The organism is Mycobacterium sp. C31M, from assembly GCF_053345865.1.
Genome location: NZ_JBKFAX010000029.1, coordinates 1 through 55,222, shown reverse-complemented (window position 1 = coordinate 55,222; position 55,222 = coordinate 1). Strand labels below are relative to the sequence as shown.

Annotated in this window: 55 protein-coding genes, 4 tRNA genes and 1 pseudogene (1 of these 60 cut by a window edge); 32 read left to right on the top strand and 28 right to left on the bottom strand. The window is 65.6% G+C overall.

From position 1 onward, the window contains the following. Nucleotides 1–362: the 5' portion of a bacterial proteasome activator family protein gene (locus tag ACLBYA_RS30260; RefSeq protein ID WP_447713168.1), read on the bottom strand. The gene continues 142 nt to the left of window position 1, outside the view; the window shows 362 of its 504 coding nt (coding positions 1–362); the start codon lies at nt 360–362; the stop codon falls past the left edge of the window. A gap of 286 nt (nt 363–648) precedes the next feature. On the opposite strand from ACLBYA_RS30260, the gene ACLBYA_RS30255 reads away from it, so the two are divergent. After that, nucleotides 649–1,845, top strand: coding sequence for a cysteine desulfurase-like protein (locus ACLBYA_RS30255; protein ID WP_447713167.1), 1,197 nt, complete (start codon nt 649–651; stop codon nt 1,843–1,845). Nucleotides 1,846–1,852: 7 nt separating this feature from the next. Here the strand turns inward: ACLBYA_RS30255 and ACLBYA_RS30250 are convergent, their stop codons facing one another. Further along, complete coding sequence (locus ACLBYA_RS30250; RefSeq protein WP_447713166.1) at nt 1,853–2,821, bottom strand: NAD(P)H-quinone oxidoreductase; 969 nt, start codon at nt 2,819–2,821, stop codon at nt 1,853–1,855. Nucleotides 2,822–2,862: 41 nt separating this feature from the next. Here ACLBYA_RS30250 and ACLBYA_RS30245 point away from each other — a divergent pair, with 41 nt between their 5' ends. The 3 genes from ACLBYA_RS30245 to ACLBYA_RS30235 all read left to right on the top strand — a co-directional run bounded on the left by ACLBYA_RS30245 (nt 2,863) and on the right by ACLBYA_RS30235 (nt 4,505). Next, entirely contained in the window at nt 2,863–3,375 is a 513-nt protein-coding gene (locus ACLBYA_RS30245; protein ID WP_447713165.1) for a MarR family winged helix-turn-helix transcriptional regulator, read from the top strand. A 19-nt stretch (nt 3,376–3,394) separates the two neighbouring features. After that, nucleotides 3,395–3,481: transfer RNA gene (locus ACLBYA_RS30240), tRNA-Ser, on the top strand. Between the two features lies 1 nt (nt 3,482). Beyond that, nucleotides 3,483–4,505 (top strand): linear amide C-N hydrolase, encoded by a 1,023-nt coding sequence (locus ACLBYA_RS30235; protein WP_447713164.1) that lies wholly within the window; start codon nt 3,483–3,485, stop codon nt 4,503–4,505. A gap of 36 nt (nt 4,506–4,541) precedes the next feature. Here the strand turns inward: ACLBYA_RS30235 and ACLBYA_RS30230 are convergent, their stop codons facing one another. The 4 genes from ACLBYA_RS30230 to hisC all read right to left on the bottom strand — a co-directional run bounded on the left by ACLBYA_RS30230 (nt 4,542) and on the right by hisC (nt 7,975). Next, the gene (locus tag ACLBYA_RS30230; RefSeq protein WP_447713163.1) at nt 4,542–5,561 is read right to left on the bottom strand and encodes an LLM class flavin-dependent oxidoreductase; all 1,020 of its coding nucleotides are present in this window, start codon (nt 5,559–5,561) and stop codon (nt 4,542–4,544) included. A 68-nt stretch (nt 5,562–5,629) separates the two neighbouring features. Continuing rightward, on the bottom strand, nt 5,630–6,439 hold the full coding sequence (locus ACLBYA_RS30225) for a crotonase/enoyl-CoA hydratase family protein (protein WP_447713162.1): 810 nt from the start codon (nt 6,437–6,439) through the stop codon (nt 5,630–5,632). A 28-nt stretch (nt 6,440–6,467) separates the two neighbouring features. Then, a complete protein-coding gene (locus ACLBYA_RS30220) occupies nt 6,468–6,911 on the bottom strand; it encodes a hypothetical protein (RefSeq protein ID WP_447713161.1) in 444 nt (147 codons plus the stop codon). Continuing rightward, complete coding sequence (gene hisC, locus ACLBYA_RS30215) at nt 6,908–7,975, bottom strand: histidinol-phosphate transaminase (protein ID WP_447713160.1); 1,068 nt, start codon at nt 7,973–7,975, stop codon at nt 6,908–6,910. The genes ACLBYA_RS30220 and hisC overlap by 4 nt, the downstream gene beginning before the upstream one ends. Nucleotides 7,976–8,081: 106 nt before the next feature. Here hisC and ACLBYA_RS30210 point away from each other — a divergent pair. From ACLBYA_RS30210 to ACLBYA_RS30200, 3 genes are all read left to right on the top strand, one after another. Then, a tRNA-Ser gene (locus tag ACLBYA_RS30210) sits at nt 8,082–8,170 on the top strand. Nucleotides 8,171–8,211: 41 nt separating this feature from the next. After that, nucleotides 8,212–8,284: transfer RNA gene (locus tag ACLBYA_RS30205), tRNA-Arg, on the top strand. A gap of 18 nt (nt 8,285–8,302) precedes the next feature. Next, the gene (locus ACLBYA_RS30200; RefSeq protein WP_447713159.1) at nt 8,303–8,689 is read left to right on the top strand and encodes a nuclear transport factor 2 family protein; all 387 of its coding nucleotides are present in this window, start codon (nt 8,303–8,305) and stop codon (nt 8,687–8,689) included. Here the strand turns inward: ACLBYA_RS30200 and ACLBYA_RS30195 are convergent. Then, nucleotides 8,652–10,979 (bottom strand): putative bifunctional diguanylate cyclase/phosphodiesterase, encoded by a 2,328-nt coding sequence (locus tag ACLBYA_RS30195; protein WP_447713158.1) that lies wholly within the window; start codon nt 10,977–10,979, stop codon nt 8,652–8,654. The genes ACLBYA_RS30200 and ACLBYA_RS30195 overlap by 38 nt on opposite strands. Nucleotides 10,980–11,077: 98 nt before the next feature. On the opposite strand from ACLBYA_RS30195, the gene ACLBYA_RS30190 reads away from it, so the two are divergent. Together ACLBYA_RS30190 and ACLBYA_RS30185 are read left to right on the top strand one after the other, a co-directional pair. After that, nucleotides 11,078–11,581 (top strand): metallophosphoesterase family protein, encoded by a 504-nt coding sequence (locus ACLBYA_RS30190; protein ID WP_447713157.1) that lies wholly within the window; start codon nt 11,078–11,080, stop codon nt 11,579–11,581. Between the two features lie 50 nt (nt 11,582–11,631). After that, entirely contained in the window at nt 11,632–13,509 is a 1,878-nt protein-coding gene (locus ACLBYA_RS30185) for an alkyl/aryl-sulfatase (RefSeq protein ID WP_447713156.1), read from the top strand. Here ACLBYA_RS30185 and ACLBYA_RS30180 read toward each other — a convergent pair. Together ACLBYA_RS30180 and ACLBYA_RS30175 are read right to left on the bottom strand one after the other, a co-directional pair. Beyond that, on the bottom strand, nt 13,506–14,264 hold the full coding sequence (locus ACLBYA_RS30180) for an SDR family NAD(P)-dependent oxidoreductase (RefSeq protein ID WP_447713155.1): 759 nt from the start codon (nt 14,262–14,264) through the stop codon (nt 13,506–13,508). The two genes, ACLBYA_RS30185 and ACLBYA_RS30180, sit on opposite strands and share 4 nt — an antisense overlap. A 1-nt stretch (nt 14,265) precedes the next feature. Further along, nucleotides 14,266–15,327, bottom strand: a complete 1,062-nt coding sequence (locus ACLBYA_RS30175; protein WP_447713154.1) for a zinc-binding metallopeptidase family protein — start codon at nt 15,325–15,327, stop codon at nt 14,266–14,268. Between the two features lie 18 nt (nt 15,328–15,345). On the opposite strand from ACLBYA_RS30175, the gene ACLBYA_RS30170 reads away from it, so the two are divergent. Together ACLBYA_RS30170 and ACLBYA_RS30165 are read left to right on the top strand one after the other, a co-directional pair. Continuing rightward, complete coding sequence (locus ACLBYA_RS30170) at nt 15,346–15,945, top strand: histidine phosphatase family protein (RefSeq protein ID WP_447713153.1); 600 nt, start codon at nt 15,346–15,348, stop codon at nt 15,943–15,945. A 9-nt stretch (nt 15,946–15,954) separates the two neighbouring features. Beyond that, nucleotides 15,955–16,968, top strand: a complete 1,014-nt coding sequence (locus ACLBYA_RS30165; protein ID WP_447713152.1) for a phosphotransferase family protein — start codon at nt 15,955–15,957, stop codon at nt 16,966–16,968. Between the two features lie 21 nt (nt 16,969–16,989). Here the strand turns inward: ACLBYA_RS30165 and ACLBYA_RS30160 are convergent, their stop codons facing one another. Continuing rightward, the gene (locus ACLBYA_RS30160) at nt 16,990–17,352 is read right to left on the bottom strand and encodes a LapA family protein (protein ID WP_447713151.1); all 363 of its coding nucleotides are present in this window, start codon (nt 17,350–17,352) and stop codon (nt 16,990–16,992) included. A gap of 118 nt (nt 17,353–17,470) precedes the next feature. On the opposite strand from ACLBYA_RS30160, the gene ACLBYA_RS30155 reads away from it, so the two are divergent. Genes ACLBYA_RS30155 through ACLBYA_RS30135 form a run of 5 tightly spaced genes read left to right on the top strand, consistent with a single transcriptional unit; the run spans nt 17,471 to nt 21,488 of the window. After that, nucleotides 17,471–18,400, top strand: coding sequence for an ABC transporter substrate-binding protein (locus tag ACLBYA_RS30155; RefSeq protein WP_447713150.1), 930 nt, complete (start codon nt 17,471–17,473; stop codon nt 18,398–18,400). Then, nucleotides 18,397–19,497, top strand: a complete 1,101-nt coding sequence (locus ACLBYA_RS30150; protein ID WP_447713149.1) for an ABC transporter ATP-binding protein — start codon at nt 18,397–18,399, stop codon at nt 19,495–19,497. Before ACLBYA_RS30155 ends, ACLBYA_RS30150 begins: the two co-directional genes overlap by 4 nt. Continuing rightward, on the top strand, nt 19,497–20,144 hold the full coding sequence (locus ACLBYA_RS30145) for an ABC transporter permease (protein WP_447713148.1): 648 nt from the start codon (nt 19,497–19,499) through the stop codon (nt 20,142–20,144). Before ACLBYA_RS30150 ends, ACLBYA_RS30145 begins: the two co-directional genes overlap by 1 nt. Then, nucleotides 20,141–20,899 carry an ABC transporter permease gene (locus tag ACLBYA_RS30140; protein ID WP_447713147.1) on the top strand — a complete coding sequence of 253 codons (759 nt, stop codon included), beginning with the start codon at nt 20,141–20,143 and terminating at the stop codon, nt 20,897–20,899. The genes ACLBYA_RS30145 and ACLBYA_RS30140 overlap by 4 nt, the downstream gene beginning before the upstream one ends. Before the next feature lie 4 nt (nt 20,900–20,903). Next, entirely contained in the window at nt 20,904–21,488 is a 585-nt protein-coding gene (locus ACLBYA_RS30135) for a putative glycolipid-binding domain-containing protein (protein WP_447713146.1), read from the top strand. Here the strand turns inward: ACLBYA_RS30135 and ACLBYA_RS30130 are convergent. Beyond that, nucleotides 21,451–22,395, bottom strand: coding sequence for a prephenate dehydrogenase (locus ACLBYA_RS30130; RefSeq protein ID WP_447713178.1), 945 nt, complete (start codon nt 22,393–22,395; stop codon nt 21,451–21,453). The genes ACLBYA_RS30135 and ACLBYA_RS30130 overlap by 38 nt on opposite strands. Before the next feature lie 97 nt (nt 22,396–22,492). Here ACLBYA_RS30130 and ACLBYA_RS30125 point away from each other — a divergent pair, with 97 nt between their 5' ends. From ACLBYA_RS30125 to ACLBYA_RS30115, 3 genes are all read left to right on the top strand, one after another. Continuing rightward, a complete protein-coding gene (locus ACLBYA_RS30125; RefSeq protein ID WP_447713145.1) occupies nt 22,493–23,011 on the top strand; it encodes a tRNA adenosine deaminase-associated protein in 519 nt (172 codons plus the stop codon). Beyond that, nucleotides 23,008–23,460 carry a nucleoside deaminase gene (locus ACLBYA_RS30120; protein ID WP_447713144.1) on the top strand — a complete coding sequence of 151 codons (453 nt, stop codon included), beginning with the start codon at nt 23,008–23,010 and terminating at the stop codon, nt 23,458–23,460. The genes ACLBYA_RS30125 and ACLBYA_RS30120 overlap by 4 nt, the downstream gene beginning before the upstream one ends. Before the next feature lie 43 nt (nt 23,461–23,503). Beyond that, a tRNA-Ser gene (locus tag ACLBYA_RS30115) sits at nt 23,504–23,594 on the top strand. A gap of 448 nt (nt 23,595–24,042) precedes the next feature. Here ACLBYA_RS30115 and ACLBYA_RS30110 read toward each other — a convergent pair. Then, nucleotides 24,043–24,567 (bottom strand): YbhB/YbcL family Raf kinase inhibitor-like protein, encoded by a 525-nt coding sequence (locus tag ACLBYA_RS30110; protein ID WP_447713143.1) that lies wholly within the window; start codon nt 24,565–24,567, stop codon nt 24,043–24,045. Nucleotides 24,568–24,632: 65 nt separating this feature from the next. Next, nucleotides 24,633–24,775, bottom strand: a pseudogene (locus ACLBYA_RS30105) (aldehyde dehydrogenase family protein); the annotation flags it as partial. Between the two features lie 787 nt (nt 24,776–25,562). On the opposite strand from ACLBYA_RS30105, the gene ACLBYA_RS30100 reads away from it, so the two are divergent. The 3 genes from ACLBYA_RS30100 (at nt 25,563) to ACLBYA_RS30090 (ending at nt 26,890) form a co-directional block, all read left to right on the top strand. Next, entirely contained in the window at nt 25,563–26,234 is a 672-nt protein-coding gene (locus tag ACLBYA_RS30100; protein WP_447713142.1) for a type 1 glutamine amidotransferase domain-containing protein, read from the top strand. Next, complete coding sequence (locus ACLBYA_RS30095; protein WP_447713141.1) at nt 26,234–26,542, top strand: putative quinol monooxygenase; 309 nt, start codon at nt 26,234–26,236, stop codon at nt 26,540–26,542. Before ACLBYA_RS30100 ends, ACLBYA_RS30095 begins: the two co-directional genes overlap by 1 nt. Nucleotides 26,543–26,689: 147 nt before the next feature. After that, the gene (locus tag ACLBYA_RS30090; RefSeq protein ID WP_447713140.1) at nt 26,690–26,890 is read left to right on the top strand and encodes a hypothetical protein; all 201 of its coding nucleotides are present in this window, start codon (nt 26,690–26,692) and stop codon (nt 26,888–26,890) included. Between the two features lie 6 nt (nt 26,891–26,896). Here ACLBYA_RS30090 and ACLBYA_RS30085 read toward each other — a convergent pair whose 3' ends face one another. Together ACLBYA_RS30085 and ACLBYA_RS30080 are read right to left on the bottom strand one after the other, a co-directional pair. Next, nucleotides 26,897–27,691 carry an alpha/beta hydrolase gene (locus ACLBYA_RS30085; RefSeq protein ID WP_447713139.1) on the bottom strand — a complete coding sequence of 265 codons (795 nt, stop codon included), beginning with the start codon at nt 27,689–27,691 and terminating at the stop codon, nt 26,897–26,899. A 77-nt stretch (nt 27,692–27,768) separates the two neighbouring features. After that, nucleotides 27,769–28,284: a TetR family transcriptional regulator gene (locus ACLBYA_RS30080; RefSeq protein ID WP_447713138.1), complete on the bottom strand. Its 516-nt coding sequence runs from the start codon at nt 28,282–28,284 to the stop codon at nt 27,769–27,771. Nucleotides 28,285–28,651: 367 nt separating this feature from the next. Between ACLBYA_RS30080 and ACLBYA_RS30075 the strand changes: the two genes are divergently transcribed. Beyond that, nucleotides 28,652–31,894, top strand: coding sequence for a BTAD domain-containing putative transcriptional regulator (locus tag ACLBYA_RS30075; RefSeq protein ID WP_447713177.1), 3,243 nt, complete (start codon nt 28,652–28,654; stop codon nt 31,892–31,894). A 514-nt stretch (nt 31,895–32,408) separates the two neighbouring features. Here the strand turns inward: ACLBYA_RS30075 and ACLBYA_RS30070 are convergent. Genes ACLBYA_RS30070 through ACLBYA_RS30060 form a run of 3 tightly spaced genes read right to left on the bottom strand, consistent with a single transcriptional unit; the run spans nt 32,409 to nt 35,368 of the window. Beyond that, complete coding sequence (locus ACLBYA_RS30070) at nt 32,409–33,272, bottom strand: alpha/beta fold hydrolase (RefSeq protein WP_447713137.1); 864 nt, start codon at nt 33,270–33,272, stop codon at nt 32,409–32,411. Nucleotides 33,273–33,302: 30 nt separating this feature from the next. Next, a complete protein-coding gene (locus ACLBYA_RS30065) occupies nt 33,303–34,298 on the bottom strand; it encodes a helix-turn-helix domain-containing protein (protein WP_447713136.1) in 996 nt (331 codons plus the stop codon). Between the two features lie 5 nt (nt 34,299–34,303). Then, nucleotides 34,304–35,368, bottom strand: a complete 1,065-nt coding sequence (locus ACLBYA_RS30060; protein ID WP_447713135.1) for an NAD(P)-dependent alcohol dehydrogenase — start codon at nt 35,366–35,368, stop codon at nt 34,304–34,306. Between the two features lie 168 nt (nt 35,369–35,536). On the opposite strand from ACLBYA_RS30060, the gene ACLBYA_RS30055 reads away from it, so the two are divergent. Beyond that, complete coding sequence (locus tag ACLBYA_RS30055) at nt 35,537–35,983, top strand: VOC family protein (RefSeq protein WP_447713134.1); 447 nt, start codon at nt 35,537–35,539, stop codon at nt 35,981–35,983. A 7-nt stretch (nt 35,984–35,990) separates the two neighbouring features. On the opposite strand, the gene ACLBYA_RS30050 is transcribed toward ACLBYA_RS30055, so the two are convergent. Beyond that, complete coding sequence (locus ACLBYA_RS30050) at nt 35,991–37,415, bottom strand: ATP-binding protein (RefSeq protein WP_447713133.1); 1,425 nt, start codon at nt 37,413–37,415, stop codon at nt 35,991–35,993. Between the two features lie 243 nt (nt 37,416–37,658). On the opposite strand from ACLBYA_RS30050, the gene ACLBYA_RS30045 reads away from it, so the two are divergent. Beyond that, complete coding sequence (locus ACLBYA_RS30045; RefSeq protein ID WP_447713132.1) at nt 37,659–38,534, top strand: alpha/beta hydrolase; 876 nt, start codon at nt 37,659–37,661, stop codon at nt 38,532–38,534. A 6-nt stretch (nt 38,535–38,540) separates the two neighbouring features. Here ACLBYA_RS30045 and ACLBYA_RS30040 read toward each other — a convergent pair whose 3' ends face one another. The 3 genes from ACLBYA_RS30040 to ACLBYA_RS30030 form a co-directional block, all read right to left on the bottom strand. Then, on the bottom strand, nt 38,541–39,149 hold the full coding sequence (locus tag ACLBYA_RS30040) for a non-oxidative hydroxyarylic acid decarboxylases subunit B (RefSeq protein ID WP_447713131.1): 609 nt from the start codon (nt 39,147–39,149) through the stop codon (nt 38,541–38,543). Nucleotides 39,150–39,161: 12 nt separating this feature from the next. Beyond that, nucleotides 39,162–40,637, bottom strand: a complete 1,476-nt coding sequence (locus tag ACLBYA_RS30035) for a UbiD family decarboxylase (protein WP_447713130.1) — start codon at nt 40,635–40,637, stop codon at nt 39,162–39,164. 257 nt (nt 40,638–40,894) lie between these two features. After that, nucleotides 40,895–42,511, bottom strand: coding sequence for an alpha/beta hydrolase (locus ACLBYA_RS30030; RefSeq protein WP_447713129.1), 1,617 nt, complete (start codon nt 42,509–42,511; stop codon nt 40,895–40,897). Between the two features lie 133 nt (nt 42,512–42,644). Between ACLBYA_RS30030 and ACLBYA_RS30025 the strand changes: the two genes are divergently transcribed. Further along, on the top strand, nt 42,645–43,808 hold the full coding sequence (locus ACLBYA_RS30025; RefSeq protein ID WP_447713128.1) for a zinc-binding dehydrogenase: 1,164 nt from the start codon (nt 42,645–42,647) through the stop codon (nt 43,806–43,808). A gap of 82 nt (nt 43,809–43,890) precedes the next feature. Beyond that, the gene (locus ACLBYA_RS30020; protein WP_447713127.1) at nt 43,891–44,034 is read left to right on the top strand and encodes a hypothetical protein; all 144 of its coding nucleotides are present in this window, start codon (nt 43,891–43,893) and stop codon (nt 44,032–44,034) included. On the opposite strand, the gene ACLBYA_RS30015 is transcribed toward ACLBYA_RS30020, so the two are convergent. Continuing rightward, nucleotides 43,998–45,260, bottom strand: coding sequence for a PE-PPE domain-containing protein (locus tag ACLBYA_RS30015; RefSeq protein WP_447713126.1), 1,263 nt, complete (start codon nt 45,258–45,260; stop codon nt 43,998–44,000). The two genes, ACLBYA_RS30020 and ACLBYA_RS30015, sit on opposite strands and share 37 nt — an antisense overlap. Before the next feature lie 93 nt (nt 45,261–45,353). On the opposite strand from ACLBYA_RS30015, the gene ACLBYA_RS30010 reads away from it, so the two are divergent. Further along, the gene (locus ACLBYA_RS30010) at nt 45,354–45,710 is read left to right on the top strand and encodes a DUF732 domain-containing protein (protein WP_447713125.1); all 357 of its coding nucleotides are present in this window, start codon (nt 45,354–45,356) and stop codon (nt 45,708–45,710) included. A 134-nt stretch (nt 45,711–45,844) separates the two neighbouring features. Here ACLBYA_RS30010 and ACLBYA_RS30005 read toward each other — a convergent pair whose 3' ends face one another. Together ACLBYA_RS30005 and ACLBYA_RS30000 are read right to left on the bottom strand one after the other, a co-directional pair. Then, nucleotides 45,845–46,357, bottom strand: a complete 513-nt coding sequence (locus ACLBYA_RS30005; RefSeq protein ID WP_447713124.1) for a lipoprotein LpqH — start codon at nt 46,355–46,357, stop codon at nt 45,845–45,847. Nucleotides 46,358–46,476: 119 nt separating this feature from the next. Beyond that, nucleotides 46,477–46,911 carry a lipoprotein LpqH gene (locus ACLBYA_RS30000; protein WP_447713123.1) on the bottom strand — a complete coding sequence of 145 codons (435 nt, stop codon included), beginning with the start codon at nt 46,909–46,911 and terminating at the stop codon, nt 46,477–46,479. Between the two features lie 30 nt (nt 46,912–46,941). Here ACLBYA_RS30000 and tgt point away from each other — a divergent pair, with 30 nt between their 5' ends. After that, the gene (gene tgt / locus ACLBYA_RS29995; RefSeq protein ID WP_447713122.1) at nt 46,942–48,183 is read left to right on the top strand and encodes a tRNA guanosine(34) transglycosylase Tgt; all 1,242 of its coding nucleotides are present in this window, start codon (nt 46,942–46,944) and stop codon (nt 48,181–48,183) included. A 35-nt stretch (nt 48,184–48,218) separates the two neighbouring features. After that, nucleotides 48,219–49,442 (top strand): cytochrome P450, encoded by a 1,224-nt coding sequence (locus ACLBYA_RS29990; protein WP_447713121.1) that lies wholly within the window; start codon nt 48,219–48,221, stop codon nt 49,440–49,442. Here the strand turns inward: ACLBYA_RS29990 and ACLBYA_RS29985 are convergent. Continuing rightward, a complete protein-coding gene (locus ACLBYA_RS29985; protein WP_447713120.1) occupies nt 49,439–50,797 on the bottom strand; it encodes a flavin monoamine oxidase family protein in 1,359 nt (452 codons plus the stop codon). The two genes, ACLBYA_RS29990 and ACLBYA_RS29985, sit on opposite strands and share 4 nt — an antisense overlap. 38 nt (nt 50,798–50,835) lie before the next feature. On the opposite strand from ACLBYA_RS29985, the gene ACLBYA_RS29980 reads away from it, so the two are divergent. Both ACLBYA_RS29980 and ACLBYA_RS29975 read left to right on the top strand, forming a co-directional pair. Further along, on the top strand, nt 50,836–52,164 hold the full coding sequence (locus ACLBYA_RS29980) for an acetyl-CoA hydrolase/transferase family protein (RefSeq protein ID WP_447713119.1): 1,329 nt from the start codon (nt 50,836–50,838) through the stop codon (nt 52,162–52,164). 132 nt (nt 52,165–52,296) lie between these two features. After that, nucleotides 52,297–52,509 carry a hypothetical protein gene (locus ACLBYA_RS29975; protein ID WP_447713118.1) on the top strand — a complete coding sequence of 71 codons (213 nt, stop codon included), beginning with the start codon at nt 52,297–52,299 and terminating at the stop codon, nt 52,507–52,509. On the opposite strand, the gene ACLBYA_RS29970 is transcribed toward ACLBYA_RS29975, so the two are convergent. After that, entirely contained in the window at nt 52,484–53,272 is a 789-nt protein-coding gene (locus tag ACLBYA_RS29970; protein ID WP_447713117.1) for an amino acid ABC transporter ATP-binding protein, read from the bottom strand. The genes ACLBYA_RS29975 and ACLBYA_RS29970 overlap by 26 nt on opposite strands. After that, the gene (locus tag ACLBYA_RS29965; protein ID WP_447713176.1) at nt 53,269–55,167 is read right to left on the bottom strand and encodes an ABC transporter permease subunit; all 1,899 of its coding nucleotides are present in this window, start codon (nt 55,165–55,167) and stop codon (nt 53,269–53,271) included. The genes ACLBYA_RS29970 and ACLBYA_RS29965 overlap by 4 nt, the downstream gene beginning before the upstream one ends. Nucleotides 55,168–55,222: the final 55 nt, after the last annotated feature.

Genomic DNA, 55,222 nt, shown 5'->3' with positions numbered 1-55,222 from the left:
AGGCCCTCCAGCCAGCCGACCAGCTGGGCCTGGGCGATCCGCAGCTCGCCGTCGCTGGGTACGGCGTCATCGCTGAACGGCAGCGTCAGCCGCTCCAGCTCCTCGCGCAGTTCCGGGGCCAGGCCCTCTTCGAGCTCGCGGATGCTGCTGCGGTGGATGGTCGCCAGCTTGCTGCGGCTCGCCTCGTCCAGCGGTGCGGCGCGCACCTCCTCCAGCAACTGCTTGATCATCGTGCCGATCCGCATCACCTTGGCCGGCTGCTCGATCAGGTCGGTCAAGCCCTTGTCATCGTCGGTGTCGGCCGCAGGTGCGTCACCGGTCAGGATCTCGACGTTGTCGTCATCGTCGGGGTGGATCGTCATGTCCAGTGACCTTAGTCCTCCTGGTCGCCACCGCCTCCGAACGATTGCCGGCGCAACATTGCCTGGCGGAATCCAGACCGCGACGGTGCTGGTCAGAACGAGGTTGCTCGGCGCTGTTGCTCCCGGGAGCACCAGCAACAACAAGGGGATTAGCACCCCGGTCGGGCGGCGGCCTGCATTAGTATGGCCGTCGAAGTGATCCGGGCCGGGTCCCTGCAGCGCGGCAGGATCCTTGACCCGATGTGTGTCCGTCTGTGTGATTCACGGACGTTCTAAGGTGGCTGACATGGTGTACGACGTTGCCCGGGTGCGTGGGTTGCATCCGTCGTTGGGCGACGGCTGGGTGCATCTGGACGCACAGAACGGGATGTTGCTGCCCGATTCGGTCGCCACCACGGTGTCCACGGCATTCCGCGGATCCAAGCCCGTCGCGTCCGGACCGCACCCCTCGGCGCGTCGCAGTGCCACGGTGCTGGCCGCCGCCCGGCAGGCGATCGCCGATTTTGTCGGAGCGGATCCGTCCGGGGTGGTGCTCGGCGCCGACCGCGCCCAGCTGCTGACCTCGCTGGCCGACGCGGCGTCGGTCAAGGTCGGTCTGGGCTACGAGATCGTTCTTTCCCGGCTCGACGACGAGGCGAACATCGCGCCGTGGCTGCGCGCCGCGAACCGGTACGGCGCCAAGGTCAAGTGGGCCGAGGTCGATATCGAGACCGGTGAGCTGCCCTCGTATCAGTGGGAGAGCCTGATCACCGGGCCGACCCGGTTGGTGGCCATCACCTCGGCGTCGGCGACGCTGGGCACGGTCATGGATCTGACCCCGGTCACCAAGCTGGTGCACGAGAACAGCGGGCTGGTGATCGTCGACCACTCCGCCGCCGCGCCCTACCGGCTGATCGACATCGACGATATCGACGCCGATGTGGTTGCCCTGAACGCCGTCGCGTGGGGCGGACCACCGATCGGTGCACTGGTGTTCCGCGACCCGGCCGTCATCGACCAGTTCAGCTCGGTATCGCTGGACCCGGATGCCACCGGGCCGGCCCGGCTGGAGACCGGAATCCACCAGTTCGGCCTGCTCGGCGGGGTGGTGGCCAGCATCGAGTACCTGGCCAACCTGGACGAGGCGGCCACCGGGTCGCGCCGCGAGCGCCTCGGCGTGTCGATGGAATCGGCTGCGGCGTACCTGGATCGGCTGTTCGCCTACCTGCTGTCCTCGCTGCGGTCGCTGCCGTTGGTGATGGTGCTGGGCAACCCGTCCGAGCGCATCCCGGTGCTGAGTCTGGCCGTGCACGGCGTGCCGGCCGACCGGGTGATCCAGCGGTTGGCCGACAACGGCGTGCTGGTGAGCAGCAGCTCGCATTCGCGGGTGTTGGATGCGCTGGGCGTCAACGATATTGGCGGCGCCGTGACGATCGGGCTCTCGCATTACAGCACCGCCGCCGAGGTCGACCAGTTGGTGCGGGTGCTGGCCTCGTTGGGCTAGCTACCGGCTACACCCGCAGCAGGACCTTGCCGGCCACGTCCCCGGAGGCCAGCAGCGCATGTGCCTGCGCGGCGTCCGCGATCGGCAATCGGGCACCGATCAGTGGCCGTACCGTGCCCGCGGCGACCATCGGCCACACATTTTCGAGTACCTGTCCGACGATCGCGCCCTTGCCGTCGGGTCCGTCGACCGGCCGTGACCGCAGGGCGGTGGCGATCACCCCGGCACGTTTGCCGAGCAACTTCGCGATATTGAGTTCGGCCTTGATACCGCCCTGCATGCCGATGATCACGAGCCGTCCGTTGGCGGCCAGCGCATCGATGTTCCGATCGAGGTATTTGGCGCCCATGATGTCGAAGACGACGTCGGCGCCACCCGCCTCGCGGACCCGCTCGACGAAGTCCTCGTCGCGGTAGTTGATGGTGATATCGGCACCCAGTTCGGCGCACAGGGCCAGCTTCTCGGCGGACCCGGCGGTGACGGCGACCCGGGCGCCCAGCTCGCGCGCGACCTGGATGGCGTGGGTGCCGATACCACTGCCACCACCGTGGACGAGCAGAAATGCGCCCGGCATCAGCTGCGCGGTCATCATCAGGTTGGACCAGACCGTGCACGCGACCTCTGGGAGCGCCGCGGCATCGACCAACTCGACGCCGTCGGGCACCGGCAGCAACTGAGCGGCGGGCACCGCGACGTACTCGGCGTAGCCGCCGCCGGCCAGCAAAGCACACACCGGTTGGCCCACGGACCAGCCGTGCACACCCTCGCCGAGCTCGACGATGGTGCCGGAAACCTCAAGACCGAGGATCTCACTGGCGCCCGGCGGCGGTGGATAGCTACCGGAAGCCTGTAGCAGGTCGGCCCGATTGACGCCCGCCGCGGCCACACCGATCACGACTTCACCCGCGTGAGCTGCGACGTCGGGGACTTCTTGCCATGTCATACGTTCGGTTGAAACCGCAACAATGGCCTTCATTCGAGCTAGGCTACTCCGCTCCCCGAAAGTACGATTACGCGATGGAAGCGTTAATGGGGGGACGAACGGCGAGCACCATGCCGGGGTTGGATATCGCCGAGCAGAAATCATGGCAAAATTTTCTGGACTCGGCGTTGCGGATCTACGCAACATTGAATCGGTCGTTGGTCGACAGCCACGGCCTGGCACTCAACGATGTTCGGTTACTCGACATCCTGGACAGTTCGGACAGTGGCTCGGCGCGGATGGGGGATCTCGCCGAGGGACTGATGTCACTGCCTTCTCGGGTGACCCGACAGATCCACCGGCTGGAGAAACTGAACCTGGTCACCAGGGTCGCCAGCCCGGATGACCGGCGCGGTGTGCTCGCGACCATCACCGACCAGGGACGGGCGCTGCTGGCCGATGCCATGCAGACCTACGGTTCCGAGATCCGGACGCACTATCTGGGTCGGTTGTCGCGGGCGCAGATCACCGCGATGGGCGAGAACTGCCGACGCATCAGTGCCGGACTTCAGGCCGATGGGCGGCCCGCGAAACTCGGACGGGTGTAGACCGCTTAGTCTGTTCAGCGGTGGCGTGGCAGAGCGGCCTAATGCACTCGCCTTGAAAGCGAGAGACGGCTAACACCGTCCGGGGGTTCAAATCCCTCCGCCACCGCGTGTGCACCCGAGTGATGTGGCCGGACGCCGGCGGGTCTGTTCTGGTGGGTCGGAACATGGACTTCTCCAGGGATCTGATGACCAACCTGTGGAAGCAGCCCCGCGGTGTCAGCCGCGATGACGGGGTGGCCGGTGCGCTGCGCTGGACGTCGAAGTACGGCAGCGTCATCGCGACGTCCTTCGACATCATCTCGGTGGACGGCATCAACGAGGCCGGGCTGGCCGGTCATGTGCTGTGGCTGGCCGAATCCACCTACGGTGCGCCCGATTCCGGACGTACCCAGCTCAGCCAGGGTGTGTGGTTGCAGTACTTCCTGGACAACTTCGCGACGGTGGCCGAGGCGGTGGCCTGGATCGCGCAGACCGACGTGCAGGTCGTGCAGTTGGCGGATCCGACCGGTGGCGAGCCGCCCACCATCCATCTGGCCCTCGACGATGCCACCGGCGACTCCGCGATCATCGAGTACATCGACGGTAAGGCCAACGTCTATCACGACCGCTCGTACCACGTGATGACGAACTCGCCGACCTTCGATCAGCAGCTGGAGCTGGTGAAGAGTTTCACCGGACTCGGTGGGTCCGAGCCGCTACCGGGGTCGACGCTGGCCGCCGACCGGTTCGCCCGGGCCACCTACTACGCGAGCAGGCTGCCGCAGCCCGCCGGTCAGGTCGAGGCGATCGCGGCGATGTTCTCGGTGATTCGTAATGCAGCGCAACCGTTCCGGATCCCCGACCCGGGCAAGCCCGACGCCTCGCAGACCATCTGGCAGGTGGTCATGGATCTGACCAACAAGCGCTACGTCTATGAATCGACCACCCGGCCCAACATCGTCTGGGTGGACCTGGTCGACCTCGATTTCAGCGAGGGCAGCCCGCAGCTCAAGCTGGATCTGATCGGGGAATTGGCCGTCCACGGTGGCATCGCGGGCAACGTGTCGGACCGCTTCGAGGACAAGGGCCCGATGACGTTCCTGTCGCTGAAGCTGCTGGAGCAGTTGAAGGGCTCGACTACTCCCCGGTGAACTGCGGGGCTGGTGTCGTGATCGCCGCGCGAGGAGTCAGCGCCAGCCGAGCGCCGGAGCGACGTCCGCGACGAGGGACTGCAGGAGCCGGGCGTTGTACTCCACGCCCAGCTGGTTGGGCACCGTGACCAGCAGGGTATCGGCCTCGGCGATCGCCTCGTCGCCGCGGAGCTGCTCGACGAGCCGGTCCGGCTCGGCGGCGTAGGTGCGGCCGAAGACGGCGCGGAAGTTGTCGATGTTCCCGATCTGGTCGCGGCTGTTGCCCTCGCGCCCGAAGTAGGCGCGGCTCTCGTCGTCGATCAACGGCATTATGCTGCGGCTCACCGATACCCGCGGCGCGCGATCGTGGTCGGCCTCGGCCCACCGCTCGCGGAACTTCCGGATCTGGGTGGCCTGCTGCACGTGGAACGGCTCGCCCGACTCGTCGGTCTTCAGCGTCGAGCTCATCAGGTTCATCCCCAGTTTCGCGGCCCACTCGGCGGTCGAGTCCGAAGCGGCACCCCACCAGATCCGGTCCCGCAACGTGGGTGAGTGCGGTTCGAGCCGCAACAGCCCGGGCGGATTGGGGAACATCGGCCGGGGGTTCGGCTGTGCGAAGCCTTCACCCTCAAGCATTTTCAGTGCGATCTCGGTGTGCTCGCGGCCCATGTCGGCGTCGGTCTGTCCCTCCCTGGGCGCACACCCGAAGTACCGGTATCCCTCGATCACCTGTTCCGGCGAGCCGCGGCTCACGCCCAGCTGCAGCCGCTGGCCGGCGATGAGGTCCGCGGCGCCCGCATCTTCGGCGAAGTACAGCGGGTTCTCGTAGCGCATGTCGATCACACCGGTACCGATCTCGATGCGCGAGGTGCGGGCCCCCACCGCCGCGAGCAGCGGGAACGGCGAGCCGAGCTGGTTGGCGAAGTGGTGCACCCGGAAGTAGGCACCGTCGGCGCCCACCTCTTCGGCCGCGACAGCGAGGTCGATCGACTGATGCAGCACCTCGGCCGCGCTGCGCGTGCGCGAACTTGGGGAGTCGTTCCAATGGCCGAAGGAGAGGAATCCGATCTTCTTCATGACCGCTACAAATGCGGACTGCGGTCCGAATATTCCGGGCGGCGATGGACGCTGGACCCGGGAGTCGCCTATTCCCCGGTGAACTGGGGCGGGCGCTTGCCGAACATCGCGGTGACCGCCTCGCCGAGATCCTTGGACGGCAGGAACGCCGAATTCCAGGCCGCCACATAGCGCAGGCTCTCCGACACCCGCCCGATGCGCTGCTGGTCCAGGACATCCTTCACACCGTGCACGGTCAGCGGCGGGTTCGCAGCGATCTCGGCGGCGGTCGCGTGCGCGGCCGCCAGCGAGGCATCGGCGTCGTCGTAGACATCGTTGACCAAACCGATCTTCTCGGCGCGCGCGGCGTCGATGTCCTTGCCCGTCAACGTCAGTTCGCGCAGATGCCCGTCGGACAGGATCAGCGGCAGCCGGGCCAGCGAGCCCACATCGGCGACGATGGCCAGCTTGACCTCGCGGACCGAGAACTTGGCATCGGCACTGGCATAACGGATATCGACCGCACTGATCAGATCGACCCCACCGCCGATGCACCAGCCGTGCACCGAGGCAACGGTCGGGGTGCGGCAGTCGGCGACCGCATTGATTGCGCCCTGCATCTTGGTGAGCTTCTTGTGGAAGTCGAGACGATCCTTGGCGCCGGCCTCCAGCCCGGGCATGGTGGCGCCCATGGCGGCCAGGTCCAGGCCGTAGCTGAAGTTGCGGCCCGAGCCGGTCAGCACGATGGCGCGCACCTGGGGATCGGCGTCCAGGGTGCCGAACACGTCGGGCAATTCGGCCCAGAACGCAGGCCCCATCGCATTGCCCTTGCCCGGGCCGATCAGCGTCACGCGGGCGACGTGGTCGACGATGTCCACGGTCACGGATTCGTAAGCCATGGGTGCAGGCTAACGCCTGTCAAAAACCCTAAGGTACGGGGCCGCCGAGCAGAACCTCGCTGACGGTGCTGTCGGTCAGGAACTGGCAGACGGCGTCGGCCAACGACTTGGCGATCTCGATGTTGTCCGGGCCCAGGATCGACTGCTCGCCCTTCAGGATGGCGTTGACGACGGCCTTCTGGGTGGCCTCGTCGAGTTGGTTGTAGTCCGAGCACGTCATGGTCAGGGCGTCCGGTGGCGGCGGGACATCCGGGATGTCGGAACCCTGGGTCGGGAAGCCGGGGATGGTGATATCGGGCAGACCTGGGATCTCCGGCAGCCCCGGAATCACCGGTGGCCGGCTCGACGTCGTCGAGGTCAGGGGCGGACCGGGTTCGGTGGTCATCGCCACCGTGCCGTCGGTGCTGCGCGCACACCCGGTGAGCACACCGAGCAGCACCAGTCCGGCCACCGCTGTCCGAGTACCGATCATCGGCTGTCTCCCTGTTGGGCGATCCACTCCTTGGCGAAGGCCAGGAAGGCGTCGTTCTCGTGCGGGGCGGCCACCGTCACCCGCACACCGTCCTGCCCGTACGGGCGGACCAGCAGTCGGTTGTCGGCGGCGGCGTTGGTGAACTCGGTGGTGCGGCCCGGGATCACCAGCCAGACGAAGTTGGCCTGCGAGGGCGGCAACTCGTAGCCCATGGCGGTCAGCGCCGCACTCACCCGGGCACGCTCGGCGACCACCGTGTCGGTGCGGGCCAGCAGTTCGTCGGCGGCATCCAGGCAGGCGATCGCGGCGGACTGCGAGATGGTCGTCGCGGTGAACGGCACGTACACCTTGCCCAGTGCGGTGACGATGTCCGGATCGGCCACCGCGTAACCGATACGCAGTCCGGCCAGCCCGTAGGCCTTCGAGAAGGTCCGCAGCACAACAACATTCGGGTAGCGCCGGACCAGGCCCAGGCTGTCGGGCAGCAGGCCGTCGCGGATGTATTCGACATAGGCCTCGTCGATGACGATCAGGATGTCCGAGCGCACCGCGGCGACGAAGGCCTCCAGCGCGGCCGGGTCGACGACAGTGGAGGTCGGGTTGTTCGGGTTGCAGACGAAGATCAGCCGGGTGCGGTCGGTGACCGCGGCGAGCATCGCGTCGAGGTCGTGGGTCTGATCCTTGAGCGGCACCGGAACCGGCGTGGCGCCGGCGGTGCGGATCTGCAGGGGGTAGATCTCGAAGCTGCGCCAGCCGTACACCACCTCGTCGCCGACGCTCGCGGTGATCTGGATGAGCTGCTGGCACAGGCTCACCGACCCGGCGCCCACCGAGATGTTCTCCGGCGCGAACTCGACATGCTTGGCCAGCCGGTCGCGCAGATCGAGGTAGCCGTTGTCCGGGTAGCGATTGATGCCGGCGGCGGCGTCTGTGATTGCCGCCACGACGCTGGGCAGCGGACCGTCGACGGTCTCGTTGCTGGCGATCTTGATCGCGCCGGGCACGGTGCGACCGGGGGTGTAGGCGGGAAGGTCGGCCAACTCGGGTCGCAGACGGGCGGTCACCCGGCCATTCTAGGGGTGCGTTTACCCGCGCTTTGCCTTCCGAGCCCCGGCCTGTGTAATCTTTGCGCTCGGCGGTTCCGGGGGTCCGGTACCCTCAGATCGTTCAGGAGGCGTGCCAGAGCGGCCGAATGGGACTCACTGCTAATGAGTTGTCCGCCTTAAAGCGGACCGGAGGTTCAAATCCTCTCGCCTCCGCCGAGTATGACCAGCAGTACCGAATTGAATAGCACGACCAGGCGCCCGTAGCTCAACGGATAGAGCACTTGACTACGGATCAAGAGGTTAGGGGTTCGAATCCCTTCGGGCGCACTCAGGCAGGATGCGGGTATGACGACTCCGCTGATCCAACGTTGGATCGACTTCATCGACAGTCACGACCCGGCGGTACTCGACGAGATGCTCGCCGAGGACGCGGTCTTCTACTCGCCCGCGGTGTTCACCCCGCAGGAGGGCAAGGCGCTCACCGCCAAATACCTGAACGCCGCGGCGAAGCTCTTCGGCGGCACCGATTTCCACTATGTCGGGCAGTGGCACGGCGAGAACTCCGCGGTGCTGGAGTTCGAAGTCACCCTCGACGGTGTCACGGTGGACGGGATCGACATGGTCCACTGGAACGCCGACGGCAAGATCGTCTCGTTCAAGGTGATGATCAGGCCGTTCAAGGGCCTGCAGGCGGTCATACCGCGGATGGCGGAGCTGCTTGCGGCCCAGTGACTCCCAGCGCGGCGATATCGAGCTGGTCGAAGTAGACCGGTTCCCCGAAGTAATTGCCCTGTGCCACCGTGCAGCCGTACCCGCGTAACAGTTCGGCGGTGTCGGGGTCCTCGACCCCCTCGGCGACGCTGCTGATGCCCAGGGTGTGGGCCAGTTTGATCACCGAGTGCACGATCGCTGCGGCCCGCGGGTTGGCCAGCATCGGCCCGACGAAGTGCCGGTCCAGTTTGAGCTCGTCGATCGGCAGGTCGCGCAGGTAGCTCATATTCGAGTAGCCGCTACCGAAATCGTCTATGGACACCCGGAATCCGGCAGCCCGCAGCGCCTCGATGACCCGGCGGGTCTGCCGCACATCGGCCAACAGGTAGTGCTCGGTGATCTCGATGGTCATCGCGGTCGCCGGCAGCCCGTGCTGGTCGAGCACTGCGCCGATCCGGTCCGGCAGGGTGGCGTCATCGAAGGACGGCGCGAACAGGTTGACCGCGACCGGTACCTCACGGCCGCCGAGCCGGTACCAGGTGGCCGCATCGCGGGCCGCCTGCGCGACCACCAGCTCGGTCACCGCACCCATGAATCCGTTGCGCTGGACCAGCGGCAGGAACTGATTCGGCGACAGCATCCCCAGCTCGGGGTGTGGCCAGCGCACCAGCGCCTCGACGCCGACGAGCTCGCCGGTGGCCAATGAGATCTGGGGCTGATACGCCAGCCGCAGAGCGCCCTCGTCGACGACCCGCCGCAGCTGCCCGAGGAGTTTGATTTCCGACATCGCCGGCAACTGGTCGGTGTCCTCCCAGGCGGAGTCGTCGATCTGCATGCCGGGGGTGAACACCTGGACACCGCCCACTCCGGACCGTTTGGCCGTGTACATCGCGACATCGGCATGCCGGAGCAGCTCCTCGGTGCCGATCGGCGCCTCCCACGGCCCCGGCGAGACGGCCAGGCCGACGCTCGGCCGGATGTACACCTCCTCACCGTCGAGGACGAACGGGTCGTCGAACGCGCGGACCACCCGTTCGGCGATGTCCTCGGGCGGCTCGATCCCGGACTCGATGATGATCGCGAACTCGTCACCGCCGAGCCGGGCCACGGTGTGGCCGGCAGGGACGCTGCGCACCAGCCGGGCCGCGATGTCGCGCAGCAGCTCATCTCCGGAGTGGTGGCCGAGATTGTCGTTGACCAGTTTGAAGTCGTCGAGGTCCAGCGACAGGACGGCGAGCGGACGGCCGTCGCGGTGCTGCAGCTCGATTGCGTGCTCCAGTCGATCGGTGAACAGCAGCCGATTGGACAGCCCGGTCAGCGAGTCCTGGAAGGCGTGGGTGGCGACCTCGTCGAGCAGACGGCGGTTCTCCACCAGCACGGTGAGCTGACGGATCAGCGCCGCGATCACCAGGATGGCCGCGCCGAGCAGCACCGGGCGGATGTCGACGTCCGACCACAGGTGCACCACCGAGGCGACGACGGCGAACGGCATGGGTGCATAGGGCAGCCACATGATGGTCATCGGGGAGGCACGGTGATCCCCGGTATCGGCGGGGCGCGGCCTGGTCGTCGACATGTGCGCGCCCGCCGTGATCATCAGCAGTCCGGTGACCTTACTGATGACCGGGAAGGGGCTGGCGGCATGCTCGGTGTGCAACTGCACGTACAGGTCCGCGATATCGCCCATCGCGATAGCGACCAGCCCGGCAGTCACCACCCCGAGGATCTGCCTGCGGCCCGGCGGCACCGTGCTCAACACCAGGACCGACATCGTCACCATGGTCAGCGCGGCGATCGGATAGATGGCGGTCAATGCCGCCTGGACGGGATTGCGGTGGCTGTCGATGAACAACTTGTCGAGTACCGCCACCCAGACCAACAGGAACAGTGCCGAGGCGATCACGGTGCCGTCCATCAGCTGCCGGAACACCGACAGTCGGCCGCTGGTGCTGCGGGCCACCCACACCACCCCGACCGCGGCGGGCAGTGCCAGGAAGCCGATATCGGCCGCGGACGGGAACGGCGGCACCGTCTCGCGGACCACCACATGGAAGGCCCAGATCGTACTGCCGGCCACCCATCCGAGGAAGCCGACGGCCAGTGCGCCCCAGCCGATGCGGATGCTGCCGCGGCCCGCTCGGGCGGCGGCAACCGTCCATGCGCAGGCAAATGCACTGAACGCAACGAAGCCGACCGATCCGACGATCCTCGTCACCTGCGGGCCGCCCCACCCCAAGATCAACCAGCAAACAAACATCAGGTAAACCACCATGCCGGTGGCGTACCTGGAGTTCGGCCTGATCATGTCCATTACATGCAGCTTAGGGCCATCCTGGGGTGGTGCAGGCGCTAATTGAGCCAGTCCATCCAGCAACGCCTGTAACACCGGCTGCGCTACTCTGGGGACCGATGCGTCTGCTGCTGATCTCCGATACCCACCTGCCGAGCCGCGCCCGCGATATGCCCGCCGAGGTATGGACGGCCGTCGACGCGGCGGATGTCGTGCTGCACGCGGGTGACTGGGTGGATGCGGCGCTGTTGGACCGGCTGGAATCCCGGGCCCACCGACTGATCGCCTGCTGGGGCAACAACGACGGCGCCGACCTGCGGGCACGGCTGCCCGAACGCGCCGACGTGACGCTGGCCGGGGTGCGCTTCACCGTCACCCATGAGGCCGGGGCGGCGGCCGGCCGAGACGAACGGATGGCGCGGCGTTACCCGGATACCGATGTGCTGGTATTCGGACACAGCCACATCCCGTGGGATGCCACCGCTTCGACCGGGCTGCGGTTGTTGAATCCGGGTTCGCCGACCGACCGGCGCCGTCAGCCGCACTGCACGTACATGACGGCCGATCTGGTCGACGGGGTGCTCGTCGACGTCGTACTGCACAGGATTGCGCGTGCCGGCTGATCGGCCGAATTGGCGGCCGGCATACGTCCGCCGTGGCAGGCTTTTGCCTCATGGAATCCAAGCCGCCGAGTGCCAGCATCGTCGCCGCCAACCGCGCGCACCGCGACGCGTTGCCGTTCGCGGATACCCGTGACTTCGCCGACGCCGACCGGGGTTTCCTCGGGGCGCTGGAACCCTGTGTCGTCACCGCCGCCGACGGCAAGGTGGTGTGGGACAACGACAGTTATGGATTCCTGGCCGGCGATACCCCGGACACCGTGCACCCCAGCCTCTGGCGGCAATCCCAGCTGTGCGCCAAACAGGGCCTCTACGAGGTGGTTCAGGGTATTTACCAGGTGCGCGGCCTGGACCTGTCGAATATCAGCTTCATCGAGGGCGATACCGGAGTCATCGTCATCGACCCGCTGATCTCCACCGAGACCGCGGCCGCGGCGCTGGCGCTGTACCGCGCGCACCGCGGAGATCGGGCCGTGCGCGCCGTGATCTACACCCATAGCCACGTCGACCACTTCGGCGGTGTGCTCGGCGTGACCACCCAGGCCGATGTCGACGCGGGCCGGGTCCAGGTGCTGGCGCCGGAAGGATTCGTCGAACATGCCGTGCAGGAGAACGTGTATGCCGGTACCGCCATGACGCGCCGTGCCGCCTACATGTACGGCGCGGTGCTGGCCCGTGGGCCGCAGGGACAGGTCGGTTGCGGCCTCGGACAGGTGCCTTCGCTGGGTGAGGTCGCACTGATCGTCCCGACCATAGATGTGCGCAGCACCGGCGAGACGCACACCATCGACGGTGTCGAGATCGTCTTCCAGATGGCGCCCGGCACCGAGGCGCCCGCCGAGATGCACTTCTACTTCCCGCGGTACCGGGCACTGTGCATGGCCGAGAACGCCACCCACAATCTGCACAACCTACTGACCCTGCGGGGCGCCCTGGTCCGCGATCCGCACGGCTGGGCCGGCTATCTGACCGAGGCCATCGACACCTTCGCCGACCGCACCGACGTGGTGTTCGCCTCCCACCACTGGCCGACCTGGGGTGCCGAGAACATCGTCGAATACCTTTCGGTACAACGGGATCTGTACGCCTACCTGCACGACCAGACCCTGCGCCAGCTCAACCAGGGGTTCACCGGTATCGAGATCGCCGAGACCTTCCAGATGCCGCCCGCGCTGGAGCAGGCCTGGCACACGCATGGCTACTACGGTTCGGTCAGTCACAACGTCAAGGCGGTTTACCAACGCTATATGGGCTGGTTCGACGGGGACCCGGGCCGGCTGTGGCAGCACCCGCCCGAGGCCGCCGCACCGCGCTACGTCGAGGCCATGGGAGGCCTGGACCGGGTGGTCGAACTGGCCCGCACCGCCTTCGACTCCGGTGACTACCGTTGGGCGGCAACACTGCTGGATCATGCCATTTTCACCGACGAGAGACACGAAGATGCCCGCGCGCTCTATGCCGACACCTTGGAGCAGCTCGCCTACGGGGCCGAGAACGCCGTCTGGCGCAACTTCTTCCTCTCCGGCGCGACCGAACTGCGCGACGGTAACTTCGGCACCCCGACCAAGACGACGGCACCGACCTTGCTCGCGCAGCTGACCCCCGAGCAGATCTTCGACACCCTGGCCATCAGCGTCAACGGACCGCGGTCCTGGGAACACGAACTCGTGCTGGATATCTCGTTTGCCGACCTGGGCTCCAACTATCGGCTGACGCTGCGCAACGGGGTGTTGATCCACCGCAAGGCGCCGGCCGAGCCCGATACGGCCGGGGTGACGCTGAAACTGGCGACCAAGAACCGGCTGCTCTTGTTGGCGACGGGTGATTTCACCTCGCCCGGGCTCGAGATCGTCGGTGAGGCCGAGGTGCTGAGCACGCTGGTGGGACTGCTCGATCAACCGGACCCGAACTTCGACATCGTGACGCCCTAAGGCAGGCCGCCGTCAGCCCGCACAACGGTCCCGGTGGTGAAGCTCGATGCGTCTGACATGAGAAACAGTGCGGCCCCGATGATCTCGGGCGGATTGCCGGCCCGTTGCAGCGGTAAGTGCCCGAACGGATCGGTGTCCCCGAAGTCCCAGGCCTTGCTGATATCGGTCAGGAAGGGGCCGGCCATCAGCGTGTTGACCCGCACCGTGGGCCCGTATGCCTTGGCGAATCCCTCGGTGAGCGCATTCAATCCGCCCTTTGCCGCAGCATAGGGCAGCATGTCCGGTGCCGGCCGCAGTGATCCCGACGAGCTGACATTGATGATCGACCCGCCACCGTCGGTGACCATGCGCTCACCGATCAGGGCCGACAACCGGAACGGGCCCTTGAGGTTCAGGTTCACCACGGCGTCGAACAGCTTCTCCGTCACCGACCCCAGCGAGTCGTACAGCGGGGACATGCCGGCGTTGTTCACCAGCACGTCGACCTTGCCGAACCGGGCGTAGGCCGCGTCGACCAACGGGTCGAGCTGATCCCACCGCCCGACGTGCACCTGATGAGCCAGCGCAGCACGCCCGGTGGCGGCGGTGATCTCCTCGGCGGTGGCCACACACGAATCCAGATTGCGGCTGGCGATCACCACATCGGCGCCGCACCGGGCGGCCGCGAAGGCGATCTCGCGGCCCAGGCCACGGCTGCCTCCGGTCACCAGCACCACCCGGTCGGTCAGGTCGAACAGTTGGTCGGCGTAGCCCATCTCAATCCTTCGCGCAGTCGCGGATGACCCGGTGCACGAACCCGAGCTTGTCCACCACCGCGGGTGGTATCTCGAACGGGTACAGCGGGTTCTTGCCCATGGCCATGTTCACCCGGTTGAAGAACAACGATATCCACTTCCAGTCGAACAACATTCGTTCGATGGGTGCGTCGTCATAACTTTCCAGTGCTTCGATATCGCGTGGTGAGTTGAACCGCACCCGGTCGGCATGCAGCACCATGCCGGCTTCGCGGGCGGTGTCCATGGTGTCGGCGATGTGCAGATAGTGGGCGAAACACTCGGCGAAGTCCTCCCATGGATGCATGGTGGCGTACTCGGAGATGAAATCGGTCGCCCAGCCCTCGGGTGCACCGAACTTGTAGTGCCGCGCGATCGCATCGCCGTAGCTCGCCCGCTCGTCACCGAACAGGTGTCGACATTCGTCGAGATAACGTGCTGCACCCGAACCGGTTTCGACGAGCACATTCTGGTAGTAGTGGCCGACCTCGTGCCGGAAGTGGCCGAGCATGGTGCGATACGGTTCGCCCAGTCGCACCCGCAACGACTCCCGGTAGTCGTCCAGGGACTCCACCACGTCGATGGTGATCACCCCGTTCGCGTGCCCGATGATCACCTTCTCGCCGGTGCTGTAGCTCGACAGCAGGTCGAAGGCCAGGCCGCCGTTGCGACGCCAGAACGGATCGATCGGCAACCCGATATCGTCGAGCTGAAACACCAGTCGCCGCAGCGCGACCGTCGTCGACACCAGCTTTTCGCGGGCCAGGGTGTCATCGGCATCGGGTTCGCGCCTGATCAGCGACCCGGCCAGGCACCGCCCGCGGTGTCGCTCGTCCTGCTCCTCGGCGGTCAGCCAATTGCAGCCCAGGGTGCCGTATTGATTGCACCGGATCCAACGCTCACCGTCGACCAGCGTGACGCCGTCGTCGAGCGCCAGCATGCTGCGCGACGGTAGGTGCAGACCCAGCTCGGTGCCGCAGGATGCGCAGTGATCGGCCTCGAAGGCGATGAAGACGTCGCACACCGGGCAGGCGAAGGCACGCACGGGTCATATGGTGTCACGGTGCAACTGCTTCTGGTCCGACATGCGCTACCGCTGCGCAGCGAGCCCGGCGAGGGCTCCGACCCGCATCTGTCCGACGACGGCATCGCCCAGGCCGCCCGGCTGCCCGACGCGCTCAACCGGTACCCGATCACCCGGCTCGTCAGCAGCCCGCAGCGTCGCGCGATCCAAACCGGTGAACCCCTTGCGGCCAAGCTCGGACTGCCCATCGAGCTCGATGAGCGGCTGGCCGAATACGACTATGGGCTGTCGCACTACACACCCCTTGAAGAGCTCCCCAAGGAGGATCTGCAGCGCCTCATCGACGGGCACCTGCCCCGTGACGTCGACGTGGATGCCTTCCAGGCCCGGGTCTGGGCCGGTATCGACGATATCGTCGCCACCACTGCCCATGACGACACCGCGGTGCTGTTCTGCCACGGCGGCGTGATCAATGCGGTGGTGCACCGGATCATGCAGACCAAGCGGCTGCTGTGTGTGCAGGTCGACTACGCCGGTATCACCCGGCTGCTGTCCTCGCGGACCGGCACCCTCGGTGTCGCCGCCATCAACGGGACCGAACACGTATGGGACCTGCTGCCTCGAAATCAGCGATGGTAGACATTTCCCGTGACCTCTCTTGACGGCCTGGACCTGGACGCTCTCGACCGCCACCTGCGCGCCGAAGGGGTGACCCGCAGCGGTGAGCTGCGCGCCGAGCTGCTCTCCGGCGGCCGCTCGAACCTGACGTTCCGGGTGTACGACGACGCGTCCAAATGGGTGCTGCGTCGGCCGCCGCTGCACGGGCTGACCCCGTCGGCGCACGATATGGCCCGCGAGTACAAGGTGGTCGCCGCGCTGGCCGGCACCGCCGTGCCGGTGGCGCGCGCTGTCACCATGCGCAATGACGACTCGGTGCTGGGCGCACCGTTCCAGATGGTGGCCAATGTCGACGGCAATGTGGTGCGCAGCGCGGACGAGCTCGACGCGCTCGGCGGCCCGGAGGTCATCGACGGCTGTGTCACCTCGCTGATCACCGCCCTGGCCGACCTGCACGCCGTCGACCCGGAGGCGGTCGGGCTGGGCGACTTCGGCCGGGCCGACGGTTATCTGGAGCGGCAGGTGCGCCGCTGGGGATCGCAGTGGGAGCACGTCCGGCTCGAGGACGACACCCGCGACGATGACGTCAAGACCCTGCATTCCAAGCTTGCCGAACGCATTCCGGTGAGCCCGCGTGCCTCGATCGTGCACGGTGACTACCGCATCGACAACACCATCCTGGACGCCGCCGACGCGACCGTGGTGCTCGCCGTGCTGGACTGGGAGCTGTCCACCCTCGGCGACCCGCTCTCGGATGCCGCGCTGATGTGTGTGTACCGCAACCCGAACTTCGACGACGTGCTCGGCATGCGGGCGGCGTGGACATCGGCGCTGCTGCCCCCGGCCGACGAACTGGCTCAGCGGTACGCCGTGGCCAGCGGCCAGGAACTGCAGAACTGGGATTTCTACATGGCGCTGGCCTATTTCAAGCTGGCCATCATCGCCGCCGGCATCGACTTTCGCGGCCGCTCCGGTGGGGATTCCCCCGACCGCGTCGGCGAGGCGGTCGCCCCGCTGCTCGCCGAGGGGCTCAGGTTGATCTAGCGGCCCGCCGCTGAAGCTGATCTAGAGGCTGGCCCGTCGGGCGGCCTTCAGATTCTTGCGGGCCGCGATGCGCAGCTGCACGATGCGCGCCGCCCCCACCAGCACGGCGAGCAGGCCACCGCCGACGGCGGCCAGCAGCAGCGCCACGCCCAGCGGCAGCGTCCAGTTCCAGCCCAGGAAGTGGAAGGTGCCCGGATCGGTGTTCTGCGAGATGAAGATCAGCAGCACGATCAGCACCAGGAACCCGATGATCAGCGCTGACCACAGCGCGGCGGCCCGGGTGAACTTGACGTTGTCCTCGGGCGGCGGCGGTGGCTCCGACGTTCCCAGGGGCTCGAGTGGCTGCTCCGGCTCGAGCGGCAGCGCGTGTGGGTCGGTCGTCATGGCGTTTATTCTGCCCCTTCCGCGGGTAATGCAAACCCCCTCACGGTGAACTAAATCCCGGCATGTCGTCGCGGGTGCGGTTACTGTCGAAAAATTGCCACACTGCCGAGGGGACGGTATGCGCTGCCAGTCGAGGCTCCGAAGGTTCGTTGTTCTGATCGCGGCAGTGACTGCCCTGGCGGGCTGCGGTAGCTCCAACCCGCTGGGTGGCGGCGAGATCTCCGGCGACCTGAAGACCATTGCGATCGGGTCCGCCGATTTCACCGAATCGAAGATCATCGCCGAGATCTACGCCCAGGCACTGGAGGCCAAGGGATTCACCATCCGTCGGCAGTTCGGGATCGGCAGCCGCGAAACCTATATCCCTGCGGTGCAAGACCATTCCATCGACCTGATCCCGGAGTACACCGGAAATCTGTTGCAGTACTTCGACGCAGAGGCCACCGCCACCACCTCGGACGAGGTGCTGCTGGGGTTGCTCAAGGCATTGCCCGGGGATCTGTCGATCCTGTATCCGTCACCGGCGCAGGACAAGGACACCCTCGCGGTGTCCGAGGCGACCGCGCAACGCTGGAATCTCAAGTCCATCGCCGACCTCGCGACGCATTCGGCGGAGGTGAAAGTCGGTGCGCCGTCGGAATTCCAGACCCGCCAGACCGGTCTGGTGGGTCTGCAGCAGAAGTACGGCCTCCAGATCGCCCCCGCCAATTTTGTCGCCATCAGCGACGGCGGTGGGCCGGCCACCGTGCAGGCGCTGACCAGCGGTGCGGTCACCGCGGCCAATATCTTCAGCACCTCACCGGCCATCGAAAAGGACAAGCTGGTGGTCCTCGAAGATCCCGAGAATGTGTTCCTGGCCGCCAACGTCGTACCGCTGGTCGCCTCGCAGAAGTTGTCCAATGAGCTCAAGACGGTGCTCGATGCCGTGAGCGCCAAACTCACCACCGAGGGGCTGATCGAACTGAACTCCTCCGTCGAAGGCAATCAGGGTGTCGACCCCGATGAGGCCGCGCAGAAGTGGATCGCCGACAACGGATTCGACCGATGATCACGTTCGAGAACGTCACCAAGACCTACGCCGACGGCACCGTTGCGGTCGACGACCTGACCCTCGACATCCCCGAGGGCACGCTCGCCGCGTTTGTCGGCCCGTCCGGCTGCGGTAAGACGACCTCGATGCGGATGATCAACCGGATGATCGATCCCACCGTGGGCACCCTCACCGTCAACGGCGAGGATGTCACCAAGGTCGACCCGGTGAAGCTGCGCCTCGGGATCGGCTATGTGATCCAGAGTGCGGGCCTGATGCCGCATCAGCGGGTCGTCGACAATGTTGCCACCGTACCGGTGCTCAAGGGGGTGTCGCGTCGCGAGGCCCGCAAGTCCGCCCTCGACGTGTTGGAACGGGTGGGGTTGGATCCCAAACTGGCCCAACGTTATCCGGCGCAGCTGTCGGGTGGTCAGCAGCAGCGTGTCGGGGTGGCCCGGGCGCTGGCCGCCGATCCGCCGATCTTGCTGATGGACGAGCCGTTCAGCGCCGTCGACCCGGTGGTGCGCGAGGAATTGCAGGCCGAGATCCTGCGGCTGCAGAGCGAACTGCGCAAGACCATCGTGTTCGTCACCCACGATATCGACGAGGCGGTCAAGCTCGGTGACAAGATCGCGGTGTTCGGCCGCGGCGGCGTGCTGCAGCAGTTCGATGCGCCGCAGCGGTTGTTATCGAATCCCGCAAATGATTTCGTGTCCGGATTCGTCGGCGCCGACCGTGGCTACCGTGGACTGCAGTTCCTACGTGACACCGGACTGCCGCTGCACGATGTGCACCATGTCGGCGAGGACGGTGTCGACGCACTGGATCTCGCGCCGGGGGAGTGGGTGCTGGTCACCAAACCGAGCGGGGCGCCGTACGCGTGGATCGATGTGGACGGCGTGGCCCTGCATCGCGGTGGGAGTTCGCTCTACGACAGCACCACCGCGGGCGGTTCGCTGCTGCGACCCGAGGGCACGCTGCGCCAGGCCCTGGATGCCGCGCTGTCCTCACCCGCGGGTCTCGGTGTCGCCGTCGACGAGAACGACCAGGTGATCGGCGGAATTCTGGCCACCGATGTGTTGGCCGCCATCGAGGACCGACGTAGGCAGCGCTGATGCAGTATCTGCTCACCCACCTCGATGATGCGTGGACGCTGACCCTGATCCACCTGCGGCTGTCGCTGGTGCCGATCGTGCTCGGTCTGCTGATCGCGGTGCCGCTGGGAGCGCTGGTACAACGCACCACGGTGCTGCGCCGGATCAGCACCCTGACCGCGAGCATCATCTTCACCATCCCGTCGCTGGCCCTGTTCGTGGTGCTGCCGCTGATCATCCCGACCCGCATCCTGGACGAGGCCAACGTCATCGTCGCGCTGACGCTGTACACCACAGCGCTGCTGGTGCGGGCCGTGCCCGAGGCGCTGGACGCGGTCCCGCCCGCGGTGCGTGACGCCGCCACCGCCATCGGTTACCGGCCCTTCACCCGGATCGTCAAAGTCGAACTGCCGCTGTCCATCCCGATCCTGGTGGCCAGCCTGCGGGTGGTCGCGGTGACCAACATCTCGATGGTGTCGGTGGGTTCGGTGATCGGGATCGGCGGGCTGGGTACCTGGTTCACCGAGGGCTATCAGGCCAACAAGAGCGGCCAGATCATCGCCGGGATCATCGCCATCTTCGTCGTCGCGGTCGTCATCGACAGCCTGATCCTGTTGGCGGGCAAGGCCATCACACCCTGGACCCGGGCCAAGGCGGGGGCGGTATGAACTTCCTGCAACAGGCGCTGAGCTTCATCTTCACCGCCGAGAACTGGTCCGGCCCGGCCGGTCTGGGCATCCGCATCGCCGAACACCTGCAGTACACCGCGATCGCCGTACTGTTCTCGGCTCTGATCGCGATCCCGATCGGACTCGTCATCGGCCACACCGGTAAGGGCACCTTCCTGGTGGTCACCGGGGTGAACGCGCTGCGGGCTCTGCCGACCTTGGGTGTGCTGCTGCTCGGCGTGCTGCTGTGGGGTCTGGGGCTGATCCCCCCGACGGTCGCGCTGATGCTGCTGGGCATCCCGCCGTTGCTGGCCGGCACCTATTCGGGGATCGCGGCCGTCGAACCGGCCGTGGTCGACGCGGCCAGGGCGATGGGCATGACCGAACGTCAGATCCTGTTCCGGGTCGAGGTGCCCAATGCACTGCCGCTGATCCTCGGCGGGCTGCGCACGGCCACCCTGCAGATCGTCGCGACGGCCACCGTCGCCGCCTACGCCAGCCTCGGCGGGCTGGGCCGCTACCTGATCGACGGCATCAAGGTCCGGGAGTTCTACATCGCGCTCGTCGGCGCGCTGATGGTGACCATCCTGGCGCTGATCCTGGACGCGCTGCTGGCCTCGGCGGTGTGGCTGTCGGCGCCCGGTGCCGACCGGTTCGGACGCAAGCCCGAGCTACCCCAACCGCTGCTCGATGACGAAGTCGCACTCGAATCGTCCAACGCGGCTACGCAGCCAGGGACCCGTCGCATACGGTAGGAGGGTGACTGAACCAGCCGAAGCATGGCCGGCGATCCTGACTTGGCGTGCACATGACGTGCCGCGGATGGAGTCGGTACGGGTGCAGTTATCCGGTAACCGGATCAAGGCCTACGGCCGCATCGTGTCGGCGGCGACGCCCACCGATCCGGCCTTCAGTGCCTCCTATGACCTGGTGACCGACGAGACCGGTGCCACCAAACGGCTGTCGCTGACCATGACCCTGGCCGAGCGGGAACGCCAACTCTCCATCGCCCGCGACGAGGAGGGCATGTGGCTGGTACGCGATCACCAGAACCAGACCAGCCGCGCCGCCTTCGAGGGGGCACTGGACGTCGACGTGGTGTTCAGCCCGTTCTTCAATGCGCTGCCGATTCGGCGTACGGGTCTGCATCAGGCAGGCTCCGAGGCGCTGACGCTGCCGGTCGTCTACGTGCGACTGCCCGACCTGACCGTCGAGCTGGAGACCATCAGCTACACCCGGGAGGCGGCCGGGATCGGTCTGAAGTCGCCGGTCGCCGAGACCACCGTCACGGTCGACGACAGCGGTTTCATCCTCGATTATCCCGGACTGGCAGCGCGGATCTGATCACCCCGCCGGCCCGCCCTGCCGCGGCCAGTTCGGCGCGCCAGTCCGGTGCGCCGACGGTGACATGCAGGATGTCGGGGCGTTCGAAACTGTCGTAGCGGACCCGGGCCGCGTGCCCGGCCTCGACCAGATCGGCCACCGAGGTATGGGTGACCAGGTGCGTGCGGGCTTCGGTGAGCAGCTCGATGGCCCGGTCCAGACCGGTCACCAACTGGTCGGCGTTGGCCTCACACATTGCGCGCACCAGATCGGGTGCCGTTGCCGCGACGCGGGTGCCGTCCCGGAACGAACCGGCGGCCAGCGCGAAGGCCAACGGCACGTCGGCAGCCGTGACGGCCAGCGCCTCGGCCAACAGGTGTGGCAGATGCGAGATGGCGGCGGCGGCCGCGTCGTGCTCGTCGGAGCGGGCCGGAACCACGAAGGAGCCGCAGCCCAGGGCCAGGTGCATCACGCGCGTCCAGACGCCGGCGTCGACGTCGTCGTCCACACTGACCACCCACGGGGCGCCGACGAAGAGTCGTGGGTCGCCGGCCGACCACCCCGAGAATGCGGTGCCGGTCATCGGGTGCCCGCCGACGAAGCGGGCGCCCAGACCGTGCGCGGTGACCTCCCGCAGCACCGCACCCTTGACACTCACGACATCGGTCAGCGCGCAGTCGGCGGCCAGCGCGCGGATGTGGTCGAGCATGGTGCCCAGCGCGGGCATCGGGACGGCCAGCACGATCAGCGCGTCGGTGTCGGCGGCGCGGGTGAGTGCGTCGTCGAGGGAGGCGGTGGCGTCGAAGCCGTCGGCGGTCGCGGCGTGCACACCGTCGACGGAGCGGTTGTAGCCGAACACCGTGCGCCCGGCCGCGGTGGCCGCCCGCATCAGCGAACCGCCGATCAGTCCCAGTCCCAGCACGCACACCGGTGTGTCGGTCACCGCTCTAGGTTGGCACACGGTTGGCTGGACGGTGACTGCGACCGCTGGTCAAGCACTTGGCGGACGACTAGCGTTAGCGCCCATGGGAGCACAGCGTGCCACGGCGCAGCAGGCTGACGACCTGCCCGGCGGGTTCGGCGTCGCGGTCGTCCGCGAGGACGGTAAGTGGCGCTGTACGGCCATGCGCAAGGCGGCGCTGAACAGTCTGTCGGTGGCCGAGACGGAGCTGCGTGAGCTGCGCAGTGCGGGCGCGGTGTTCGGCCTGCTCGACGTCGACGACGAGTTCCTGGTGATCCTGCGGCCCGCGCCGGCCGGTACCCGGCTGCTGCTGTCGGATGCCACCGCGGCGCTGGACTACGACATCGCCGCCGAGGTGCTCGACAAGCTGGACTCCGATATCGACGACGAGGACCTCGAGGACACCGATCCGTTCGAGGAGGGCGATCTGGGGCTGCTGTCCGATATCGGTCTGCCCGAAGGTGTGCTCGGGGTGATCATCGCCGACGACGACTCCGAGATCGACGAGCAGATCACCGCGATCGCCGAACGGATGGGGTTCGACAGCGAGCTGTCCGCGGTGCTCGACAAACTCGGTCGGTGAGCTCCGATACCGAGCTGATCCGGTCGGCGCTGGAGGCCGCGCGGCTGGCCGGTCCCGATGATGTGCCTATCGGTGCGGTGGTGTTCGGCCCAGACGGTGCCGAATTGGCCCGGGCCGCCAATGCCCGCGAATCGCTCGGCGACCCGACGGCGCATGCCGAGATCTTGGCGATGCGCGCGGCGACCGGGGTGCTGGGTGATGGCTGGCGGCTGCAGGACTGCACGCTGGCGGTGACGGTGGAGCCGTGCACCATGTGTGCCGGGGCGTTGGTGATGGCGCGTATCGGGCGGTTGGTGTTCGGGGCGTGGGAACCCAAGACCGGGGCCGTCGGCTCGCTGTGGGATGTGGTGCGCGACCGGCGTCTGACGCACCGGCCGCAGGTGCGCGGCGGGGTGCTGGCCGAGGAGTGCGCGGCCCCGCTGGAGGAGTTCTTCGCGCGGCAGCGCTGACGCGATTAGGGCGCGGGGCCCCGTGGCCGGTAAGCTTCCCGCCGGTGGCGTGTCCGAGCGGCCTAAGGAGCACGCCTCGAAAGCGTGTGACGGGTAACCCCCGTCCGAGGGTTCAAATCCCTCCGCCACCGCCAGTGCCGCCCGCCTGTAGTAACAGGTCGGGCGGCTTTTGGGTTCATAGGCTAGCCACGCTGCAGTCCACGTACTCTCCGGAAGATGTGGGCAGACGAGGGCAAAGCTCATAAGTCCAAGCCCCGCTGAGGGACCTTGAAGACGCCGGGCCGATCGACTCGTTGGTCTCTACAACCGCCGGCCCATCGTCCGCGGTCAACTTGCGCACCATTTCTCCAGCACATGCCCGGCTCAACGCAAACGTATTCACCCGCACCAGGGGCAATGGCTGTCTGCGGAAACAGACCAAGAGTCGTACCCACATGCGCAAGGCACATCTTCTAGTCCTAGGTCGCGCCGGAGCCGGTAGAACATCTGCTCCGCTGCCGTCATCCGGGCGGGGAGGTTGCCATCGAGCCTGACGTGACGTCAGTGATTGGAGCGTCTGCGCGGCTTGCGGCCGCCTGCCAGTTAGGCCCGTTCGCAGGTCCCGAGAAGCAGTGCACGTGAAATGGCCTTGTCGTGCAGCTGAAATCCGAGCCAGCCCGGGGTTGCGTTCGCATCGAGGTCAATGGTCTCGACCCCGACTGCGTGGACAGCAACCCAGTAGTGATGTACCCCGTGGCCGATCGGGGGTGCTGCGCCGATGTAACGCTTGTAGCTGGCGTCATTGGCTAACGTCACGGCTTGGCTGAGGATTCCGTCTCCCCCGTCGCCGGCGTCGGCAGGCAAGTCGGTGACGTTGACCGGGATGTTGGCCACAGCCCAGTGCCAGAACCCGGAGGCCGTGGGCGCGTCGGGGTCAAACACCGAGACAGCGAAGCTGCGTGTCTCCGGCGGAAATCCCGACCAGCTCAGTTGCGGAGAAATGTCTGCGCCGCCAGCACCCATGATGCCGCCCATCTGCTCGGTCTTGAGCGGTTGCCCATTGGTGATCGATTCGGAGGTGAGAGTGAACGTGGGAAGTTTGGGGAGCGTGTCGTATGGGGATTTCATCGGAGTCCATCTCTTGAGTGGTGGGGTTCGCGGATCTGTTCGCGCTGTCTGTCGGAGGCTCAGGTTCAGGCCTTCCAAACAGTCTTCTGATTGCAGAACTTGGGGATGCCGGAGCTGGATAGTTCTCGGCCATACCGGAGTTCTTGACTCCGCCGGAGGGGAGTTCGGGGTAGGAACGTGACATGCGGTTGAGGAAGACCATTCCGGCATCAAGTGTCTCCGTGCGCGTTCGCCGAATGAGGTGGTGCGGCGCAGGGTGCGGGCGGCCTCAGCCGCCGACGCGATCCTGGTTTCGACCTCGTCGGGATCAGGGGAGGCAAACACTCCGATTGTCTGTCCGTGGCGGGATTGATGGAAGCGATGACCATGATGGGTCCTTGTGTAAGCGGACTGAAAGGCGACGGATTCGGTGCCAGCGGTGTGGGATCGCGTAGACCGACCTTTGTTCATCGGGCACCGCAAATCAGCGACCGCAGTGCTGAATTCGTGATTAGAGCTTTGCGCGTCACTTGATACAGGCGGTGTGAGCGGCGCGACACGGGGTGAACATGATGAATTGTGCCGAATCGAGCGTCAGTTGGTCGACTCACGGCTGCGCCTCCTTGTCACTGTCCCATCAAAGCGGACAGCAACACTGGGCAGTGACGGAAACCAGCCCTGCCATGACGCGTATGCGTCACGCCGGTCGCCGAGACCTCGCCATGAACGACCGTCGATTCACCAGGATCTGGCCGACGACCTCTTTACATCACGAGGGACACTCATGGGTGAGCTGCCGGGCCCACAACACCATGGCGCGACTCGCCAAAGTACGTTGAGTCGTCTTCCTGTCGCATTTCAGTCAGCGGATAGCCCATATAAGGCGAATCACGAAAGGCTGCGCCTACACAAGCGGAGCCCGTGGTGGGATCGCAACAGTGCTCATCTGAATACTGGCGCACACCGCCTGCTTCACAAGGCGTGGCCGGCATCCACCCGTTGAATGGGAGACCACAATGACTGTTCCCTACGTCCTTCTCGTTTCCACTAACGCCGCCGTCATCGGGCCGCGCCACCGGAAAACCGGTTTCTTCTTCCCCGAGATAGCGCACCCTGTACAGGCTCTCGAAAAGGCCGGCATCGCGGTTGAATTCGCGTCCCCGCTCGGCGGCACCCCCCCGGAAGACGGATTCGATGCCGAGGATCCCACCCAGCCGGCCTTTCGTGACTCCAAGGCATATCGAAGGCTGTCCCGAAGCCGCAAACTCTCCGAAGTCGACATCCTCGACTACGACGCCGTGTTCTTCCCCGGAGGATTGGGCCCCATGGTCGACATCACCGGCAACCTGGAGGTACAAACCATGGTAACCCGCGCGTGGGACGCAGGCCTGATTGTCTCGGCCGTGTGCCACGGCCCGTCAGCCTTCCTCGGAGTTACCGTCGACGGCGCACCCCTGGTGCGCGGTCGCAAACTCACGTCGTTCTCCAAAGCCGAAGAGGAAGGCTACGCGCAAGACGACGTACCGTTCGACCTCGAAACTGCCCTCCGCGAGGAGGGTGCCCTCTATGAGGCCACCGAACCCTGGCATTCCAAAGCGGTCGTCGACGGCCGACTCATCACAGGACAGAACCCGCAGTCCGGCACTGCTGTCGGTGAGGCGCTCGCAGACGCACTCAAAGGGCTCTAATGTCAAAAACTGCTCCGGTGGTCGTCATAGCGCATTGGCGTACCACAGCGGCCAACCTGCCCGAGGTTCTCAGGTACGCGGCCGAGGCACAGCATCGATCGCTCGCCGAGCCGGGTTGCCTAGGATACGAGATCTTCTCCGCCAGTGGCGATCCCACACACGTCGTACTCGTCGAACACTACCGAGACAGCGCAGCGCTCGATGCGCACATGAGCTCACCGCATTACCAACAGCTGGTAGTCGGGCGGATCCGGCCGCTCCTGACAGACCGCACGGTGGAACTTTTGCAACCACGTGCTGAGACGTAGCAGGCAGTTCGCCGCGAGAGCCGCGGCAACCGCGAGCCACCCTGCGCGGATAGCGGAGCAAGGGGTAACCGTGAGATCCGGGAAGCGGCAGACACAGGCCAGTGATGCCCGCACCGCAGCCAGTCTTTTTGGTGGGGCTGAGCTGACGTGCAGGCGCTCACGCCTATGCAGCCCTATGCGACCGAAGAAGTGCGCTGCACCGACACTCGCGATCGCCGGCGGGTCAAACGTACCCTATTAGCCCTTGCTCTAGGCGCATTCGGCATCGGTACAGGCGAATTCGGTTCGAACGGCATCATCGAGCTTCTCTCCAGCGATCTGAACGAATCGGTGTCCGTTACCACCTGAGTGACGTCAGTGTGTGGGGATCCGGTGCGCTAGCCACGACAGAGCGACGTTGGCGACGTCGCGCCAGCCGTGATCGATGGTTAGAGAGTGGCCACGGCCTTCGAACTCATGAAAGTCGGTAATGGCGACTGACTTTCGGTAGAGGCGATGCGCTCCCTTTGCGGTGATGTAGGGGACGGTGTGATCTGCCGTGCCGCCGGTGATCAGCAGTGGTCCTCGCGTGCTGTTGGTGACATCGACTCTGGCGGGAGAGTTTGGTGCGAAGTTCGCTGTGCCAACTTCGAACAGAGGCTTACCTGGCGAGGGGATGTTCCATCTCTCCCATAAGGAGTCGGATTCCTGTTCCGACAGTACGTTTCCGAAACCGTACCGCCATTGGGTTCGGGTGAGCGCCTTGGCTTTCTTCCGGTTCGCCGGGTTCCCGAGAACTGGGAAGGCGGAGCGCAGCTGGGCAAACGGTAGTGCTCGTACGCCTTTGATCGGTGCTGGGTCGATTGCTATTGCTGCCGAAGCCAGCTGCTGATCGAGGAGTTTCTGGGCGATTAGGCCGCCGAACGAGTGTCCGATCACGACCGGGGGCGTGTCGAACTCCCGCAATCGGGTTGCGAAGTGTTCGGTCAGGTCGTTGAGTCCTAATCCGGCCTGGGCGACCGCGTTGGCGCGGGCGCCCGCAACGGTCGGGTCTTCACCGGGCCAGCGGGGCGCGGTGGCCCGGTGGCCCTGGTCGGCGAAGTGGTCGATCCACGGTTGCCAGGCGGTGTAGGAGACCCAAAGTCCGTGGATGAAGACAACATCGGGCATGGCGGTCATTCCTGTCGATTGAGGCGCAACGTTCGCAGGAAAACGCTAGGTCGGCGTTGTTGACCACAAGTGGATGACTACTGGAGTAGCAGTGGTTGCTTCTGTCCTAGCTCGGGCCGGTCAAGGCGGCGCCACGCAACGTCTGGCTGAACCGCGCGTGCAGAAAGTCCTGCGCCCGGTCCTCTTGCCAGCCCAGCACGTTGACGATGAAATGAAAACCGTTCTGCGGTCCGTAGTGGGCGAGAGTGATGTCGGGTGGTGGCCTGTCCTAGAGACTCGGCAGCCATCACATCATGGGCCGCAGTCGCCGGCACGAGTTGCACGATGTCGTCGTAGTGGCGCCAGAACTGCAGGTATGAGTCGGACAGCATGAGCAGTACTTCGTCGAGTGACTCGGCGCTCTCCACCTGATCGAGTGTGCTCTGCACCAGGTCTGAGGTGGTCCAGGTGTCCATCAACGTGCGCAGCAGTCCCTGCTTACCGCCGCACTGTCGATACACGGTGCCAGGCGACACGCGACTGGCCGCGGCGATGGCGTTGATCGTCGTGGCGAAGGAGCCGCGCTGGGCGAATAGGGATCGCGCGGACGCCACCACAGCTTCGCGCGTTTGCTCCGCGTACTCATCGCGTCGCGACCGCGGGCGTGTCGGTAGTTGGTCGCCCACGGCGACACCTGGGTTCATCGAATGGTGACCCATATTTGTAGCGACGGGTCCACCAACGACGGTGATCGTGGATGTGTTGTAGGCACCATACTTTGACTGTAGTGTCACTACAATGAGGCGCGGGCCAGTCGGGAGATCGATGATGGCGACGAAGGTCGGAAGCGGTGAAGCGGTCCGAGCGTGCTGCGCCTTCCGTCGTGCACCACGCGCCTGCGGTCCGTCGACGCTTCGGCTCATTCTGCGCACCGCGACGGCGCTCTGACGCGTCCGGCACGAACGAAGCCGGGTGAGCGAAATGAGCGGGGTCGCAGAATTCGCAGAATCGTCGGCAGGAGCGGGCGACGATCAGTCCCTCAGATTGCAAATCTTGGGGCCCTTGCGGGTATGGCGTGGCCAGGCGGAACTCGATCTCGGACCGCGCCAACAGATGTGCCTACTAGCGGTGCTGGTCGCCCGAGCTGAACAGCCAGTGAGTACCGGTGAATTAATCGACCTCATCTGGGGTGAACGTTCACCGGACAGCGCGCTCAATGTCATTCACAAATACGTCGGTGCCCTGCGGCGTGTGTTCGAACCGTCCGTGCCGGCGCGGAGCTCGGGCACCTACTTAGCCAGGCGCGGTAGCGGCTACATGTTCATCCCAGGCAAGGCCTTTCTTGATTCTGCGCAGTTCCAGGTTCTCGTCGACACCGCGAAGCGCGCGTTCGGCGAGGATCAACCCGAGGTGGCGCTGGGGCACTATGAGCGGGCGCTGACTCTGTGGAAAGGCCCAGCGGGTGACGGTTTGGACTATGCCTCGTCGGCGGCGTCGGTGTTCGTTGAAATCAATACACGCTTCTTCGATGTGTGCGTGGCGGCCGCCGAGCTGGCGGTGTCACTCAGATCGCCGCAACGCGTTGTGGCGCCGCTGCGCCTCGCGGCTGCGATGGCGCCCCTGAACGAGCCGGTCCACGCCGCTCTCGTCTCGTTGTTGGCTGCTGGAGGCCAACAAGCGGAGGCGCTGGAGCTGTTTCGCGTCATGCGTCAACGCCTTGCTGATGACCTCGGCATCGATCCCGGGCAAGCGCTGCAACGAGCCCATCAGCGCGTACTGAGCCGACAGCTGGCTCGCCGAGATATCGCCGACGAGTACGCTGCGCACCCAGCGCCGCCAGCGTTCGACATTGAAAGGCCGCCCAGGCCGTTCGTCGGGCGCGTAGGGGAGTTGGCCGCTCTGGCGGAATCGGTGGACGCAGCCATCAGGGGCGGCACAGGGCTGGCCCTCGTGGAGGGTGAACCAGGAATCGGCAAGACCAGGTTGGTCGAGGAAGCTGCCGCTACCACAGGTCATCGTGGGGCCTTGATCGCATGGGGCAGTACTCCAGCGTCGGCGGGCACGCCTGCGATGTGGCCGTGGATCCAGGCGATCAGAGCGGTGCTGACGACCATTCCAGAGGACACGCAGCAACACTGGTGGGGCGGGGACATCAGCCAGTTCCTCGACCCGACGGCCGATCTGCCCGCTCGTCTGCCCGACAGTGGTGCGCGGTTCCGCTTGTTCGAACGGGTGACGGCAATGATCGGCGTGTCCGCGGCATCGCGGCCCATCGTGCTGGTCATCGACGATCTGCACTGGGCCGACCTCCCGTCTTTGGAACTCTTCGCGCATTTGGCATCTCGGCTGCCACCCGGTGTCGCACTCATCGGTGCCCTGCGGGACAAGGCACCCACACCGGGTGCCGACCTGACCCGCGTGCTCGCTGCCGCCAGTCGTGTACCCGGAGTGCACCGAGTACACCTCAGGCCTCTGGCGCCGTCTCACGTCGCAATGCTGATCCATGCCGAAACAGGGCGAGAACCGAGCGGCGACATGGCCAGCCGCGTCCACCAGCGGACAGCAGGAAACCCGTTCTTCGTGCGGGAGGTGTCCCGGCTACTGGCTCAGCGTGAGGTATTCACTGACCAGGACAGAGCCTTCGACGAGGTGCCGGCCACGGTGCGCGACATCGTGCTCGATCGGCTCGCCGGCGTGGACAACGATGTCAAGCAGCTGGTGTTCACCGCTGCGTTGGTCGGACGCGACAGCGACGTGAGGGTGCTTGCCCACGCCGTGGGAATCGCAGTGGAGGCGTGCCTCGACCACCTGGCAGCGTTGGACGAACTCGGCCTGTTCACCTCGACCGCCGATCCGTTCGGTATCCGCTTCGTCCACGATCTGGTGCGTGACGCTGTGGTCGAAATGGTGCCCTCGCACCGTGCCCGTCGAATGCATGCACGCATCGCTGATGCGCTCCAAACCTGGCCCACAGAGGGCGAATCGGTCGAGGAACGCCTAGCCCATCATTTGTGGGCTGCCGGTCCGTGCGTGCAACCCGATCGGACCGCCGATGCGTTGACGCGTGCCGCCCGGCGAATGGTGAACAAGTGCGCATTCGAGGCAGCCGAGCAGAATCTCCGCACCGCAATGAGGGTGTCGCGGCAGGCGGCGATGCCGGAGCTGGAGTTGGCGGCCTTGACCCAGCTCATCGCGCTCAAGGGTATGCAGTCGATGTACGGAGCCTCCGGGCTGCGCGATCTGCTACAGCGAGCCGAACAAATCGCTACATCGCTGGAACGACAACGCGTTGCCGCCGGATTCCTTTTCTCGCGGTGGGCATCCCATCATCAGGCGGTCGAGTTTGAGATGAGTCGCCCACTGGCGCGGCAGCTGTACGAGAGGGGCTGCGCATCAGAGGATCCCGTGGTGCGGGCATATGGTTTCCAGGCCTGGGGCCTTCAGCAATGGAACACCGGAAACATCGGTGATGCATTCCGGTCCTTCGAGCGCTGCAAGCAGTCACTGCTGCAGACGCTGCGTGAAACCGACGGTGACGACCCGGTATCCAGGGACCTGCAGTGGTTAATGGTCGGAGTCTTAGCCGAAACCACGGCGCTGCATGGCGACATCGTAGCGGCGCGCGAAATTTTCGACGTCATGGAGTCCATCGCAGGGACTGAGCCGTACTTGATCACGGTGTGGACGACGTTGGCGTGCCGAACCGCTTCGCTCGTCGGCGACGCGCGGTGGGCGCTCCAAGTGGCACAACGCGGTGTCGAGGCGGACCCGGGGTTCGACTTCGTAGTCCTCGGGACCTACCTGAGATTGGCCAGATCTTGGGCCGTGGCCATGGCCGGCGATCAACCCGCCGCGGCCGCCGCGGCCGCCGCTGAGGAACTCATTGTCTCCAACCTGCTCGATCCGCCCCGCTCGGGTGCTGCTAACTGGTACACGCTGGTTGCCGAGATGTGGATCAAGGCCGGCGATTGCGATCGCGCCGCGAGCGCTCTGGACAGCGCTGAACAGTGCATGCAGGATCACGGTCAGCGTTACTCCGAAGCACTGCTGCTGCTCATGCGTGCACGCCTACTGCGCGCTCAGGGAGCACCTGCAGGGCAGGTGGCCGGTGAAGCGGAGCGCGCCCGGTCGGTGTCCACTGATAGGGGGGCGCATTTGTTCGCCCAGCGCGCAGATGCGTTCCTCGCCGAACTCGGGTCAGTCGCGACAGAACGCGCGGTGTGAACGGGGCCTCGCGGAGGTTGTCATCGCAGTCCATTGGCAATCAACTATTGCCGGGTAGCTTCTTAGCCAGTGTCCAACCGAGGAGCACACTATGAGCGTTGTCCGCTATCACACCGCTTCACTCGACGGAATCGACCTCTTCTACCGCGAGGCGGGTGACCTCTCCAACCCGACGATCTTTCTGCTGCACGGTTTTCCATCGAGATCACACATGTTCGCTCCCTGCTGGCCTCGCTGGCGGACTCATACCACCTCGTGGCACCCGACCATGTCGGATTCGGTCGGTCGGCGATGCCCTCCAGGAGTCCTTCCGAAGTTACCAGCCCCCTGCTCGTCACCTGGGGCCGTAACGGTGAAATCTTCGGTGTCGCTGGGGCAGAGGCATTTCGACGCGACCTTCCCGAAGGGGAATTCCATCTGCTCAATGCCGGCCATTTCGCACTTGAGACTCACGGCGAGGAAATCAGCGGCTACCTTCGGCAATTCCTCCGCCCCACCACCCGGAGCTGGCCAGTCAGAGATTGGCAGTCAGGAACGCACGTATCAACGGCAGCGTCTCATCGAGAGCGGTCTCCAAGAGGAAGTGGCCGCCGTCGATGAGGTGAATCTCGGAGTTCGGCAGGTCGACCTTGAACGCGGCAGCGCCGTGTGGACCGAAGATCGGATCGTCGCGCCCCCATACGGCCAGAAGCGGGACTTGCGACATGCGGAAGTACTCGTGCACCGCGGAGTACAGCGGCGGATTGGTGGCGTAGTCCCGAAACAACGCCAGCTGGATGAGATCGTTGCCTGGCCGAGATAGTCTCGCGTAGTCGGCATGCCAGGTCGTCGGATCGACCAACGTTTCGTCTTCGACCCCGGAAAGATATTGCCATTCTGTCATCTCGAGAGTCAGCGCCTGGCGGACAGCTGTTTCGGTGTGCAGATTCTGGTGGGCCCAGTATTCCCAGACCACCCTGAAGAAGCCAGGCTGAAACCCTTCCTGGTAGGCGTTACCGCTCTGGGTGATGATCGCCGCGATCGACGCCGGGTCGCGCAGTGCAAGTCGCCAGCCGATCGGTGCGCCGTAATCGTGAACGTACATCGCGTAACGGTGCACGCCCAGTAACCGCAGAAGGCCGGCGGTTAGGTCGGTCAGTGCATCGAAGGTGTAGCCGAAATCGGCTACCGGCGGCGCGTCGGAAAGTCCGAACCCGAGATGGTCTGGAGCGATCAAGCGCCACCGGTCGGCCAATAGAGGAAGGACGTTGCGAAACATCGACGAGCTGGACGGAAAACCGTGAAGCAGAACAAGAATGGGGGCTCCTACGGGCCCAGCTTCCCGGTAGAACAACCGCCGTCCGTCGACGACCGCGTAGCGATGGTGGACAGCGGGCATGCTGCGAACGTACAGACACTTAGTTGACGATCACTGTATAGCCGCGTTGAGTGACGGCTCACCCCGGACGGCCTGGGTGGCGTACTGGCCCGGTGTATGGCCAAACCGTCCCCGGAACTCCTTGATGAAGTGCGAAACGCTCGAATATCCCACCGCTGCCGCGACGCTGGACACACCGAGCTTGCGGTCGTCGAGAAGTTCCTTGGCCCGGTCGAGCCGGCAATCCTTGATGTACCGGTGCGGGGGTAGCCCGGTGGCCTCGCGGAACAAACGCGAAAACGCCGATGAACTGAGACTGACGTGCATTGCCAATGCTTCGACAGGCAACGGGTCGGCCAAGTGATCAGCGATGTGGCTCAACGCCGCGGCAACGGGTTCACGCTTGAGCTCATCAGCGGCGAGATACATCAATCGGGTTCGCTGTTCACGCCGCAGTAGTCGAAATACCAATTCTTGCATGAGAATCGGGGCTAGGACCCGGCGATCGCAGCTGTGCGACAGTGATTCCAGGAACGCGGTCGCGGTGTGGGTCAATTCGTCGTCCAGCGTCGAAGGCACCGGCCCGGCGCAGGTTCGAGACGCCGGTCCCGCGACGCTGAGCGGGTACATCTTCGAGGAGGTTGACGTGACGAGCTTCGGATCGAGTTGCAACGCGCAGTAAAGAACCGGGTGGTGCGTCGAGGCTGCTGTGATCTCGAAATCGAGGCTCGATCTTCCTGCGGTGATGATATACGCAGCACGGTCACGTAGTTGCCGTCCACCTATAGCGGCAGCTGAATCCTGGGTTTGCGCCACGAATCCGACTGACAGCGGCCCGAACTCGGCGCTGGGAAGCTGCATCGGCTGGCAGTAGCGATGGACAGTCAATCCCTTCCACGCGTTCCCGGCGTTTACCCCCTCAGCGGGGCCCAGCACGTCGAGTGTGGCGAAGAGCGCGCCGGCGGTCGCCGGCCGACGCCACATCCGGAAGCGTTCGCCGCGGTCGATCCCTCTCAGTGTCGCAGCGCCGTTTTCTTCGGGTGCCACAGCGGTCAGTCGAAGACGACGACAGCTCGGCCGACGATGTTCCCTCGGCCCAGGGCCTCCAGGGTGTCGTTGACATCAGCGAGCTTCGTCGGGACCACGTGATGTTTGATGGTCCCCATTCTGGCCAGCGCAAGTACCTCGATGAGATCGTTGTGGCTGCCCCAAAACGAGCCGAAATACGACTTCTCGCCGCTGACGAACGGAAACAGTGGGAGTTCGACTCGCTGCCCCATCAGGCCCACTTGAGCCAGTGCGCCCTCGGTAGCGAGAATCGAGGCCGCCAGGCCGAGGGACTCTGCAGATCCGGCACAGTCCAATATCGCGTCAACCGTCCGCTGCCCGGTGAGCTGCTCCAGTTCGTCCTGCACTGCTTCAACCGACTTGGCACGTACGTTGACGGTGTGATCGGCGCCGTTCTCGATCGCCACCGCCAGCTTATCGTCACTGCGAGCGAATCCGAGCACAGTAGCGCCAGCGCCGAGGAGCTTGGCGTACTGGACGCCGTAACTGCCGAGTCCGCCGATACCGTTGACGGCGACGACGCGGCCGGCACCGAGCTTCCCTGCCTGTCGTAGCTTCTTCATTCCCCGGTACGGTGTGATCCCCGCGTCGGTCAACGGAGCTAGATACTCGGGTGTGACGTCGGGTTGGTCGCCCACGGAGATGACGTGGTCATAGGGCGCCAGCATGTACTCGGCGAACCCGCCGTTGGGGCCGAAGCCCACGAGCTGGCCGTTTTGGCAGAGTTGTTCGTTGCCTTCGTGGCACTGTCGGCAGGTGCCGTCGCCCCAGTTCGGATCGACTACGACAAGGTCCCCTTCGGAGAGACCGGACTCGGCTGGGACCTCGGAGCCCAAAGCGGTGATATGGCCGCAGACTTCATGGCCAGGAGTGAATGGCAGCTTCACGGGCAGCCCTTGTCGGAAGTAGCCGTCCAGCAGCTGATAGTCACTGCGGCACATTCCCGTCGCAGCGACCTTGAGCAGTACCTGGTTGGGGCCGGCTTCTGGCACCGGGATGTCGTCAATCTGTAATGGCTGGTTGAATTCGTGAATTCGCGCCGCGAGCATGACCGTCGCACCTCCAACTAGGTCGGGTTCAATGCCGGTGACGCTAGGGGGGGCGTGTTGACGACCACTGGATCCGGAATGAACGCGATGTGGGCAGCGATCCAGCAGGAATGCGTCACCACAGCCAGCCGGTATCTGGTGGGCTCGGCGTACCGAAGGGAGTGCACCTTGACCGATAACAATCCACCGCAGCTAGGCGGTGTCCACCACATCTCTCTGACTGTCACCGACCTTGCAGAAAGCATCCGCTGGTACGAACGCGTGTTCCAGGCCGCGCGGATTGGTGTCACGATTCCGCATAACGGATGTGAAGAAACCGGTTACGCCGTGCTGTTGGTGGAGCCGCGATCGGGCCTGATGTTTGGGTTGCACAGCAACACCGCCAACACCGGTGAGAAGTTCGACGAATCATTAACCGGCCTGGATCACGTCTCCTTTTCGGTGGCCGGGCGTGTCGCGCTCGAACAGTGGGCGACGTGGCTTGACGGACTCGGCGTGCCACATAGCGGCGTGGTCGACGAAACCGATCCGATCGTGTATTCGACTGTCGTGTTCCGCGACCCGGACAACATCCAACTTGAGTTCATCGCCGTTGAGACTGCCGACACAGAGTGACTCAGGTCTACCCTTCGCGGACTGGAGCCTGCACTGGCAGACGCACAGTGAATCGGGTTTCGCCTGGCTGGGATGTCGCCGACACACTGCCACCGTGACGATCGATCAAACGCCACGCCAGATCGCGGCCAAGCCCGCTACCTTCTCCGACCGGTTTGGTGGTGAAAAACGGCGTGAAGATGTGGTCGATAACATCGTCGTTAATCCCGGGTCCACTGTCAGAGAACTCGACGCCGACCATCGCATCTTGGAGATACTCTGTGCGGACGGTCAGACGGCCCGTTCCGCGCATAGCCTCTAGCGCGTTGTCGATAATGTTGGTCCAGACCTGGTTGAGATCCCCTGGATAGCATCCGATCTCCGGAACGCGCGGGTCCCAGTCGGTGACGAGTTCCACTCCGCTGTGCCCGCCCACCCTACCGTCGAACATCCGCAAAGTGCTGCGGAGCAGCTCGTGGATATCCACGCTCTGGTAGGCGCCGCTATCCATCTGGGAGTACTGCTTGGCCGCGGTGAGCAGGGTCGACATCCGAGTGCCGGCCCCGACGATCTCCCGGATCCGTAGCTCGGCGTCAACGGATTCCTTCAGCCATTCGATCGCGAGGGGCTCCAGGACGCCGGACGGCAATCGTTGCAACCAACCGTCATCAAGGGCGGCCTCCACGAACGTCGGTGCGTAATCCCATCCTTTGTCGATCCCGTGTCTGCAGAGCCAGTCGCCAATGCGTTCTTCCCGGTCGGCGGCTTCGAGCCCACCGGGGCCCTTGTCTTTCATTGATCCAACTCGCCTAATGGCTTCGTCCTGAGCATCGACGAGCGTTCGCACGGCGTCGCCGGCAAGCTGGGCTTGGGCGAGCCGAGACAACGTGTGTCGCAGCTTGCCCACCACACAACGTAGGTCCCCTGCCGCACGCAGGATGGCCGCCGCAGGGTTGTTCAAGTGGTGGGTGAGCCCGGCGGTAATCGTCCCTAGCGCCAGCAATCTGGCACGCTGACCAAGGAGCTGCTGATGTCTCAACGTGCCGAGGGTATGACCCCCCAGTAAGTGCACCGCCATGGCGAACTCCTCCTGCATGAACGTGGCGAACCGATCAGCTGCCAGCACGAAAAACCGCGAACTGCGAAGCAGGCGGATCGATACCTGGTGAGTCTGCGAAGCATCGGGAACGTAAGCCGCCCACGCGCCACAGTAAACTCCTCGCTGAGAGGTCCGATGCGTTTCGACTTCGATGCCGCCCATACGAGCAGACATCACCAGCTCGCCATCGAGCATGACGTACAAGTGGGTGGCCGGTTCGCCCTCTTTAATCAAGTGACCGGGCGGGAACGACTCGATCGACCCCATGTCGCACAGAAAAGCGAGCTGGGATTCAGAAAGTCGCTCGAACAGGAACAAGGTCCTCAACTGATCAGCCGTGCACCGCTCGCCCATGAAACAGAAAGCTAGTGGTCCTACGACTGTCCGATGGTAGTCGTGCCGGAAACGGCAACAGACGAGGATGATTCCGCTATAGCACCTCGAGAACAAGAATGGCATATAGCCCGTTTGCCCTTTTAAATCGCCCGAACCGCTTCGGCGTGAACCACTCACTCCCGACGTGCCCCAACGACGTGTTGAGATGCCCATGAGCGCAGACACATCAGCCTCAAGGAGATGGGTGGAGAGGTATCCCCTGTGTTTCTCTTTGCCGTGACGAACGCGGTGTCCGCAAACTGGTATGGGAGCACAAGCACGATGTCGAACGGATTCATCCGCTGGGCGAGCGCAGTGATCGCCGCCGCCGCAATAACTTCCGTCTCCGGCGCAACGCCGTTGCACGCATCCCCTCCGGGCGCGCTCACCGTCGTGATGGTGCACGGCGCGTGGGCGGACACTTCGAGCTGGGACGCCGAGATCGCCGCCCTTGAAGCGAAAGGGATTCACGCGCGTGCAGCCGCCAATCCATTGCGCAGCCTGACAACCGACGCCGGCAGCATCGCATCATTCCTGCACACCATCGATGGACCCGTCGTGCTCGTCGGCCACTCCTATGGCGGATCGGTGATCTCCGAGGCCGCCGGTAGCGCTCCCAACGTCAAAGCGTTGGTCTTCATCGACGCCTTCCTGCCCGAACCGGGTGAATCTGCCAGTGCACTTAACGGCGACGAATCCATCCTGGCGCAACTTCCGGAAAGTGAGCTGTTCGACGCGATCCCCTATCCGAATGCACCGGCCGGCGCGCTAGACCTGCTTTTGAAAAGAGAGGTTTTCGTCAACAGCTTCGCGAACGACCTCCCCGCGCCCCAAGCCAGCCACTTGTGGGCCACCCAACGGGCCACGTCTACCGCAGCGGTGACCACCCCCAACACCGCCGCGGCCTGGCAAACCATTCCGTCATGGGCATTCATCAGCACAGGAGATCGAATCATCACGCCGGTGTCCAAGCAATTCATGGCACAGCGGGCGGGGGCGACAATCACCACACTCGAAGGTGGTTCCCATCTGAGTTTGATCAGCCACCCCGAAGCAGTCACCACGCTGATCGAAACTGCTGTTGCAGAGGTCAATTGACCATGGCTAACCTACAGCCCGACCAGATCCCTCCGCAGCAGACGACAGTGTCGGCATCCCCTCCCAGCGTCGTGCAGGGCTCTGATCAAGACCGAACTGGTCGAGTACCCGAACGCTGATGTGGTCGATGATGTCGTCAACGGTCTCCGGCCGGTTGTAGAACGCTGGCATCGGCGGAAGGATTACGGCGCCCATCCGCGCCAGCACCAGCATGTTGTCGAGATGAATCTCTGATAACGGGGTCTCCCGTGTGACCAGGACCAACCGCCGCCTCTCCTTCAAAACGACGTCTGCTGCCCGCCCGATCAGTCCATCGGCGTAACCGATACGAATCCCAGCCAGCGTCTTCATGCTGCACGGGACGATCACCATCCCGTCGGTGCGGAACGAACCCGACGAAATGGCAGCGGCCTGGTCTCCCGGCGCATACACAACGTCGGCTAGTGCTCGGACGTCACCGACGGTGTAAGCGGTTTCGAGTTCGATCGTCGGACGTGCCCACCTACTGAGGATCAAGTGCACCTCGACATCAGGAATCTCGCGAAGAGCCTGCAACAATCGCACACCCACAGGCGCACCGGTAGCGCCCGTCATAGCGATGATTAGACGTTTCATGACGACCCTGCGCTAGTCGGGCCACGCGGCCAACACGCGCCGGCGAACGTCATCGGGGTAGATTCGAGCGAAACTGCTTCTTCTCCAACGCTTCTCAGGTGCTGGCTGCAATGCGTCGTGGATGACACGCGCTGCATGTCCCCGATGACGCTCCTCGTCCGTGTAGCAGGCGATCAGCGGTGCGATCACATCGGAATCGATGAATTGGCGTGCGGTGGGATGGACACGAGTAGCCAGCGCCCATCCCAGTTCGGCCGGATCGGTAGCGTCGATGTCGTCGTCGAGGATGAAGAACCGGGGAATGTAATTGGAGAAGCGCCTTGTGCGAATCACCTCGAAGATACGCCGACACAACTCCTCTGAACTCACGTCTGGCAAGTCGGCCCGCCAGTTCGTGTCAACGGTAACGATCACAACGTGCATCGCGAGTTCCGGCGGCGCCCACACGGTGGTGACGGGCAGCCCTGCAGCCTGCAACGCGCCCAGGCAATCGGCGGACCCGGAGATGCCGGTCACCGTGTGGTACTCGTCGACCGGTTCGCCTTCCACGACAGCCGGCCATATCGGATTGTCGCGGTGGGTGATGGCCTCGATCGTGTACGTCGGTTGCCTGCTGGTCTCCGACGGCTGGTAACCGGCATACTCGCCCATCGGGCCTTCGGCAGCGTCGCGGCTGATCGACAGATGACCTTCGATGACTATTTCGGCTTCCGCTGGGACGCGCAGGTCATTGGTCTGGCAGCGCACCAACTGGATCGGCCTACCGAGTAGGGCACCGAGGTAGCCGACCTCCTCGACGTGGTTGGGCAGCGGCATTCCCGACACGAAGGGAATTGCAGGGTGGCCTCCCTGCACCAGCGCGAACGGCATCGGCTCGCCGAGCTGCTCCCACTGGCTCCACACCGCGTGAATGTGCTGACCCGGCGCAACCAGGCCAGTCATATGGGTGTCGTCGAGGTACATGATCCGGCTGATCGACCAACTTGTGAACTGCCTGTCCGGAGTGCGCGCGACGATAGTGCCCCAAGTGTTGACGTAAGGGCCCCCGTCGCGTTCGTGCAGCAGCGGTTTCGGAAAGCCGGCCAGGGTGGCTTGATCGCCCAGCAGAATATTCTGCTGGCAGGCGCCGGCGTCCACGACGACCGGCTCTATCGGTGGCAGATTCGTAGCAGCGGCAAGGTGCTCCAAGATCTGCCGAGGACCGGCGTCAGCACGCAAACCCACCGAAAGTGCCACGCGAGCATAAGGTTTACCAGCGGCGGCGCTGAGCGCACCGGGGGCTCCCAGTATCCGACAACCTAACGCATCGGTTCCAGTCACGTGCGTGAAGAAAGGCGCCGGGGTGCGACGCTCGCAAGACAACCGGATGGTTGCGCCAACCTCAAGCACCGGATCTACCTCATGGTCGATCAACCGAAGATCACCCAGCAGGGACAGCGCGTCCACGTACTCGCGCAAATCGTGAACGTCAGCCGCAACGTCAACCATGAAAACGGTCCTTTCGAAGCAAAGCCGCTCAAGGGCAGCCGCAGCCAAGTCGCCGAAGGGCGCGTGGTATCCCAAAAGCTAACCAACGCTGAGTGATTCAGGATATAATTTTTGTGCGCCGCAGTTGCCCAATCCGATCGACATCGGAATCGATGATCGAGCTTGTCGCCGCCGAGCCAGCCTCCCACCTGATAGGGGCTTGGATTAGAAGCCCCGTCACAGGCAATTCGCTCGTCCGGCCGGGGTTGTCGATGCTCTCACGCCGACATTGTGATGGCTGCCACCGGCCCGATCACCACCCCTGTGGCGGTCCCGTTGGGCGTGGTGATGGTGATCGTCGACCCGGGCACCAGATCGTCACCGTTGTCGGTGTCGCCGATGAACCAGTCGTTGAACCATTGCGCGCTCAGTTGCCACACCGCGGGCGGGTTCTGCGGCTGTGGGAAGCCGGCCAGTGCGGTGGCGAGGAACTGGATCAGCGGGTTGCCGCCACGCATCGAATCCATGTGCACACCGCCGCGGAGCACCACACCGTTGAACCGGCCCGGCCGCGCCGCGTTCAACGACTCCTTCACATTGCTGATGAAGTTGAACGAATTGCTCGGCGCGCCGATCTCGCGGACCGGGATGTAGCGGCCGGAGGCGTCCTGATAGGCCTGCAGCTTGGTCAGCGCCACCGACATGACCGAACCGGTCGGCACCCCGTCCAGCGTGATCACGCCGACCAGATCCTCGACGGCACCGTTGTCGACCAGATAGCCGGCCACCCCCGCCACCAGTTGACCGCCCGCGGAATGCCCGGCCAGTCCGTACTTCTGCGGCAGGGTGCCGGCATAACCGGCCGCGCGAGCACTGTCGTTGAGCGCGGCGCGGTCCCCGGCGAACAGCTCGGCGATGTTGGCCCACATGCCCTCACCGTTGATCCAGGCATCGTCTCGGGCGAAGAAGTTCGACGACAGGGTCGGGGTTACGACGATGCTGTTGGTGCTGACCGCCAGCTCGGCCGCGGTGTGGCTGTACATCGGTCCCAGGGCAAAGAACCCGTGCTGCAGCAGGATCAGCCGGTCCGGGGCGGGCTCCCCGGCAGGCACATCGGGGAAGTACCAGTTCGCCTGGACCCGTTGGCCATTGGCCAGCAGGATGTTCGAGGTCCGCACCGTGACGGGATAGCTGGCGGGCACCGCAGGCGGCCCGGTGAACAGCGCTTCCAGCGCCTGGATGGTGTTGATGACCAGCGACCCGACACCCTTGACGACGTTGTCAGCCACCCCCTGCAACCAGCGCATCAGGTTCGGGACCCGCGGTGCGGAGGCCTGCTCGACGGCGGGTTGCTCGACGGCGACCGCCATCGACACCGCAGGCGCCGCGGCGACGCGTGCCTCGGTAGCCGCTTCGGGTGCGGTCTTGGCGGCGGTGATCAGCGGGGCGGACGGGGCGGTCTCGGTGCTGGTTTCGGTGACCGCAGGGGCGGTGAACTCGGTGACCGGCGCGGGGTCGGCATCGGGTTCGGCTACGGCGAGCGACACCGTGATGGGTGCCGAACGCTTCTTCTTTTTCGGTGTCTCGGACGCGGGCTCCTCGGCGCTGTAGTCCTCGGCGTCGTCCGCGGGCTCGGTCTCCGACTCGGGTTCGTCGTCGGGCTCGGGATCGGGTTCAGCCTCCGATTCGGTCTCGGCCGACGGCTCGGGCTCGGTCTCGGCCGACGGCTCGGGTTTGGTGTCGGGTTTGGTGTCGGGTTTGGCATCGGACGGGCTCGATGACGGGGCCGCGCCGGTGTCGTCGTCGGCGACCGCGACACCCGCACCGGTCAGCACCGCCGCCGACACGCCTGCCGACAACAGGCCGGCACTCACCCATACCGAAAGCCGTTCCATCGAAGCCCCTGACCATGTGATTGGAAACCTGTCGAATAGTGATTGGAAACCTGTCGAATATTGACACCGGTGACATCCCTGCGGGCGGTTTTGGACGACAGCCATACTCGGATACTGACGAAGGGAAATACCGATGAAGGCTGTCAGTTGTGTGTCCGGCGAACTGTCCGTGGTCGACCTGCCCGCGCCGCGGCCCGCGGCCGGGCAGTTGCTGCTCGACGTGCGCCGATGCGGTATCTGCGGGTCCGATATGCACGCCAAGGACCATGCCGATGAGCTGACCGAGGTGATGGACGCGGTCGGCTATCCGGACTTCATGCGGGGTGACACCCCGACGGTCCTGGGCCACGAATTCTGCGGAGAGGTCGCAGAAAAAGGTCGAGGGGTCGGCAAGGAATTCAAGCCCGGCACCACCGTGGTGTCCTTCCCGCTGCTGCGCACCGCCGGCGGGGTCCACCTGACCGGGCTGTCCCCGCTGGCACCTGGCGGTTACGCCGAGCAGGTGCTCGCCGAGGCCTCGCTGAGCTTCGTGGTGCCCAACGGCCTCGACGTCGACATCGCCGCGCTCACCGAACCGATGGCGGTTGCGCTGCATGCCGTGCGGCGCAGCGAGATCGGCCGGCGCGATACCGCGGTGGTCATCGGCTGCGGTCCGGTCGGGCTGGCCATCATCTGCCATCTCAAGGCGATGAAGGTCGGCACCATCATCGCCAGCGACTTCTCGCCGGGCCGTCGCGCGTTGGCGGCCAGGTGTGGTGCGCACGTCGTGGTGGACCCGGCCGTCGACTCGCCGTACGAGCGGTTCGCCGACAAGCGGGGTTTCATCACCGCCGCGCCGGAACTGTACGAACTCGGTGTCGGGTCCATGGAGAAGCTGCGCAAGGTGCCTGGCTGGGAGCACCTGTACCGGGTCGCCGACAAACTGGGCGCGGCCGGCCCGAAGCGGCCGGTGGTCTTTGAGTGTGTGGGTGTGCCCGGCATGCTCGACGGCATCATCAGCGCGGTGCCGGTGCAGACGCGGGTTGTGGTGGCCGGCGTCTGCATGGGTGATGACAAGATCCGGCCGACGACGGCCAACGCCAAGGAGATCGACCTGCGCTTCGTCTTCGCCTACACCCCGCTGGAATTCCGCGACACCCTGCATCTGCTGGCCGAGGGCAAGGTCGACGCCTCCGCGCTGGTGACCGGGACGGTCGGCCTCGACGGGGTGGACGCCGCCTTCCGGGCGCTCGGCGATCCCGAGGCACATGCCAAGGTGCTCATCGACCCGCGCAGCCAGGCCGTCGAGCCCGGTTAGCCGAAACATCGAAAGCTGTTCATCGCCAGTTTGTTTCGCTGGTTCGAGGTTCACGGGCGTGGTATGTCACCCTGGAATCACCATGAGAGACAAGGTGCGCAAGCCGGCGGGGTGGCGTGATCCGCTGTCGCTGTCCTTCGAGATGCACCGGCGGGTGCTGCTGGTGCGGTTGAAACGACGGCAGCGCCGTCAGGCCGCGTCGGCGCCGGCGTCCCGGTCTGCCTGACGCGGGCGCTTGGGCGCCTCGGCGGTGCGCGCCGAGCGCGGACTGCGGACCGTCGGCACGGTGCGCGGCTTCTTCCGGACGGTGATCGCAGGTTCGTCGTCGGTTTCGGGTTCCGCTTCCGCCTCGGTTTCCGCGTCGGACTCGGGTTCCGGTTCGGAGGTATCGGTACGTGCGGCGACCGGCGTCTCCGAGGTCGCAGCCGCAGCAGGACCGGGAACAGGAGCGGGCTCGGGCGGCCCGTGGACCAGGTTGTGCAGTCCCTCGCCGATCGCGTCGGGCACCGCCCGCAGCGCCTCGGCGATCTTGTGCGGCGGGGTGAACAACGAGAACGGGGTGCGCCGTTCGGGATTGAGGTTCAGGCGGTCGGTGTAGCCCATGTCGACGATCACCCGCAGCAGCGGTTCGATCGCACTGAGCAGCCGTTCGGCGCCGGCCGAGATCCCCAGGTGGTAGGCGATATCGCGCAGCGGCCCGAGCAGCGGTAGGCGTTTGTTGGGCACCAGGATGTAGGTGTCGACGCCGCCCGCGGTGTTGGTCACCACTTTGACGTGGTTGGCCTCGTCGTTGATGTCGACCGGGTCGTAATAGGTGTCGATATGCGCGTATTCGTGGCCGAGCACAGCGTTCAGGATCGACACCGGATTGAAATAGGCGGGGAAGTCACCCCACAGGTCGTATTCGTTGACGATGTAGGTGGTGTCGTACTGCGTGGGCCGTCCGGGCCCCATCGGGGAGACGACGTCCGGGATGGCGATACCGGGGAAGCGCGCGAAGATTCCGCCGTTGGGGACAAACGGGGTGGCGATCTGCAGGAAGCTCAGATCGTCCGGTGACGGCGGATTCTCCGCCGCCGCGACATCACGCTTGAGTTGTTCGACCAGCAGCGCTCCCAGCGAGTACCCCGCGACGAGGACCTTCCCGGAAGTCGTGACCAGGTGTTGGTGCAACACCGGCATCCCGATGCGCACACTGCGGTCCAGGTTCAGAGAGGCCGGATACTCGGTGCCGATATAGGTGTCGCCCAGCGGGACGACACCGTGGCTGAGCTTGTTCGGCAAGCGTTCCGAGAGCGGGTCGCTGCTGCCGCCGATGCCGATGACGGTGTTGACCAGCGCGACCGCCGACCGCACCGCCGAGATGCCGGTACCCACACCGAGCACCAGCCCGACGGTCAACAGCACCGCACCTGCCGTCGTGGCTAACACCCGGAAGCGGCTGACGAGCATGTGATCCCCCCTGTAGGCAGGACCGTAGCGTTCGAGCAACCGCTGCGGGCGAAATCTGCCCAACCACTGCCGATCCGATTAGAGTCAGACCCCATGAAGGCGATGCACGCACTGGTGTTGGCGGCCGGTATGGCTGCGGGTATGAGCGGTCTGGCGACCACGACAGCACCACAGGCCTCCGCCGACGTCGTCGCCTATCTGGTGAATGTGCATGTCCGGCCGGGCTACAACTTCCCGAACGCCGATGCCGCCATCGGTTACGGCAACACCGTCTGCGACCGGGTCGCGGCCAAGATGCCCTATGCCGAGCTGGTCAACCAGCTCAAGGTCGATTTCCGCACCACCGACTACTACCAGGCCGGGTATCTGATCAACCAGGCGATCAACGAGCTCTGCCCCGCCCAGATCTGGCAGCTGCGCCAGTCGGCGGCCGGCTACACCGGCGTCTGATACACGCTCATCTCAAGCGACCCCGAACTGTCGCGAGGTGCGGCGTGTCGCCGTACAGACACGGTCACTCGCGGGAAGAAATGCCAACGGCGGCGCCCCATCGGGACGCCGCCGTCGTATCGAGAAGCCCCCGATCAGGGGCAGGTGACCACGAGTTCGAACGGCTTGTTCACCGGGGTCATCGGGTTGGCCATATCGACACCGGTGGCGGTGCCGGTGATGGTGTAGGTGTTGCCGTCCTTGGTCGCGGTGGCCTCGCCACCGGCGCCCTGGGCGAAGGCCAGCGTGACACCGTCGACGTTGCCCAGGCCCACCGAGGTGACGGTGCTGCCGTCCTCGCTGACGACGGCGGCGATGCCGGTCATGGCCTCACCGATCGCGATGTTCATGTTGCCGCCCATGGCCGCACACACCACGCTGCCCTCGACCGGCTTGTCCTGCCCGTCGATGGTCACCTTGGTGGTGCCCGAGCCCGCCGCGGCCGTGGGCGATTCGGTGGCTTCGGCGGTGGTGGTCTCCTCCGCTGAAGTGGCGGCGGCGCTCGTCTCCGAGGTGGCCGATGATGATTTGTCGTCAGAGGAGCAACCGGACAATCCGGCGATGACGAGCGCTGCGCCGCCGATGGCGACTACGAACCCACGCTTCACAACAGTTCCCCAATCTGTAGTGCGATCAATCAAGATCGCCCGATGATCCTTGAGCAGTATGGTGCGCGATTCGGACATTGGAAACAGATTGAGCGAAAATCTTGGCAGCCTGCGCCAGATCAGCAGGCGACCTTCAGGGTGAACTTGCCGTCGGTGGTGAAGCTGGCGGCGTCGGTGCGGAACCCGGTCGCGGTGCCGATGATGACGAACGTCGGGCCGACCATGCTGACCTCGGCATCCGGTTCACCCAGGCCGGCGTTGTAGTTGCCGGTGAAACCGGCCAGGTCGCGGATCGTCACCGACTGGGCGGTCAGCTCGTCGCCGCCCGAGACCAGGGCGCTCACCCCGGAGGCCTCGTCACCGGTGCTGATATCGGTGGAGAAACCGCGCGACGCGCAACGCACCTGATGGGTGGTGCCGCCGTCACGGCCGTCGATGGTGATGTGCGCGGTGCCTGCGGCCAGCCCGCCCTCGGGTACCGGAGCCGCGGACGGCTCGGACGAACACGCGGCGCACACACCTGCGGCGACTAGGACCAGCGCGACAATCCTCATGGCAGTGAATCTAGCGGCGGGGCGGGACCCATGGCACCGGCTTGGTTGAATGTCGGGGTGTTCTTCGAAGTGCAGGCCGAACTGTCCGGACGTCGCGGACGGGTCGGCACCATCCATACCCCGCACGGGGATATCCAGACCCCGGCGTTCATCGCCGTCGGTACCCAGGCCACCGTCAAAGCGGTGCTGCCGGAAACCATGAAAGAGATTGGTGCCCAGGCGGTTCTGGCCAACGCCTACCATCTCTATCTGCAGCCCGGCCCGGACGTCGTCGACGAGGCGGGCGGGTTGGGCGCTTTCATGAACTGGCCCGGCCCCACCTATACCGACAGTGGGGGCTTCCAGGTGCTCTCGCTCGGGGTGGGGTTCAAGAAGGTGCTGTCGATGGATGCCACCCGGGTGCAGGCCGACGACATCATCGCCGAGGGCAAGGAGCGGCTGGCCCACGTCGACGATGACGGGGTGACGTTCCGTTCCCATCTGGACGGGTCGACGCACCGGTTCACCCCCGAGGTCTCCATCGGGATCCAGCATCAGCTGGGCGCCGACATCATCTTCGCCTTCGACGAGCTGACCACCCTGGTCAACACCCGCAGCTACCAGGAACAGTCGGTGGCCCGCACACATGAGTGGGCGGTGCGGTGCCTGGCCGAGCACCGTCGGCTCACCGAGGTCCGGGCCGATCGGCCGTATCAGGCGTTGTTCGGGGTGGTGCAGGGTGCGCAGTACGAGGACCTGCGCCGGCAGGCCACCCGCGGCCTGGTGTCGATCGTCGACGAGGACGGCCGCGGCTTCGACGGGTACGGCATCGGCGGCGCGCTGGAGAAGCAGAACCTGGCCACCATCGTCGAATGGGTGACCAGTGAGCTGCCCGATGACAAGCCTCGGCACCTGCTCGGGATCAGCGAACCCGACGACCTGTTCGCCGCCGTCGCCGCCGGCGCGGACACCTTCGACTGCGTGTCCCCGTCGCGGGTGGCGCGCAACGCGGCGGTGTACTCGGTGAATGGTCGTTACAACATCACCGGAGCCCGCTACAAGCGGGACTTCACCCCGATCGACGCCGAATGTGGCTGCTACACCTGTGCGCATTACACCCGCGCCTACATCCATCATCTGTTCAAGGCCAAGGAGATGTTGGCCTCGACGCTGTGCACCATCCACAACGAGTGGTTCACCATCCGGCTGGTCGACCGGATCCGCGAGTCCATTCCGGCCGGGGAGTTCGACGACCTGCGCGCCGAGGTTCTGGGCCGCTACTACGGTGGGTGACCTGCGGCCTTCTTAGACGTGTGCACAATAAGGGCATGACGCAGACTTCGGATCCGCAGCTGCTGCTGGTCCAGATGCTCGACCCGGCCACCCGTGCCGACCCATATCCGTTGTTCGCCCAGATCCGCGCGCACGGGCCGCTGGTGATGCCCGGGACGAACATGGTGGTGCTGTCCTCGTTCGCCGACTGCGATGAGGTGCTTCGGCACCCGGACTCGTGCAGTGACAGCATGAAATCCTCTGTGGTGCAGAACCTTCTGTCCTCCGGCGCGATGCCCCCGCGGGGCAACACACCGGGTTTCCTGTTCCTGGATCCGCCCGATCACACCCGGCTGCGCAAGCTGGCCCAGCAGGCCTTCGCGCCCCGGGTGGTGCGGGCACTGGAGCCGGAGGTCGACACGTTGGTCGACCGGCTGCTCGACGCCATCGCCGAACGCGGCAACGCGGACCTGATCGCCGACCTGGCCTACCCGCTGCCGGTCGCGGTCATCTGCCGGATGCTCGGCGTGCCGGTCGAAGACGAGCCGAAATTCAGCTGGGCCGCAGGCCTGGTCGCTCAGTCACTGGACCCGATCATGTCGATCACCGGGGCACCCGATCCGGATGCCCAGGCCCGCCTGGACGCCGGCGCCTGGCTGCGTGAATACCTGGGCGATCTGGTCGAGGTGCGCCGGGCCGATCCGCGTGAGGACATGATCTCGGCACTGATCGCCGCGGAGGAGGACGGCGATCAGCTGACCGCCGAGGAGATTGTCGCCACCTGCAACCTGCTGCTGATCGCCGGGCACGAGACGACGGTCAACCTGATCGCCAACGCCGCCCAGGAGATGCTGCGTACACCGCGGCACTGGGCCGCGCTGGCCGCCGATCCCGAGCTGGCACCGGCGATTGTCGAGGAGGCCCTGCGCTTCGATCCGCCGGTGCAGCTGGTGATGCGGATCGCGGGCGCGGATATGCAGGTTGGTGACCTGACCGTGCCCCGGGGCGACACCATGCTGCTGCTGCTCGCCGCCGCCCAGCGCGATCCCGCGATGTACGACGATCCCGACGAGTTCCGGCTGTCCCGCGAGACCACCCGGCACCTGTCCTTCGGACTCGGGCCGCACTTCTGCCTGGGGGCACCGCTGGCGCGGCTGGAGGCCCGGGTGTGTCTGACCAAGCTCACCGCGCGATTCCCGCACGCCAAGCTGGCCGCCGAACCCGAGTACAAGCCCAACGTCACCCTGCGTGGTCTGGCGAGGCTGCCGGTGTCCGTTTAGGCGAGTCCTTCGATGACCTCGCGGGCGGCCCGCTCACCCGCCTCGACCGCGCCCTCCATATAGGCACTCCATTCGGTCGCGGTATCGGTGGATGCCCAGTGGATCGGGCCGATCGGCTCGGCCAGCGCAGGGCCGTAGGTGGTCCACACCAGCGGACCGCAGTTGGCGTTGTAACAGCCGCGGGTCCACTGCCGGTTGCCCCACTCACCGTCGATGTAGTGCAGCGGCTCGGCTGCTCGATCGCCGAAATGTCGTACCAGTTCGGCCGTCAGCGCCGCGCGGCGGGCCTGCTCGGTCCACTGACCGTGGGTGCGGGCCTGTTCGCCCTCCAGGAACAGCAGGATGACGCCGTGATCGTCGCCCTGGATGCAGGTGTCGTTCGACATCCGGGCCGGTCCGATATCGGAGATGAGCTGGCCGTTGAGACCGTCGGCGCGCCAGAAGGGTTCGTCGTAGACGAAGAACGCCTTCATCGCCGCCGAGTTGGGCATCCGCTGGGTCAGCTGGTCGCGGTATCCGGACAGTGGTGGGTCGTACATGAGGCGCCCGGCCAGCATCGGTGACAGCGCCACGATCACCCGCCTGCCGTGGGCGGTGCGGCCGCCGCGGCAGTGCACCCTCACCGAATCGGGGCCGTGCTCGATCAGCTGTACCGGGGCGTCGAACACCAGATGCTCGGTGAGCATTGCCGCCAGCCGGTTGGGGATCTCGGCGGTGCCGCCGACGAACCGGGTGGTCTGCGCGCCGCCCTCGGACTCGGCGAACAGTTCGGCGGTCACCCCGCAGGTCTGGATCGTGAACAGCAGGTGCAGGAAGGAGACCTCGACCGTCGGCACCGCCAGAATTCCGACGGTGCAGATTTCCAGCAGGGTGCGGGCCACCGGGGACAGACCCTGCGCGTCGTACCAGGCGCCCGCGGTGACGGCATCCCATTCGGCGGCGTGTGGCGCGGTCCACGGAGTTGCGGGCGACACCTCGGCCGCCAGCTCGTCGAGGCGGCGCAGGACCTTTTCCAGTTCCGACAGTTCGTCGGCGAAGCGGTCGTGAAAGTCGTTGCCGCGCAGCACTCCGGTGCCGGCCAGCTCGTAGGTCGTCTCGCCCTCGTCGTACTGCAGGTAGGTGTCGACGCCGAGTTCGGCTGCCAGCGCGAACATCCGGTGGTGCGTATCGCCGATCCACTGCGCGCCGAGTTCCATCGGCAGACCGGCCAGCTCCTCGGTGAGGATGCGCCCGCCCACCCGGGTATCGGCCTCCAGGATCAGCGGGGTGAGCCCGGCCGCCAGCACCGTGCGGGCCGCGATCAGGCCCGACAGGCCGGCGCCGACGATCAGGACGTCTGCTTCATGGCGTGACATGACGGACACCTTCTCACGGGGCAGGTAGCGTCGGGCAGATGTCGACCGAGCTCACCGCCGAGCAGGCCGCCGCGCGCCTGCAGGCCACCGATACCCTCGGGATCCCGCTGGGGCCGGGTCAACCGCCGTCGTTCCTGCAAGCACTGGGGGAACGGGACGACTGGACCGATCTGCGCGTCTACGGGGCCCTGCTGGCCGTGTTCACCGAACTGTTCAACCGGCCGGGTGTGCACTACCTGTCCGGGTTCTTCGGTCCGCTGGACCGCGCGCTGCGCGACAGCGGCGCCGATATCGAGTTCACCCCGGCCGATTTTCGGCGTTTCGGCCCGCTGCTGAAGCGGCAGGCGCCCCGGGTGATGGCGACGGTGGCCGCTGCCCCGGATGCCGACGGTTGGTGCTCGCTGTCCCTGCACGCCGGTGGCACCATCGACGAATTGCGCAGTGCCGCAGCCGACCCCGACCGGCTGCTGATCGTCGAGGCATCCGAGAAGTTCCCCCGGACCTACGGACTGGGAGATCACCGGCATGCGCTGCATGCCGACGAGATCGACATCCTGATCCGCTCCGATGCCGAACCGCTGGCACTACCCGGCGGTGATACCCCGCCGTCGGACATCGACCGCGCGATCGCCGAGCACGCGGTGGCCTATATGCCATCCGGGGTGACCCTGCAGACCGGGATCGGCTCGATACCCAACCAGATCGCCACGCTGCTGGCCGAAGGGGACGGTGGCGAGTACGGCCTGCACAGCGAGATGTTCACCGATGGCTGCATGAAGCTGCACCGCGCGGGCAAGATCGCCAACGCGCACAAGGGCCAGTACGACGGCGTGAGTGTGACGACGTTCGCCTTCGGCTCCGCGGAGCTGTACTCCTGGCTCGACGAGAACCGCGATATCGCGTTCCTGCCGGTGGAGATCGTCAACTCGCCCGAGGTGATCGCCGACAACCACCGGATGGTGACCATCAACGGCGCGCTGGCCATCGACATCCAGGGGCAGGTCGTCGCCGACACCATCAACGGCGGACAGTTCAGCGGTATCGGCGGTGCCGAGGACTTTGTGGCCGGGGCCGGGCTGGAACTGTCGGACCGCTCGCTGATCTGCCTGCCGTCGACCTACGAGAAGGACGGCCGGCTGCAATCGCGGATCGTGCCGTGGTTCGGTGCCGGCGCGGTCATCACCACCCCGCGCCATCATGTCGACGTCATCGTCACCGAGTACGGCACCGCCGAGCTGGAGGGTCTGACGGTCCGGCAGCGGGGCGAGGCGCTGGCCGCGATCGCGCATCCGGGTTTCCGCGATGACCTGCTGCGTGCCGCCGAGCGGGCCGCCAAGGGACGCTCACCGGTGGTCAGGATGGTTTGACCTCTTGTTCAACTAACAACTTGTAAGTTGGCGTTCCGGCATGGCTGAGCGTCATCGACGTCGACGCCATCGGCCGCGGCATCCTGGCCCACTTACATGCGGCGCCGGCCAGTTGGCGGATCACTACAACGGATGGAGGTCGGCCGGGCCTATGCACGCCGGGTCGCGGCGCGGCACCTCGGCGCGCAGCCTGACGATGCCCGGGTGCGAATCCTGTTGGTGGCCATCGAGGAACTGGCCCGTCTGCACCTGGAGGATCCCGCTGCACACACCGATGAGGAGATGCTCGGTCATCTGCGGGCGCTGACGGCCTGGGCCGCTACAGCGGGTTCAGAATCCGGTTGAGGAACTGCCGGGTGCGCTCCTGCTTGGGGTCGCCGATCACTTCGTCGGGGCTGCCCTGCTCCAGGATGATGCCATGATCGGTGAACAGCACCTGATTGGAAACCTGTTTGGCGAACTGGATCTCGTGGGTCACGATGACCAGCGTCCAGCCTTCGTCGGCCAGATCCTTGATCACCGAGAGCACCTCGCCGACGAGTTCCGGGTCCAGCGCCGAGGTCGGTTCGTCGAACAGCACCACCTTCGGCCGCAGGGCCAGCGCGCGGGCGATACCCACCCGCTGCTGCTGACCGCCCGATAGTTGGAACGGATACTGGTCGGCCTTGGCGCCCAGACCGACCTGCTCCAGTAGCGTGACCGCTTCGGCGACAACCTCGTCGCGGGGTCGCTTCTGCACGATGACGGGACCCTCGATGACGTTCTGCAGCACCGTTTTGTGTGGGAACAGGTTGTGCCCCTGGAAGACGAAACCGCTGCGCGACTGGAAGCGGCGCACCTCCGGTTTGGGTGTCGGTGTGGCGAAGTCGATCTCGACATCGTCAACCCTGATGACCCCGGCGTCGGCGCGGTCCAGTGCGTTGAGCGTGCGTAGCAGCGTGGTCTTGCCCGATCCGGAGGGCCCGATGATGGCCGTTGCGGTGCCCTTGGCGACCTTGAAGGACACCCCCTTGAGCACCTTGTTGTCGCCGAACGCCTTCTCGACCCCGTCGGCCTCGATGCGGTATTCGACGCCTCCGGCGTCGGCGGTTTTTTCGGTTTCGGTCATCGCGCCACATACCTTTCCAGTCGGCGTTCCACCCGGGCCTGGCCGAACGACAGCACCAGGCAGATGACCCAGTAGTACACCGCCGCCGTGCCGTACAGCGCGAAGAACTCAAACGTCGGCGCCGCCACGATCTGAGCCTGCCGCAGCAGCTCGGTCACCAGGATCGTCGATGCCAGGGAGGTGTCTTTCACCAGTGATATCAATGTGTTCGACAGCGGCGGGACCGCCACCCGGGTGGCCTGTGGCAGGATGATCCGCCGCAGCGCGCCGGTGTAGTTGTAGCCGATGGTCTCGGCGGCCTCCCACTGCCCCTTCGGGACGCTCAGGATGGCCGACCGGATGATCTCGGCGGCATACCCGCCGACGTTGAGACTGAACGCGATCACCGCGGCCGGGAACGGGTCGATCTTCACCCCGAACTCCGGCAGGGCGTAGAACACGATGAACAACTGCACCAGCAGCGGGGTGCCCCGGATGATCGAGATGTAGAAGCGGGCCACGTTGCTGAGCACCACATTCGAGGACAGCCGGGCCAGCGCCACGCCCAGTGCGAGCACCAGGCCGACGGCGAAGCTGATGATGGTCAACGGGATCGTCATCGTCAACGCGGCCTTGGCCAACGGCCACAGGTTGTCCAGGATCAGCTGCCAGGCCGAACGAGCCTGCGGGGCTTCGGTATCGGTGGCCTGCGGCTGCTGGGTCTGCGGGCTGCCGGTGGCGTCGGCCTTCAGGTAGCGCTGAGAGATCTCGGTGAGCGTGCCGTCGGCGCGCAGTTCATCCAGGGCCCCGTCGAGTTCGGGCAGCAGGCCGCTGTTCTTGCGTGCCGCGAAGCCCTGGTCGCTGGTTTCGCCGGTCTGCGCGGCGATCTTCACCGAGGTGTCGCCGGTCTCGGCGAGGTAGGCGTACACGGCGACGCTGTCGTTGACGGTGGCATCCACCCGGCCCTGGTTGAGCAGGGTGATGGCCTGTGCAAAACCCTCCACACCCTCGACATTCGCGCCGGCGTCCCGGGCCACCTGTGCCCAGTTGCTGGTGATCGACTGGGCGGTGTTCTTGCCCCGCAGGTCCTCCAGCGAGGTGATCGAATCATCGTCGGCCCTGGTGACGATGACACCCTCGCCGACGGTGTAGGGCTGGGACAGGTCGTATTTGGCCTGGCGTTCGGGGTTGATGGTGACCTGGTTGGCGACGATGTCGAAGCGGTTGGCTTCCAGAGCGGCGAAGATCGAGTCCCAGGGGGTTTCGACGAATTCGACCGGTACACCCAGCTTCTCGCCGACGGCCCGGGCGACGTCGACGTCATAACCGGTGAGTTCGCCGGTCGCCGGATCGTGGAAGCTGAACGGCGCGTAGGTGCCCTCGGTGCCCACCCGCAGCACCCCGGCCTCCCGGATCGGAGTCGTCGCGGGGGCACCGGTCGCATCGGCTTTGAGGTATTTCTGCGAGATCTCGGCCAGCGTGCCGTCGGCGCGTAACTCACTGAGCGCGCGGTCGAGTTCGGGGAGATACCCGCTGTCCTTGCGTGCGGCAAAGCCCTGCTCACTCTTCTCCCCGACGGTGCCGGCGATCTTGACGCTCTTGTCCCCGGTCTCGGCCAGGTAGGCGTACACCGCGATGCTGTCGTTGATGACGACGTCGACCCGGCCCTGGTTGAGCAGGGTGATGGCCTGGGTGAAGCCTTCGACGGCCTCGACCCGGGCGCCGGCATCCCGGGCGACTTGCGACCAGTTGCTGGTGGCGTTCTCGGCGGCGGTCTTACCGCGAATATCGGCCAGGGTCTTGATGGAATCGTCGTTCGCGCGCGTGACGATGACACCTTCCCCGACGGTGTAGGGCTGGGACAGGTCGTACTTGGCCTGGCGTTCGGGGTTGATGGTGACCTGGTTGGCGACGATGTCGAAGCGGTTGGCTTCCAGAGCGGCGAAGATCGAGTCCCAGGGGGTTTCGACG

Coding starts and splice junctions, on each gene's coding strand:
- ACLBYA_RS30110 (WP_447713143.1), bottom strand. CDS start 24,567: ATGAAATCCCCATACGACACGCTCCCCAAACTTCCCACGTTCACTCTC.
- ACLBYA_RS29990 (WP_447713121.1), top strand. CDS start 48,219: ATGACGCAGACTTCGGATCCGCAGCTGCTGCTGGTCCAGATGCTCGAC.
- ACLBYA_RS30250 (WP_447713166.1), bottom strand. CDS start 2,821: ATGAAGGCCATTGTTGCGGTTTCAACCGAACGTATGACATGGCAAGAA.
- ACLBYA_RS30025 (WP_447713128.1), top strand. CDS start 42,645: ATGAAGGCTGTCAGTTGTGTGTCCGGCGAACTGTCCGTGGTCGACCTG.
- ACLBYA_RS30075 (WP_447713177.1), top strand. CDS start 28,652: ATGAGCGGGGTCGCAGAATTCGCAGAATCGTCGGCAGGAGCGGGCGAC.
- ACLBYA_RS29985 (WP_447713120.1), bottom strand. CDS start 50,797: ATGTCACGCCATGAAGCAGACGTCCTGATCGTCGGCGCCGGCCTGTCG.
- ACLBYA_RS30050 (WP_447713133.1), bottom strand. CDS start 37,415: ATGGGCGAGCGGTGCACGGCTGATCAGTTGAGGACCTTGTTCCTGTTC.
- ACLBYA_RS30230 (WP_447713163.1), bottom strand. CDS start 5,561: ATGAAGAAGATCGGATTCCTCTCCTTCGGCCATTGGAACGACTCCCCA.
- ACLBYA_RS30020 (WP_447713127.1), top strand. CDS start 43,891: ATGAGAGACAAGGTGCGCAAGCCGGCGGGGTGGCGTGATCCGCTGTCG.
- ACLBYA_RS30155 (WP_447713150.1), top strand. CDS start 17,471: ATGCGCTGCCAGTCGAGGCTCCGAAGGTTCGTTGTTCTGATCGCGGCA.
- ACLBYA_RS30190 (WP_447713157.1), top strand. CDS start 11,078: ATGCGTCTGCTGCTGATCTCCGATACCCACCTGCCGAGCCGCGCCCGC.
- ACLBYA_RS30145 (WP_447713148.1), top strand. CDS start 19,497: ATGCAGTATCTGCTCACCCACCTCGATGATGCGTGGACGCTGACCCTG.
- ACLBYA_RS30195 (WP_447713158.1), bottom strand. CDS start 10,979: ATGGACATGATCAGGCCGAACTCCAGGTACGCCACCGGCATGGTGGTT.
- ACLBYA_RS30095 (WP_447713141.1), top strand. CDS start 26,234: ATGTCAAAAACTGCTCCGGTGGTCGTCATAGCGCATTGGCGTACCACA.
- ACLBYA_RS30070 (WP_447713137.1), bottom strand. CDS start 33,272: ATGCCCGCTGTCCACCATCGCTACGCGGTCGTCGACGGACGGCGGTTG.
- ACLBYA_RS30040 (WP_447713131.1), bottom strand. CDS start 39,149: ATGAAACGTCTAATCATCGCTATGACGGGCGCTACCGGTGCGCCTGTG.
- ACLBYA_RS30140 (WP_447713147.1), top strand. CDS start 20,141: ATGAACTTCCTGCAACAGGCGCTGAGCTTCATCTTCACCGCCGAGAAC.
- ACLBYA_RS30000 (WP_447713123.1), bottom strand. CDS start 46,911: ATGAGGATTGTCGCGCTGGTCCTAGTCGCCGCAGGTGTGTGCGCCGCG.
- ACLBYA_RS30255 (WP_447713167.1), top strand. CDS start 649: ATGGTGTACGACGTTGCCCGGGTGCGTGGGTTGCATCCGTCGTTGGGC.
- ACLBYA_RS30225 (WP_447713162.1), bottom strand. CDS start 6,439: ATGGCTTACGAATCCGTGACCGTGGACATCGTCGACCACGTCGCCCGC.
- ACLBYA_RS29980 (WP_447713119.1), top strand. CDS start 50,836: ATGTCGACCGAGCTCACCGCCGAGCAGGCCGCCGCGCGCCTGCAGGCC.
- ACLBYA_RS30030 (WP_447713129.1), bottom strand. CDS start 42,511: ATGGAACGGCTTTCGGTATGGGTGAGTGCCGGCCTGTTGTCGGCAGGC.
- ACLBYA_RS30085 (WP_447713139.1), bottom strand. CDS start 27,691: ATGCCCGATGTTGTCTTCATCCACGGACTTTGGGTCTCCTACACCGCC.
- ACLBYA_RS30125 (WP_447713145.1), top strand. CDS start 22,493: ATGGGAGCACAGCGTGCCACGGCGCAGCAGGCTGACGACCTGCCCGGC.
- ACLBYA_RS30010 (WP_447713125.1), top strand. CDS start 45,354: ATGAAGGCGATGCACGCACTGGTGTTGGCGGCCGGTATGGCTGCGGGT.
- ACLBYA_RS30160 (WP_447713151.1), bottom strand. CDS start 17,352: ATGACGACCGACCCACACGCGCTGCCGCTCGAGCCGGAGCAGCCACTC.
- ACLBYA_RS30150 (WP_447713149.1), top strand. CDS start 18,397: ATGATCACGTTCGAGAACGTCACCAAGACCTACGCCGACGGCACCGTT.
- ACLBYA_RS30100 (WP_447713142.1), top strand. CDS start 25,563: ATGACTGTTCCCTACGTCCTTCTCGTTTCCACTAACGCCGCCGTCATC.
- ACLBYA_RS30035 (WP_447713130.1), bottom strand. CDS start 40,637: ATGGTTGACGTTGCGGCTGACGTTCACGATTTGCGCGAGTACGTGGAC.
- ACLBYA_RS29970 (WP_447713117.1), bottom strand. CDS start 53,272: ATGACCGAAACCGAAAAAACCGCCGACGCCGGAGGCGTCGAATACCGC.
- ACLBYA_RS30180 (WP_447713155.1), bottom strand. CDS start 14,264: ATGGGCTACGCCGACCAACTGTTCGACCTGACCGACCGGGTGGTGCTG.
- ACLBYA_RS29975 (WP_447713118.1), top strand. CDS start 52,297: ATGGAGGTCGGCCGGGCCTATGCACGCCGGGTCGCGGCGCGGCACCTC.
- tgt (WP_447713122.1), top strand. CDS start 46,942: ATGGCACCGGCTTGGTTGAATGTCGGGGTGTTCTTCGAAGTGCAGGCC.
- ACLBYA_RS30200 (WP_447713159.1), top strand. CDS start 8,303: ATGACGACTCCGCTGATCCAACGTTGGATCGACTTCATCGACAGTCAC.
- ACLBYA_RS30245 (WP_447713165.1), top strand. CDS start 2,863: ATGGAAGCGTTAATGGGGGGACGAACGGCGAGCACCATGCCGGGGTTG.
- ACLBYA_RS30220 (WP_447713161.1), bottom strand. CDS start 6,911: ATGATCGGTACTCGGACAGCGGTGGCCGGACTGGTGCTGCTCGGTGTG.
- ACLBYA_RS30185 (WP_447713156.1), top strand. CDS start 11,632: ATGGAATCCAAGCCGCCGAGTGCCAGCATCGTCGCCGCCAACCGCGCG.
- ACLBYA_RS30015 (WP_447713126.1), bottom strand. CDS start 45,260: ATGCTCGTCAGCCGCTTCCGGGTGTTAGCCACGACGGCAGGTGCGGTG.
- ACLBYA_RS30060 (WP_447713135.1), bottom strand. CDS start 35,368: ATGCTCGCGGCGCGAATTCACGAATTCAACCAGCCATTACAGATTGAC.